This is a genomic window from Bartonella sp. CE47NXGY (assembly GCF_042195415.1).
Lineage (GTDB): Bacteria > Pseudomonadota > Alphaproteobacteria > Rhizobiales > Rhizobiaceae > Bartonella.
This window is the reverse complement of sequence record NZ_JBHIOI010000006.1, coordinates 1-57,671: the sequence shown is the minus strand read 5'-3', so window position 1 is coordinate 57,671 and position 57,671 is coordinate 1. Positions and strand designations below refer to the sequence as shown.

The 57,671-nt window shown below is 36.5% G+C and carries 47 protein-coding genes, 2 tRNA genes and 3 pseudogenes (1 of these 52 running past the window's edge); 35 read left to right on the top strand and 17 right to left on the bottom strand.

Translation table 11 applies throughout. The annotated features are described in order from the left end of the window. Together ACFIL3_RS03770 and ACFIL3_RS03765 are read right to left on the bottom strand one after the other, a co-directional pair. Window positions 1-137, bottom strand: partial view of an HIT family protein gene (locus ACFIL3_RS03770; protein ID WP_375607220.1) — the start only. 286 nt of this gene lie to the left of the window's left edge; only the first 137 of its 423 coding nucleotides appear in the window; it begins with the start codon at window positions 135-137; its stop codon lies off the left edge, out of view. Between the two features lie 134 nt (window positions 138-271). After that, window positions 272-733 (bottom strand): RidA family protein, encoded by a 462-nt coding sequence (locus ACFIL3_RS03765; RefSeq protein WP_375607219.1) that lies wholly within the window; start codon window positions 731-733, stop codon window positions 272-274. Between the two features lie 145 nt (window positions 734-878). On the opposite strand from ACFIL3_RS03765, the gene ACFIL3_RS03760 reads away from it, so the two are divergent. From ACFIL3_RS03760 to lpxB, 13 genes are all read left to right on the top strand, one after another. Then, window positions 879-1,715, top strand: a complete 837-nt coding sequence (locus ACFIL3_RS03760) for a cell envelope integrity EipB family protein (protein WP_375620783.1) — start codon at window positions 879-881, stop codon at window positions 1,713-1,715. 167 nt (window positions 1,716-1,882) lie between these two features. Further along, window positions 1,883-2,662: a 30S ribosomal protein S2 gene (rpsB, locus tag ACFIL3_RS03755; RefSeq protein WP_273788135.1), complete on the top strand. Its 780-nt coding sequence runs from the start codon at window positions 1,883-1,885 to the stop codon at window positions 2,660-2,662. Window positions 2,663-2,764: 102 nt separating this feature from the next. Continuing rightward, a complete protein-coding gene (tsf, locus tag ACFIL3_RS03750) occupies window positions 2,765-3,688 on the top strand; it encodes a translation elongation factor Ts (RefSeq protein ID WP_375612122.1) in 924 nt (307 codons plus the stop codon). A 156-nt stretch (window positions 3,689-3,844) separates the two neighbouring features. Continuing rightward, window positions 3,845-4,564, top strand: coding sequence for a UMP kinase (pyrH, locus tag ACFIL3_RS03745; protein ID WP_273790666.1), 720 nt, complete (start codon window positions 3,845-3,847; stop codon window positions 4,562-4,564). A 37-nt stretch (window positions 4,565-4,601) separates the two neighbouring features. Beyond that, window positions 4,602-5,162 carry a ribosome recycling factor gene (frr, locus tag ACFIL3_RS03740; protein WP_273790667.1) on the top strand — a complete coding sequence of 187 codons (561 nt, stop codon included), beginning with the start codon at window positions 4,602-4,604 and terminating at the stop codon, window positions 5,160-5,162. 731 nt (window positions 5,163-5,893) lie between these two features. After that, complete coding sequence (locus tag ACFIL3_RS03735; protein WP_375613469.1) at window positions 5,894-6,709, top strand: phosphatidate cytidylyltransferase; 816 nt, start codon at window positions 5,894-5,896, stop codon at window positions 6,707-6,709. 15 nt (window positions 6,710-6,724) lie between these two features. Next, the gene (locus ACFIL3_RS03730; RefSeq protein WP_375613470.1) at window positions 6,725-7,873 is read left to right on the top strand and encodes an RIP metalloprotease; all 1,149 of its coding nucleotides are present in this window, start codon (window positions 6,725-6,727) and stop codon (window positions 7,871-7,873) included. A 202-nt stretch (window positions 7,874-8,075) separates the two neighbouring features. Continuing rightward, window positions 8,076-10,472 carry an outer membrane protein assembly factor BamA gene (gene bamA, locus ACFIL3_RS03725; RefSeq protein ID WP_375613471.1) on the top strand — a complete coding sequence of 799 codons (2,397 nt, stop codon included), beginning with the start codon at window positions 8,076-8,078 and terminating at the stop codon, window positions 10,470-10,472. A 65-nt stretch (window positions 10,473-10,537) separates the two neighbouring features. Then, the gene (lpxD, locus tag ACFIL3_RS03720) at window positions 10,538-11,584 is read left to right on the top strand and encodes a UDP-3-O-(3-hydroxymyristoyl)glucosamine N-acyltransferase (protein ID WP_375612127.1); all 1,047 of its coding nucleotides are present in this window, start codon (window positions 10,538-10,540) and stop codon (window positions 11,582-11,584) included. A gap of 1 nt (window position 11,585) precedes the next feature. Continuing rightward, a complete protein-coding gene (gene fabZ / locus ACFIL3_RS03715; RefSeq protein WP_375629629.1) occupies window positions 11,586-12,053 on the top strand; it encodes a 3-hydroxyacyl-ACP dehydratase FabZ in 468 nt (155 codons plus the stop codon). 24 nt (window positions 12,054-12,077) lie between these two features. After that, window positions 12,078-12,902 carry an acyl-ACP--UDP-N-acetylglucosamine O-acyltransferase gene (gene lpxA / locus ACFIL3_RS03710; RefSeq protein ID WP_375681846.1) on the top strand — a complete coding sequence of 275 codons (825 nt, stop codon included), beginning with the start codon at window positions 12,078-12,080 and terminating at the stop codon, window positions 12,900-12,902. A gap of 2 nt (window positions 12,903-12,904) precedes the next feature. Beyond that, a complete protein-coding gene (locus ACFIL3_RS03705) occupies window positions 12,905-13,777 on the top strand; it encodes an LpxI family protein (protein WP_375612129.1) in 873 nt (290 codons plus the stop codon). After that, a complete protein-coding gene (lpxB, locus tag ACFIL3_RS03700) occupies window positions 13,770-14,966 on the top strand; it encodes a lipid-A-disaccharide synthase (RefSeq protein WP_375612130.1) in 1,197 nt (398 codons plus the stop codon). The genes ACFIL3_RS03705 and lpxB overlap by 8 nt, the downstream gene beginning before the upstream one ends. 20 nt (window positions 14,967-14,986) lie before the next feature. Here the strand turns inward: lpxB and ACFIL3_RS03695 are convergent, their stop codons facing one another. The 7 genes from ACFIL3_RS03695 to gltX (ACFIL3_RS03665) all read right to left on the bottom strand — a co-directional run bounded on the left by ACFIL3_RS03695 (window position 14,987) and on the right by gltX (ACFIL3_RS03665) (window position 23,010). After that, complete coding sequence (locus ACFIL3_RS03695; RefSeq protein ID WP_375612131.1) at window positions 14,987-15,760, bottom strand: amino acid ABC transporter ATP-binding protein; 774 nt, start codon at window positions 15,758-15,760, stop codon at window positions 14,987-14,989. Window positions 15,761-15,839: 79 nt separating this feature from the next. Then, window positions 15,840-16,547: an ABC transporter permease gene (locus ACFIL3_RS03690; RefSeq protein ID WP_375612132.1), complete on the bottom strand. Its 708-nt coding sequence runs from the start codon at window positions 16,545-16,547 to the stop codon at window positions 15,840-15,842. After that, window positions 16,544-17,266, bottom strand: a complete 723-nt coding sequence (locus ACFIL3_RS03685) for an ABC transporter permease (protein ID WP_375681845.1) — start codon at window positions 17,264-17,266, stop codon at window positions 16,544-16,546. Before ACFIL3_RS03685 ends, ACFIL3_RS03690 begins: the two co-directional genes overlap by 4 nt. A 79-nt stretch (window positions 17,267-17,345) precedes the next feature. Continuing rightward, on the bottom strand, window positions 17,346-18,098 hold the full coding sequence (locus ACFIL3_RS03680; RefSeq protein ID WP_375612134.1) for a transporter substrate-binding domain-containing protein: 753 nt from the start codon (window positions 18,096-18,098) through the stop codon (window positions 17,346-17,348). Between the two features lie 464 nt (window positions 18,099-18,562). After that, complete coding sequence (locus ACFIL3_RS03675) at window positions 18,563-19,315, bottom strand: transporter substrate-binding domain-containing protein (RefSeq protein ID WP_375612135.1); 753 nt, start codon at window positions 19,313-19,315, stop codon at window positions 18,563-18,565. Between the two features lie 707 nt (window positions 19,316-20,022). Further along, on the bottom strand, window positions 20,023-21,318 hold the full coding sequence (gene gltA, locus ACFIL3_RS03670; protein WP_375612136.1) for a citrate synthase: 1,296 nt from the start codon (window positions 21,316-21,318) through the stop codon (window positions 20,023-20,025). Between the two features lie 261 nt (window positions 21,319-21,579). After that, window positions 21,580-23,010 (bottom strand): glutamate--tRNA ligase, encoded by a 1,431-nt coding sequence (gene gltX / locus ACFIL3_RS03665; RefSeq protein WP_375613476.1) that lies wholly within the window; start codon window positions 23,008-23,010, stop codon window positions 21,580-21,582. 111 nt (window positions 23,011-23,121) lie between these two features. Between gltX (ACFIL3_RS03665) and ACFIL3_RS03660 the strand changes: the two genes are divergently transcribed. From ACFIL3_RS03660 to gltX (ACFIL3_RS03630), 7 genes are all read left to right on the top strand, one after another. Next, window positions 23,122-25,380 carry a ComEC/Rec2 family competence protein gene (locus ACFIL3_RS03660; RefSeq protein ID WP_375612138.1) on the top strand — a complete coding sequence of 753 codons (2,259 nt, stop codon included), beginning with the start codon at window positions 23,122-23,124 and terminating at the stop codon, window positions 25,378-25,380. A gap of 482 nt (window positions 25,381-25,862) precedes the next feature. After that, the gene (rpiA, locus tag ACFIL3_RS03655; RefSeq protein WP_375612139.1) at window positions 25,863-26,567 is read left to right on the top strand and encodes a ribose-5-phosphate isomerase RpiA; all 705 of its coding nucleotides are present in this window, start codon (window positions 25,863-25,865) and stop codon (window positions 26,565-26,567) included. 106 nt (window positions 26,568-26,673) lie between these two features. Continuing rightward, on the top strand, window positions 26,674-27,243 hold the full coding sequence (locus tag ACFIL3_RS03650) for a DUF2059 domain-containing protein (RefSeq protein WP_375612140.1): 570 nt from the start codon (window positions 26,674-26,676) through the stop codon (window positions 27,241-27,243). A gap of 199 nt (window positions 27,244-27,442) precedes the next feature. Continuing rightward, entirely contained in the window at window positions 27,443-28,834 is a 1,392-nt protein-coding gene (gene gor, locus ACFIL3_RS03645) for a glutathione-disulfide reductase (RefSeq protein ID WP_375612141.1), read from the top strand. A gap of 68 nt (window positions 28,835-28,902) precedes the next feature. Beyond that, window positions 28,903-30,282, top strand: a complete 1,380-nt coding sequence (locus tag ACFIL3_RS03640; RefSeq protein ID WP_375612142.1) for a class II 3-deoxy-7-phosphoheptulonate synthase — start codon at window positions 28,903-28,905, stop codon at window positions 30,280-30,282. Window positions 30,283-30,401: 119 nt separating this feature from the next. Further along, window positions 30,402-32,063 carry an NAD+ synthase gene (locus ACFIL3_RS03635; RefSeq protein WP_375681844.1) on the top strand — a complete coding sequence of 554 codons (1,662 nt, stop codon included), beginning with the start codon at window positions 30,402-30,404 and terminating at the stop codon, window positions 32,061-32,063. 10 nt (window positions 32,064-32,073) lie between these two features. Then, on the top strand, window positions 32,074-33,447 hold the full coding sequence (gltX, locus tag ACFIL3_RS03630) for a glutamate--tRNA ligase (protein ID WP_273790689.1): 1,374 nt from the start codon (window positions 32,074-32,076) through the stop codon (window positions 33,445-33,447). Between the two features lie 59 nt (window positions 33,448-33,506). Here gltX (ACFIL3_RS03630) and ACFIL3_RS03625 read toward each other — a convergent pair whose 3' ends face one another. Together ACFIL3_RS03625 and ACFIL3_RS03620 are read right to left on the bottom strand one after the other, a co-directional pair. After that, window positions 33,507-34,910: a DEAD/DEAH box helicase gene (locus tag ACFIL3_RS03625; protein WP_375620798.1), complete on the bottom strand. Its 1,404-nt coding sequence runs from the start codon at window positions 34,908-34,910 to the stop codon at window positions 33,507-33,509. A 145-nt stretch (window positions 34,911-35,055) separates the two neighbouring features. Further along, the gene (locus ACFIL3_RS03620; RefSeq protein ID WP_375612145.1) at window positions 35,056-35,829 is read right to left on the bottom strand and encodes an NAD kinase; all 774 of its coding nucleotides are present in this window, start codon (window positions 35,827-35,829) and stop codon (window positions 35,056-35,058) included. 263 nt (window positions 35,830-36,092) lie between these two features. On the opposite strand from ACFIL3_RS03620, the gene ACFIL3_RS03615 reads away from it, so the two are divergent. The 7 genes from ACFIL3_RS03615 to ACFIL3_RS03585 all read left to right on the top strand — a co-directional run bounded on the left by ACFIL3_RS03615 (window position 36,093) and on the right by ACFIL3_RS03585 (window position 40,017). Beyond that, window positions 36,093-36,169: transfer RNA gene (locus ACFIL3_RS03615), tRNA-Arg, on the top strand. A gap of 530 nt (window positions 36,170-36,699) precedes the next feature. Continuing rightward, on the top strand, window positions 36,700-36,867 hold the full coding sequence (locus ACFIL3_RS03610; RefSeq protein ID WP_375629647.1) for a hypothetical protein: 168 nt from the start codon (window positions 36,700-36,702) through the stop codon (window positions 36,865-36,867). Between the two features lie 116 nt (window positions 36,868-36,983). After that, entirely contained in the window at window positions 36,984-37,124 is a 141-nt protein-coding gene (locus ACFIL3_RS03605; protein ID WP_375630051.1) for a YbfB/YjiJ family MFS transporter, read from the top strand. Between the two features lie 121 nt (window positions 37,125-37,245). Beyond that, complete coding sequence (locus ACFIL3_RS03600) at window positions 37,246-37,554, top strand: hypothetical protein (protein ID WP_375646065.1); 309 nt, start codon at window positions 37,246-37,248, stop codon at window positions 37,552-37,554. Between the two features lie 28 nt (window positions 37,555-37,582). Beyond that, window positions 37,583-37,729 (top strand): hypothetical protein, encoded by a 147-nt coding sequence (locus ACFIL3_RS03595; RefSeq protein ID WP_375629652.1) that lies wholly within the window; start codon window positions 37,583-37,585, stop codon window positions 37,727-37,729. Window positions 37,730-39,457: 1,728 nt separating this feature from the next. After that, window positions 39,458-39,589, top strand: coding sequence for a hypothetical protein (locus ACFIL3_RS03590; RefSeq protein ID WP_375638427.1), 132 nt, complete (start codon window positions 39,458-39,460; stop codon window positions 39,587-39,589). Window positions 39,590-39,843: 254 nt separating this feature from the next. Beyond that, on the top strand, window positions 39,844-40,017 hold the full coding sequence (locus ACFIL3_RS03585; RefSeq protein ID WP_375631244.1) for a DUF6990 domain-containing protein: 174 nt from the start codon (window positions 39,844-39,846) through the stop codon (window positions 40,015-40,017). Between the two features lie 621 nt (window positions 40,018-40,638). On the opposite strand, the gene ACFIL3_RS03580 is transcribed toward ACFIL3_RS03585, so the two are convergent. Beyond that, window positions 40,639-42,207, bottom strand: a complete 1,569-nt coding sequence (locus tag ACFIL3_RS03580; protein WP_375612149.1) for a TerC family protein — start codon at window positions 42,205-42,207, stop codon at window positions 40,639-40,641. A 436-nt stretch (window positions 42,208-42,643) separates the two neighbouring features. Between ACFIL3_RS03580 and ACFIL3_RS03575 the strand changes: the two genes are divergently transcribed. After that, a tRNA-Lys gene (locus ACFIL3_RS03575) sits at window positions 42,644-42,719 on the top strand. A 1,101-nt stretch (window positions 42,720-43,820) separates the two neighbouring features. Here ACFIL3_RS03575 and ACFIL3_RS03570 read toward each other — a convergent pair. The 4 genes from ACFIL3_RS03570 to ACFIL3_RS03555 form a co-directional block, all read right to left on the bottom strand. Further along, window positions 43,821-44,774, bottom strand: coding sequence for a YbhN family protein (locus tag ACFIL3_RS03570; RefSeq protein ID WP_375613484.1), 954 nt, complete (start codon window positions 44,772-44,774; stop codon window positions 43,821-43,823). Window positions 44,775-44,789: 15 nt separating this feature from the next. Beyond that, entirely contained in the window at window positions 44,790-46,541 is a 1,752-nt protein-coding gene (ybaL, locus tag ACFIL3_RS03565; protein ID WP_375613485.1) for a YbaL family putative K(+) efflux transporter, read from the bottom strand. A gap of 99 nt (window positions 46,542-46,640) precedes the next feature. Next, on the bottom strand, window positions 46,641-49,154 hold the full coding sequence (gene secD, locus ACFIL3_RS03560; protein ID WP_375620802.1) for a protein translocase subunit SecD: 2,514 nt from the start codon (window positions 49,152-49,154) through the stop codon (window positions 46,641-46,643). Between the two features lie 91 nt (window positions 49,155-49,245). After that, the gene (locus ACFIL3_RS03555; protein ID WP_375613487.1) at window positions 49,246-49,623 is read right to left on the bottom strand and encodes a hypothetical protein; all 378 of its coding nucleotides are present in this window, start codon (window positions 49,621-49,623) and stop codon (window positions 49,246-49,248) included. Window positions 49,624-49,803: 180 nt separating this feature from the next. Here ACFIL3_RS03555 and ACFIL3_RS03550 point away from each other — a divergent pair, with 180 nt between their 5' ends. From ACFIL3_RS03550 to ACFIL3_RS03520, 7 genes and pseudogenes are all read left to right on the top strand, one after another. After that, window positions 49,804-52,179, top strand: coding sequence for a mechanosensitive ion channel domain-containing protein (locus ACFIL3_RS03550; RefSeq protein ID WP_375681843.1), 2,376 nt, complete (start codon window positions 49,804-49,806; stop codon window positions 52,177-52,179). Further along, on the top strand, window positions 52,173-52,445 hold the full coding sequence (locus tag ACFIL3_RS03545) for a hypothetical protein (protein WP_375675692.1): 273 nt from the start codon (window positions 52,173-52,175) through the stop codon (window positions 52,443-52,445). The genes ACFIL3_RS03550 and ACFIL3_RS03545 overlap by 7 nt, the downstream gene beginning before the upstream one ends. 560 nt (window positions 52,446-53,005) lie before the next feature. Continuing rightward, entirely contained in the window at window positions 53,006-53,932 is a 927-nt protein-coding gene (locus tag ACFIL3_RS03540; protein WP_375681404.1) for an outer membrane protein, read from the top strand. A 683-nt stretch (window positions 53,933-54,615) separates the two neighbouring features. Continuing rightward, window positions 54,616-54,831: pseudogene (locus ACFIL3_RS03535) on the top strand (integrase); the annotation flags it as partial. Continuing rightward, complete coding sequence (locus ACFIL3_RS03530; protein ID WP_375640912.1) at window positions 54,828-55,145, top strand: phage integrase central domain-containing protein; 318 nt, start codon at window positions 54,828-54,830, stop codon at window positions 55,143-55,145. The pseudogene ACFIL3_RS03535 and the gene ACFIL3_RS03530, both read left to right, overlap by 4 nt. 483 nt (window positions 55,146-55,628) lie before the next feature. Continuing rightward, window positions 55,629-56,252, top strand: a pseudogene (locus ACFIL3_RS03525) (lambda exonuclease family protein). Between the two features lie 72 nt (window positions 56,253-56,324). Continuing rightward, window positions 56,325-56,518: pseudogene (locus tag ACFIL3_RS03520) on the top strand (helix-turn-helix transcriptional regulator). A 202-nt stretch (window positions 56,519-56,720) separates the two neighbouring features. Here the strand turns inward: ACFIL3_RS03520 and ACFIL3_RS03515 are convergent. Beyond that, a partial coding sequence (locus ACFIL3_RS03515; protein ID WP_375647779.1) for a tyrosine-type recombinase/integrase occupies window positions 56,721-57,671 on the bottom strand: 951 nt, incomplete at its 5' end.

Genomic DNA, 57,671 nt, shown 5'->3' with positions numbered 1-57,671 from the left:
ACCAGCGTATGACCTGGTGCCTGTGGCATGATATCCATAAATCCAATAACATCATCATCTTCGTAGACCCGAACAGAAGGGATTTCATTGCGAATCAATTTAGCAAAAATATTGTTATTGTCATAAGCTTGTTTCATACAAATATTTCCTTTTATCGTAAGTTTAAGATTCTAATTTAAAAACGAAAAAATGCAAGGTTTATCAGAGTGTAAGACAAAGAAGTATTTTGACTTCAGTTATATTTAGGATAATGCACTGTCTTAATGAAGGTTTAGATTTCTATGATGGCTTCAACTTCTACAGGAACATCCATAGGAAGAGAGGCAACACCAATAGCAGAACGGGCGTGTTTTCCAATTTCACCAAGGATATTGACGAATAAATTAGAAGCTCCATTGGCAACAAAAGGAATATCGGTAAAATGAGAATCTACAGCCACAAAAACAGTAATTTTGACCACACGTTTTATTTTATTTAAGTCACCCAGAGTTGCCTTGAGTTGCGCGAGAATATTGAGAGCGCAAGCTTCAGATGCTTTTTGGGCTTGTTCGGTATTCACAGTTGCACCAACTTTACCGATGGCTATTGGTTTTCCATTAATAAGAGGGAGTTGTCCAGAAATAAAGAGTTGATTGCCACTTTGTGAAGTGGTGATGTAATTGGCAAGGGGGGAGATTACTTCAGGAAGAGTGATTCCGAATTTTTCTAAGTTTTTTTCAATCATATTGGTCATAATTTTAACTCCATAGCTGCTTTATAATATATTCATTGCATAATCTATTTTTTGATTTAAGAAAATGTGTGGTTAATTGAGAAATTAGCCTTTTTTGCCTTATTGTATGATGTTATGCAACGGGGATAAAGTTCGGAAGTTGGGAATGATTAGATCATTATTTATAATAATTTTATATATTGTTTTTTTATGTACTGCGAGAGCTGAAGAGCCCATTTTTATTGTGCCTCATCGAGCAATTTATGATTTTCATCTCGATAGTGTTTCTCATGAAATGACAATTTCTGCGATGTCAGGACGAATGGTTTACGAGCTCACTGGTTCGGCATGCCAGGGCTATAGCACACGTTTTCGTTTTATTAGCCGTGTTCACATTGAAGATATGCCAGTACGTTTGACGGATCAACAGACGACGAGTTATGAAACAGGAGACAGCCGTACATTTCGTTTTAATATTACAGATCAAGAGGGAGAAGAGGTTGTGCATCGTGCCGAGGGGGTTGCGGAGCGTACGCAAGATGGTATCACAGTTACCTTAAAAAAGCCAAAGGAAAAAGAGTATAAGCTTGCAATGGCTGAATTTCCAATGATGCAACTAAAAAATATTATCCGCCATGCAAAAGCAGGAGATCATTTTTACAATGTTACTGTATTTGATGGGACAAATAAAGCAGATAAAGTTATAAAAGAAAGTATCGTCATAGGGGAAAAGAAGACGCTTTTATCTGATAGCGAAACGGAAAAAGTAAGAAAATTGGATGAAGAAGAATATTGGCCTGTTACAATTTCTTATTTTGATGATGGAGAAAATAAAGATGGTTTGCCGGTTTATCGTAGCAGTTTTCTCTTACATGAGAATGGTGTCATGCGTGATCTTCATATAGATTATGGAACTTTTTCAGTGCGTGCAAAATTGAACAGTCTCGAATTCTTGGAACTTGGAAAAGATCTTAATCAATGTGAAAATGCAAATATTAAATGATTAAAGAAAATAACTTGAAAAAGAATCAAATATTAGTATGTTTGCGCTATTCCACACGCGGAGTCTGGGTGTTTGCAAATGATCTGTGAGAAACTTCTAGCAAGCATCCGCCGGTAGCAGGTCTTCCTGCTTTTTCCGCGGAGGTTGAACCGGAAAGGATAAGATTTATGGCACTACCCGATTTTACTATGCACCAGCTTTTAGAAGCCGGTGTGCATTTTGGTCACCAGACTCATCGCTGGAATCCCAAAATGACTCCCTATATTTATGGCCAGCGTAATAATATCCATATTATTGACCTTGCTCAGACCGTTCCACTTTTACACCAAGCACTTAAACTTGTTTCAGATACTGTAGCGCGTGGTGGTCGTATTCTCTTTGTTGGTACGAAACGGCAAGCATCTGACATTATCGCAGATGCGGCGAATCGTTCCGCTCAGTATTACGTTAATGCACGTTGGCTTGGCGGCATGCTCACAAACTGGAAAACGATTTCCAATTCGATCCATCGTTTGCGGAAGCTTGACAAAATTCTTGCTGCTGAAGCGCAAGGCTTTACTAAAAAGGAACGTTTAAATCTTGAACGTGATCGTGAAAAGCTTAATCGTGCGCTTGGTGGTATTAAAGATATGGGTTCTGTTCCAGATCTTATCTTTGTTATCGATACGAATAAAGAAAATATTGCACTCCAAGAAGCAAAGCGTTTAGGTATTCCAGTGATTGCTATTATTGATACCAATTGTGATCCCGATGACGTAACACATCCAATACCAGGTAATGACGATGCTTCACGTGCAATTTCTCTTTATTGCGATCTTTTTGCCCGTGCTGCTCTTGATGGTATTGCACGCCAGCAAGGAGCAATGGGTATCGATTTAGGAGCTCAAGTTGATGCACCTGTGGAGCCTATTTTGGAAGAAAATGCAGTTTCAGAAGTTTCTGAATAATATAAAATGCCTAATTAAGGTACTTTTATTGTCTAAAGAAGAAGTTATAGGCGTGCAGAGGGATTTTGCACGCTTTCACTGTTATAAAATAAAGAGGCAAATATGAGCATTACTGCTGCACAAGTAAAAGAACTTCGAGAACTATCTGGCGCTGGTATGATGGACTGTAAAGCCGCCCTAGCAGAGACCAATGGTGATATGGAAGCTGCTGTTGATTGGCTTCGTAAAAAAGGAATAGCTAAAGCAGATAAAAAGGCTGGTCGTACAGCAGCTGAGGGATTAATCGGAGTCGTATCAAAAGATTCACATGCAGTTTTGGTTGAGATTAATTCTGAAACAGATTTTGTTGCGCGCAATGATGGATTCCAAGACATCGTGCGTAAAGTAGCAACTGCTGCCTTAGATACGCTAGGGGATGTTGAATCTGTTTCTGTTTCTCTTTATCCAGGTTCTGAGAAGACTGTAGAGCTTACGATTAAAGATGCAATTGGTACAATTGGCGAAAATATGACATTTCGTCGTTCCGCTAAATTGTCTGTTGAGAATGGTGTTGTTGCGACTTATATACACAATAGTGTGGCTGATGGGCTTGGAAAACTTGGTGTTTTGGTTGCGATTGAAACAACAGGAAATAAAGAGGCTGCTCTTGCTTTTGGTCGGCAGGTCGCGATGCATATTGCGGCAACCAATCCATTAGCACTTACAGCACAAGATGTTGATGCTGCTGCTGTTGAGCGAGAAAAAGAAATTTTTTCAGATCAAGCACGTCAGTCTGGAAAACCTGAAAATATCATTGAAAAAATGGTAGAAGGACGTATGCGTAAGTTTTTTGAAGAGGTTGTTTTGCTTTCTCAAGCTTTTGTTATGAATCCTGATATAACTGTTGAGGCCGCTTTAAAGGATGCTGAGAAATCAATTGGTGCTCCAGCAAAAATTACAGGCTTTATTCGTTTTGCATTAGGTGAAGGTGTGGAAAAAGAGGAGTCTGATTTTGCTGCAGAGGTTGCTGCTGCTGTAAAAGGCTAGTTATTGCAAACTCTTGAACAGAGATTTAAAGTCATATCGTTGGTTGTAGAATCTCTGAGGGGAACAATATAATTGTTGAGAGGGCGTCACGTGAAAAAAGTGGTGCCCTTCGTGGTGTCAAAAGCGAAAATAAATGTGCTTTTGGGGAGATTATGAATGGCATTAGCACTTCCGTATAAACGTATTCTTTTAAAGGCTTCTGGTGAAGCTCTTATGGGAGGGCAGAATTTTGGCATTGATGTTTCTGTTGTAGACCGTATTGCCGCTGATATTGCAGAAGTGCGCACAATGGGGATAGAAGTTGCGGTTGTTATCGGTGGGGGAAATATTTTTCGTGGCGTTGCTGTTGCTTCGCATGGTGGGGACCGAGTGACAGGTGATCATATGGGAATGCTTGCAACTGCTATTAACTCTTTAGCATTGCGAACATCTTTGACAAAATTAGGGGTTGAAACTGTTGTACTCTCTGCGATTGCTATGCCACAAATTTGTGAAAGCTTCTCGCAACGTAAAGCAATAGCTTATATGAATCAGGGAAAAGTTGTTATTTTTGCAGGTGGTACAGGAAATCCATTTTTTACCACTGATTCTGCTGCTACTTTACGTGCAGCAGAAATTGGTGCGGATGTCCTTCTTAAAGGAACACAAGTTGATGGTATTTATTCAGCAGATCCAAAAATAGACCCTACGGCTAAGCGTTTTGACCAATTAACACATGTTGAAGTTTTGCAATGGGGATTATCTGTTATGGATTCAACGGCGGTCACTTTAGCACGTGAGAACAATGTACCGATTATTGTGTATTCCATTCATGAAAAAGGCGGTTTGGCTAAGGTCTTGAATGGAACAGGACGCTTTACAATAGTATCGGAATAAGGGTAAGCTTCAAAGGACAATTGAAGGAGACAGAAATATGAATGTTACATCAATTATGGATGATCTGAAACGTCGCATGGATGGTGCCATTACGGCTTTTAAACATGAATTAGGTGGTTTGCGGACTGGACGTGCATCGGCCAGTTTATTAGAACCGTTGACCGTTGAATCTTATGGTTCTGTTGTGCATATAAATCAGGTTGCTAATATTTCTGTTCCCGAACCTCGGATGCTTTCTGTTTCTGTATGGGATAAAACGATGGTCGGAGCTGTAGAGCGCGCTATTCGCGATTCTGGTCTTGGTTTAAATCCCATAACTGATGGTACGAATCTACGTATTCCTTTGCCTGAATTGAATGAAGAGCGCCGTAAAGAACTTGTAAAAATTGCGCATCACTATGCAGAGCAAGCGCGTGTTGCTACACGTCATGTTCGTCGGGATGGTCTGGACAATTTGAAAAAGTTAGAAAAAGATGGTGAAATTGGACAAGATGAAGCCCATAGTTTGTCTGAAAAAGTTCAAAAACTCACGGATGAAACTATTGCTGATATTGATAAAATTTTAGCCGTAAAAGAATCTGAAATTATGCACGTTTAAGACGATTTTGTCACTAGAAAAAGGATATTTACTCCCAGCCTGTAAATTGTTTCTAGGGATAATTGTGGGGAGTGGTGTGCTCTGTGGTAGCAAGGTGTGATGCAGGAAGGTGTTCTATCATTTTGATATGGGAGAGACTGATTTGAAAGGGCAGATGTTTTAATTTTTTAGTCTGCGTGATAAATCATGCCCTTTGCTGGGAGACACTATTTAACAGCATGGTGCGGGTTTTTAGTTGAGCACGTCTTTGTTAAAATGCATAATGAAAGCATTATTAGAAATTATTCAAATATTCTAAGATGAAGGTTGAGGAAAGAATATAATGCAAAAAAACAAGTCTAACCTTTCTCTTATTTCTCATTATAAAACATGTGAGTATAATTGATCAAGCAGATGTTATGTGGCGTAATTCATTTTTTAATGACGAATAGTTGATAGAAAAGTGTTTTTATACGAAACCTATATTAGTTAATTTGTATGGGGCAGAGGTAACTGCTTTTTCATTTTATATTGAGAAAATATTAAAAAAATATTTTATAATTTTGACGGAGATTTTTGAAGCTGTTTTCATTGATTATTAGTTTCATAAGCGCTATCTTAGTAGACTGAATTATTTATGATAAATTATAAGAGAAATTATACAGGTATGAGATAAAAATACTGCGTAGGGGAGTTTTTCTTGCGTTAATTTTAGAGCTTGTATTTTCTATTTTTATTGTTTGGATGTTGTTTTGTCTAATTTGGTTTATCGTATTCTGACAGCTTTTGTTTTTGGCATTATTGCGTTGTATCTAACATGGTTGGGAGGAAACTTCTTTTTTTTATTTGTATGGTGTATTGGCGGTTTTGTTCTTTATGAGTGGATGAGTATTACTAAAGAGAAATGGTGTATTTTACAAAAAATATTAGCAAGTATCTTTTATTTAATCTTTGGCTTTTTTTTAGTATTGAGTGTATCTGCTTCATTGATTTTTTGTGTTTTAATCGTTTTAGCTACAGTGTTAGCTATTATATCTATAAAAAAGAGTGGTTGGGTTTTTTGTGGTTTTTTATATGCATCTTTTCCTGTTGTTGCTTTATGCTTTCTACGGGATCATGAAATGTTGGGGTTCCAAGTTGTTATTTTCTTATTTACGATAGTGTGGGGAACAGATATCGGTGGTTATTTTATCGGACGTGCATTAGGGGGCCCTAAATTAGCACCACAATTTTCTCCTAATAAAACATGGTCAGGAGCACTTGGTGGTACATTTGTCGGAGTTTTCGGTGGTATATGGGTTGCTTTTGGATTTTTTGATATAAATTTAGCCAGTTTTTTTGTGCCACTCCTTACACTTGTTTTGTCAATTGTTTCACAATTGAGTGATTTAGGGCAATCATGGCTCAAAAGACGGTTTTCTGTTAAAGATTCTAGTTCTTTATTGCCTGGACATGGTGGTTTTATGGATCGTATAGATGGATTGGTAGGGGCAGCTTTTCTTCTTTATTTAATTGGTTCATTTATGTCTGATATGGATGCGCCTTTTAATCTTTTTAGTATGATCTAATTGGGAGAAGATAGTTTGGAACTTTTAAATCATATCGTCACTATGGGTGATTTTCTTTTAAGAAGTTTGAGTATTCTTTTCATCATTATGATTATCATTTTTGTGCACGAATTTGGGCACTATCTCATTGGTCGGTGGTGTGGTATTAAGGCGTTAATTTTTTCGCTTGGATTTGGACCAGAAATAGCGAGTTATACAGATAAGCATGGCACGAAGTGGCGTTTAGCACTTATCCCCTTAGGAGGTTATGTAAAATTTGTTGGGGATGAGGAAAAAATCGATACGGAATCATCCCAATCATCTCTGATTGTCGATGGTTCATTTGCTAGTGCGCATGCTTGGAAAAAAGCAGCAACTGTTTTTGCCGGTCCTTTCTTCAATGCCCTTTTTACTGTTGTTATTCTAACATTTTTTTTCTTTATCTATGGTCGTGTAGCCATTGAGCCCGTTGTTGGTTCTTTGGTAAAAGATAGCCCTGCTCTTCAATCCGGTTTGGAATTAGGTGATCGTTTTGTTGAAATGGATGGACGACGGGTTGAAAGCTTTGAAGATTTGATGAATTATGTAGCTTTTCACGGAAGAGAACCCATAGAGTTTAAAATAGAACGCATGGGGCGAGTCTTTACAACGATGATTACCCCGAAAGTCGTTGAGCGAGATGATGGATTTGGTAATCGAACACGAAGTGCTATGATAGGTGTAGGTGTTCCTGTTGATTTAAATAATCCTGCACGTTTAGATCCAACTTATATAAAACATATTCGCTATGGTTTTGTAACAGCTGTAAGAAAAGCGTCAGACCGTACTGTGTTTATCGCCACTCAAACCGTTCTTTTTATGAGTCGTTTAATAGGAGGCAAAGAGGATCGTTGTCGGCTAAGTGGACCTTCTAAAACCGTTAAAATTGCTTGGAAAGTGAGCGAGACAGGTTTTATCTCTTTGTTGAATTTGGCAGCTTTTCTTTCAATAAGTGTTGGGCTTATTAACCTTTTTCCGATTCTACCGCTTGACGGTGGGCATCTTTTATTGCATGTCATTGAGGTCATTACTGGGAGGAAAATATCTGCTAAAATTCAGGGAATCGTTTTTCGTTTAGGTTTTTCCATTCTTCTCCTTTTTATGATCTTTGTCTTTTTTAATGATTATTTTTGTTGGTTTAGCTAATTAAATTATGGAAAACGCTTTATAAATTAAGTAATAATAGCAAAAACAAATTGAAGGTTGTTTACCATGTCTACAAAATGTTGTGGCGTTGTACATTATAATGAGTAATTAAGGAATGAAAAGTCTCGCTGTAAAAAGGTTGTTATGGCAGTTAGCTTTTAAGGCATCATGTCCAAGGAACGAGAGTAAGGTAAAAAAGCCAATGACTACGAATTCAAAGTTTTTAAATGCAGCATCTGTATTGGTGTTAAAGATGGGGATGTTTGCCCCAGCAACGGTTTTTATGTCAATTGCTGCGGTCGGAGAAATACAAGCGTCTGTAGTCCGCTCTATTGAGGTTCGTGGGAATAAGTTTGTAAGTTCTCAGGCGATTCGAGACAATATGGGGATTAAGGTTGGGCAAGGTGTTTCCAGTGGTGATGTTGATAGTGCTGTGAAGAACCTTTTCGAATTGGGTTTATTTTATGATGTTAAAATAAATCCGGTGGGTGATAAATTGGTTGTATTCGTAAAAGAATATGAGGTTGTCAATCAAATATTGTTTCAAGGAAATAAATCTTTTAAAGACCCAGATCTTAAGCGGTTTATTTCTTTAAAACCGAATGAGCCTTTTAATTCTGCTAAGCTTTCTGCTGATATAAATACAATTCGTGAGGCTTATAAAACTCTTGGTCGTAATAATATCACTGTTAACGTTCAAACGATTAACCTTGGAAAAGGGCGGGTTAATGTGGTATTTAATGTCGTTGAAGGGAAAAAAACAAAGATTGGTGATATCACTTTTAAGGGAAATAATGTCTTTGGAAGTCGTCGTTTGCGTGATGTGATTTCAACAAAAACTTCAGGAATTTTTTCGAAGTTGTTGGGAGGTGATGTTTACAGTGAAGAGCGCCTCGCTGTTGATGAAGAAGCTTTACGTCGCTTTTATTATAACCGTGGTTATGCAGATTTTCGTGTAGTCTCTTCTAAAGCAACTTTTGATGCAGCAAGCAATACGTATAAAATTTCTTTCGTTCTTGATGAGGGTGCGCTCTATAAAATTAGCGATATTCAGGTTGAAAGTGATGTTGATGGAATTGACGTTCAATCTGTGAAAAGGATGCTTAAAACCCAGCCAGGTAATGTTTATAGTGCAGAAGATATTGAACAGTCTGTTGCAACTATTAATAACAAAGTTGCTGATTCGGGATATGCTTTTGCTAAAGTTGAACCGCGGGGAAATCGTAATTTAGCAAATCATACAATTTCAATTTTATATAATATTGAACGGGGTACACGTGCTTATATTCAACGTATTGATATACGTGGCAATGAGAAAACGCGTGATTACGTCATTCGCCGTGAGATTGATTTAAACGAAGGAGATGCTTACAATCAAACTTTATTACAGCGGGCAAAACGTCGTCTAGAAAGTTTAGGTTTCTTCAAAGCCGTTAATATTTCAATGGTTCCTACAGATCAATCTGACCAAGTTGTTTTGGTAATAGATGTCGTTGAAGCTTCAACAGGAGATCTTTCTCTTTCTGGAGGGTATACAACAGGGGGAACAAGTCCTGGTATGTCACTTGAAGTTTCTGTTACTGAACGTAATCTTGGGGGACGTGGTCAATATGTTCGTTTAGGATTAGGTGCGGGGCAAGAAAAATCTCGTAATTATAATTTATCATTTGTTGATCCTTATTTCTTAGGGTATCGTTTATCTGCTGGTGTTGATGTTTTTCGTAGTACTTATCGTGCTGATAAAGCCTATGATGTACGGCAGACAGGTGGATCGCTGCGGTTTTCGTTACCTATTAATAATCAATTATCTGCTAATGTAGCTTATTCTTATGTGCAGGAAGAATATGATTTTGGCGGAGAGTATGATTTTGACAAAGAGAGTGACATAATAGAATTATATGGGAAATATTCTGGTGCGATTGTTCAAGCTGCAAAACACAGCCCTTGGAAACGTTCATCAATTAGTTATGGTTTCACCTATAATACGATTGATGATATGAGATCCCCCCATGATGGGTGGTACGTGCATCTGCTTCAGGAATATGCAGGGCTTGGTGGGAGTGCAAAGTTCTTGAAGACCACGGGTAAGGCGATGATGTACAAGACTCTTTCTGACCAGAAGGATATCGTTGGTTTGCTTTCCTTTGGGGGTGGTTATATCCACGGAATGGGCCGAGATGGTGTTCGTATTTTCGATATGTTTAAAGTAAATTCTGATATGATTCGAGGGTTCAAATATAATGGAATAGGTCCGCGTCAGGTTTCCAGTAAGGGTGAGGTTTATTTCTTGGGGGGAACGACATATATGAATGCGACTGCTGAAGTACAGTTCCCTATCCCTGTCGTGCCTGAAGGATTTGGGTTGCGCGGTGCTTTATTTGCGGATATTGCCACGCTTTATGGCAATAATTATAAAGCCGTTTTTAAGGGTGAACCGTCTGTTACCAATACCAAAAGTGCTTGGCGTTCATCTGCAGGTGTGAGTTTGATGTGGGATTCTCCGTTTGGTCCTTTGCGTTTTGATTATGCTTGGCCAATAACGAAGCAGGAAGGTGATCGTTTGCAACAATTGAACTTTGGTATTTCTACGAAGTTCTGATTTGAGCGATTTTAAGAAGGAAAAACTTGAAGAGAATAGCTTAAGCTGGGAGAGAAAGTGTTTTGATGGCGGATACATTTTTTTTTACGCCGTCCCGACGATTGACAGTTGCAAATGCTGCTGAGTTGACGGGTGCAAAGCTTCTTAATCCAGAGTTTTCTCATAAAGTTATCAATACTCTTTCTTCACTTGAGAGTGCTGTGGAAGGTTCGCTTGTTTTTGTAGAGCATCGGAAGTTTTCTGATGCTTTACTGGACAGTTCTGCTGTTGCTGTTTTGTGTACGAATGAGATTGTTTTTAAAGTTCCCGAAACTATGGCAATTTTGGTGACATCCACACCACAGCGTGACTTTGCTCAGATTGGTCGTATTTTGTTTCCAGATTCTGTCAAGCCAATGCCTTGGTTGGGGCAGAAGGGGATTTCATCGCATGCGCATATTCATCCAACGGCTAAGTTGGCACATGATGTGTGTATTGAAGCGGGAGCTGTTATTGGTAAAAATGTTGAGATTGGTGCAGGAACTCTTATTTCATCCACAGCTGTTATCGGTGAAAATTGCCGTATTGGATGTGACTGCTATATTGCTCCTAAGGTAACAGTTCAGTGTTCTATAATAGGTGATAAGGTTCAGCTTTATCCTGGTGTTTGCATTGGGCAAGATGGTTTTGGTTATGTTGGGGGCGTTTCTGGAATCGAGAAAATTCCACAGCTTGGTCGCGTTATTATTGAGGATGGTGTAGAAGTTGGTGCGAACACGACAATTGATCGTGGAACATTTCAAGATACTGTTATTGGTGAAGGAAGCAAGATTGATAATCTTGTACAAATTGCCCACAATGTCAAAATTGGACGCTATTGTCTTATTGCCGCTCAATGTGGCATTGCGGGAAGTACATCTATAGGGGATATGTCTCAGCTTGGCGGAAGTGTGGGAGTAGCGGATCACATCATAATAGGTAAATCTGTTCAGATTGCTGCTCGTAGTGGTGTTATGAATGACATTCCGGATGGCGAAAAATGGGGAGGTAGTCCAGCGCGACCATTTAAACAATGGTTTCGTGAAGTAGCGGCATTGCGCAGTATGGGAAAAGTTAAAAAGGAGAAACGCTGATATGATCAGCAGTGAAAAAACTAAAAACTTAGAGGCTGTCGATATTGAAAAACTATTATCAATATTACCGCACCGTTATCCATTTTTATTAATTGATCGTATCGTTGATATTGATGGTGAACAAGAAGCGATTGGTATTAAAAATATAACGATTAACGAGCCACATTTTATGGGACATTTTCCCTCAAAGCCTGTTATGCCTGGAGTTTTGATTTTAGAAGCTATGGCACAAACGGCAGGAGCAATAGCACTTTTAAATTTAGGCAATAAGCAAACAAATTTAGTTTACCTTATGACGGTTGATAATGCGAAATTTCGTAAGCCGGTTATGCCTGGTGATCAGCTCAAGATTCATGTTCAGCTTTTGAAAAAAAGATCTGGTATGAGACGTTTTTCATGTGTTGCAAAAGTAGAAGATGTCCGCGTCGCTGAAGCAGAAATTGCTGCGATGATTGTTGAAAAAGAATAAACGATATTTGATGGGGATTTAAAAATGTCCGGTACGAAAATCCATCCAACTGCTCTTGTGGAGAAGGGAGCGCAGCTTGGTGAGAATGTACGCGTTGGACCATTTTGCCATATTAGTTCAGAGGCTGTTATTGGTGATGAATGTAGTTTGACAAGTCATGTTGTAATAATGGGAAAGACAACGTTAGGAGCCAAGAGTAAAGTATTTTCTCATGCCGTTTTGGGGGCAGATCCGCAAAATAATAAACATAAAGGAGGGGCTACAACTCTTTTTATTGGTAAGAATTGTACGATTCGTGAAGGTGTAACAATGCATAGGGGGTCCGATTCGAGTGTAGGAATGACAGTTGTTGGTGATAATTGCCAATTTTTTTGTTATGCGCATATCGCTCACGATTGTTATGTAGGCAATCATGTAACATTTGCCAATAACGCAATGATTGCTGGTCATGTTACTATTGGTGATTATGTGATTATTGGTGGTGGTGCTGCTGTTCATCAATTTGTTCGTGTTGGACATCATGCATTTATCGGCGGCGTATCTGCACTGGTTGGTGATCTGATACCTTATGGAACAGCTGTTGGTGTGCAGGCAAAACTTGCTGGACTCAATATTATTGGCATGAAGCGTGCAGGACTTGAGCGTCAAGATATTCATGCACTCCGTCATGCGGTTGCTATGCTTTTTGATCATAGCAAACCATTTAAAGAGCGTGTCAGTGATGTTGCTTCTTTCTATTCTTCTTCTCATTCTGTTTCTGAAGTTGTTAATTTTATTAAAGAAGAAGGAAAGCGTTTTTATTGCACACCAAAATTTGAAGGTGTTAGAATAAAAGAACATAAGGATTAAAAATGCCTATTTGGGGAGCCAGAAGTTTTCTTTCCGGCCGTACTGCTATTATAGCAGGAAATGGTGTTCTACCGATTACTGTTGCGCAGACTCTTGAGAAGAATGGAGAAAATCCTTTTCTTGTGCTTTTGCATGGTGAGGCAGATTCTGTTCTTTATCGCTATGAGCATTGCGAGCTATCAATTGTAGAGTTAGCACGACTCGTTAAAATTTTAAAAGAGGCTGGTGTATATAATGTTGTTTTGGCAGGTGGTGTGAAAAAGCGTCCACTTCTTAAACAATTGCGACTGGACTGGACAACATTTTTAGCTCTTCCTAAGTTAATCGGAGCTTTGAAGAGGGGAGATGATGCGTTATTAAAAGCTTTTATACGGGTTATTGAAGCACACGGTTTTTGTGTTATTGGTGCTCACGAAATAGTCCCAGATCTTTTAGCTCCCATAGAATTTAATTTAACAGTACGGCGCGCTACTCCAAAAGAGAAAAAAGATATTTTTTTAGCAGTAGAAGCAGCAAAGCTTTTAGGTCAATTAGATATCGGGCAAGCCGTTGTCGTTGTCCAAGGAAGGGTGGTTGCTCTAGAGGGCGCTGAGGGAACTGATAATATGTTGTGGCGTATTTGTGAAATGCGAGAAAGAGGGCAAATTCCCCTTAAAGGTGGCATTCTTGTAAAATGCGCAAAACCACAACAGGATAATCGCGTTGATTTGCCATCAATTGGGCCCGCGACAATAATGAATATTGCAAAGAGTGGTTTATCTGGTGTTGCGGTGGAGGCAAATAGAAGTCTAATATTATCAGTGAAAACAACAATAGAAAAAGCCAACAAATATTCTTTATTTATAGAGACATTTGAAAAGTTTGGTCATGAATAATTGTTTCTTAAAGATTGCAGTGGTTTCAGGTGAGGAATCTGGTGATTTACTTGGGGCCGATCTAATTTCTTGTTTATCACAACAGATAGGATGCAATATTCATTTGATTGGTGTTGGGGGGAGCCATTTAAAGGCATTAGGCTTAAAAAGCTTTTTTGATTCCCATGATATTGCTTTAATAGGTTTAAAGGAGGTGTTGAAAAAACTACCATTGTTGTTGCTACATATTCGCAATTTATCCAAATTTATTGCACAAGAACAACCTGATTGTTTAATTATTATTGATAGTCCTGATTTCACGCATCGTATTGCAAAAAAGGTACGTGCTTTAGCGCCTTCTATTCCTATCATTAAATATATTGCACCAACCGTTTGGGCATGGAGGCCAGAGCGTGCAAAAGCTATGTGTGGATTTGTTGATCATGTTTTAGCGGTTTTTCCTTTTGAAGAAAAGATTATGCAAGATTTGGGAGGCCCTGCCACGACTTATGTTGGACATCGTCTTTTGACATATCCTCCCCTTTTGAGAGTTCAGTCAGAAAAAAAAAGCCAATTAGAACAAAGAAATTTGATCGATACACAAACATTATCGCCTACATTAGTTATTTTGCCAGGATCACGCAATTCAGAAATTCGTTCCTTAATGCCTATTTTTCGAGAAACAGTAGAGATTCTTGTACAACGTATTCCTCATTTACGTATTATTTTACCAACCTTACCTCATTTGGTAGATAGAATCCGGGACTTTGTGCAGGGCTGGAAAAGCAAGATAGAAATTGTAGTTGGTGAAGATGAAAAATGGCGTGCTTTTGCACAAGCAAATGTTGCTCTTGCTGCACATGGAACTGTTTCACTTGAATTAGCCTTAGCAAAAGTTCCTATGGTTCTTTGCTATAAACTTGATTTCTTTTCTAAATTATTTATTTTTCCTAAAATGATGTTATGGAGTGCTGCTCTTCCAAATATTATTGCTGATAAGCCTATTGTTTCGGAATATTTGAATGAATTAATCCGTCCTGGCATGTTAGCAAGACAGGTAGAACAACTTTTGGCTAATCCTTTATTGCGACAGGCACAACTTGATTCCTTTGAGATGGTAGAACAGAAAATGAAAACTGAAGTACCATCGGGGGTTGTTGGCGCACAAACAATTATCACTCTTTTAAAAAGCAGGAATAAAATTGTATAAATAAAGCAATATTTTAATGATTAATATTTAATTTTAGCAAGAAAATTACAAGCACGTTGGCTTTTAGGATTGGTAAAAAATTCTTCAGAGGCTGCATCTTCAACAATTTTTCCATTTTCTAGAAAGAGTATTCTTTCTGAGACTTTACGTGCGAAGCCCATTTCATGGGTAACACAAAGCATTGTGATCCCTGTATCGGCTAATCGAGCCATCACTTCCAAAACTTCTCCCACACTTTCTGGATCAAGAGCAGAGGTTGGTTCATCAAAAAGCATGACTTCGGGTTCCATACAAAGTGCACGGGCAATCGCAACACGTTGTTGTTGCCCACCAGAAAGTTGTAAAGGATATTTTTCACAGTGTTTTTCAATACCAACATGCGTTAAGTAACGAATTGCCCGTTCTTGTGCTTGTTGTTTGGAAAGCCCTTGAACGGTCATAGGTGCTAAAATACAATTTTGTATAACGCTCATGTGGGGAAATAAATTAAAGTTCTGAAAGACCATTCCTATCTTACGAAGAACATTTTTTTGCTGTTGTATAGGTGCAGTATGGATATCAACGTTATGGATACAGATTGAACCTTTTTGTGCTTGTTCTAATTGATTAATACAACGAATTAACGTTGATTTTCCTGATCCGGATGGTCCACAAATAACGATATGTTCACCAGCTTGAACATTAAAGTTGATATCATGTAGGACCTGAAAGTTTCCATACCATTTATTTAGATTTTGGATAGAGATCACAGGGTTTTTACTGGGAGAGATCGATTTATTATTTTTCAAATTCATCTTATTTTATTCTTTCATTGATGAAGAACTTGATTAATTCAACATTTTGGTTTGGTAAAGTTTTTTATGATCATTTTATTTACCGTAAATATCGAGTGAGGCGCTGCTCGATAAAAACAATAAAACGATGAATGAGTTCAACGATAAAGAGATAGATAAGAGCAGCCCAAACGTAAACTTGAAAATCGAAAGTCCGTGAATAAGCGAGTTTAGCAACCCCCATTAAATCATAAACAGTAATAAGTGAGGCAACAGCACTGGATTTAATCATTAAAATCAACTCATTTCCTAGGGGGCGTAATGCTACAATCATTGCTTGTGGAAGAATAACTCTAAAAAATGTGACAGAGTTGCTTAAACCTAAAGCTTTTGATGCTTCGCGTTGTCCAGTTGTTACGGATAGAAAACTTCCTTTAAAGATCTCAGATTGATAGGCAGCAGAATTGAGTGTAAAAATAAAAAGACAACAATACCACGCGTTTTGAAAAAACCACCATAGCCCCACTTGTTGCCAAAAACTGTTCATTGAACCAAGCCCATAATAAAAAAGAAAGAGTTGAGCTAATAAAGGAGAGCCACGGAAAAAATAGACATAAGCATTTGCAAAATATTGTAAAAATGTATTCTCTGATAGACGTGCAAAAGCGATAATCATACCAAGAAAAAGGCCTAGAGAACAAGAAATAGAAACAAGTTCAACAGTAACAATAAAGCCATTAATAAATTTGGGTCCATAATGACTTAAAAGATCAGGATTAAAAAGAAAATAAAGCCACTCAGGAATCATTGACTTAGCACCTTTTTATAGCCTATTTGAGTGTATGTTTCCGAATGGCGTAAGATTGCAGTAAAAACCGCTGAAAATAACAAATAGAGTAAGCATGCTACAAAATAAAATAGCATGGGTTTATTGGTAGCAGCGACAGCTAGATTCGTTTGTCGCATGAGGTCAACAAGCGCGATGGTAGAAACAAGGGATGTATCTTTCAGTAAAGTAAGCCAATTATTAGAAAGTCCTGGCAAGGCATTTCGGATGAGCTGAGGGAAGACAATACGAAAAAATGTGGTTGACCGTGAAAGTCCTAAAGCTTTAGCTGCTTCATATTGACCTTTATCAAAAATATTAAATGCTCCAAGCCAAACTTCACAAGAAAAAGCTGCAAGAACCATACTAAGGGCAAGAACACCAGCAACAAAAGCATTGATACTGAACATGATTTCAAAACTAAAATAGTCAAATAAATTTTGAATAAGGCTTTGTAATCCGTAGTAAACTAAAAACAAAGTTAAAAGCTCTGGCAGCCCACGAAATATCGTTGAAAAAAGGCGTGCCATAGCTTTGGCCATCTTAATATTGGATCGAATCATCACTGCATTGAGAAGCCCTAGAGGAAATCCTAGAAGTCCACAACATAATGCCAATGACAAAGTCATTCCTGCACTGGAAAGTATAACTGCTCCCCATCCACCATTGCTAAATGATAGCAATGCTAAATTTTCAATCATTCTTGTATTCCTCATGAAAGAGTTAGATAATATTTTTTAGCAATAACCAACGGGTTTCATTAAAATATCATATTGATATTTAATAAACATCACTTGTAAAATATTTTCTCATAATTTTTTCATAAGTTCCATCCAAACGGATTTCTTTTATAGCTTCATTGAACTTATTTTTAAGATCATTATTATTTTGACGGACTGCAATTGCAACAGGAAATCTTGTTTCTTCTAGAGTTCCCAAGAGGAGACAACAATCTTTTCCTTCATTTTTAAGCCAATTTAATGCTTGTAATTTATCAACAATGATCACATCAAGTCGATGATTTAAAAGATCACGATTCACTTCTATTGTGGAAGGATAGAGTTTTATTTTCACCTCTTCAGAGGCAAAATGATCTTCTGCATAGAAAGCTTGTGTTGTATTTGATTGCACACCAAGATTTTTACCTCTAAAGTCTTTTGTCGAGATTTCTTTAATTCCCGAAGCTTTGGTAACAATAACAGCCAGTGCTGTATCGTAGTAAGGATCTGTAAAGTCAATTTTTTGTAAACGCTCTTGTGTGAGAGAGAGGGAAGCAATGATAGCATCATATTTTTTTGCAATAAGTCCAGGGATCATTCCCTCGAAGTCTTGTGTAACAATAGTACACTCAACATTCATTTTTTTACAAAGTGCATAAGATATATCAATATCAAGTCCCTGCAATTTATTATTTGAGTCAATATAACTGAAGGGAGGATAGGTGCCTTCACTCGCAATTTTTAATGTTTTCGCATCAGCCAATTGGGTGAATAGTGCGGCGCTTATTATAAGAGCTCCTGCTAATAGTTTCATGATGTTCTCCTATTGGATAAGCGGGCAATATGAAATCATTATGTTTTTATAATCTGTAAGCTTTTTGGGAGCAATTCAAAAATTTATTGATGTTTATTTTAGATCATTATGTTGGGCATTATTGATAAAAAAAGAATAAATATCTTATTGCTTGTATGATAGCTTAATTTTCACGAAATGATTGATTTGAATCATTTCATGAGTAAAAACTGAGGATTTTTCTTGAAAATAAGGCTATTAAATTTGAACATAAAAAAATTAGATTTTGATACGGTAAAAATACAACCTTATTGTTGTCATTAGATTCTACAAAATATTTAGATCTCAAGGAGCAATTAAAAGTTATTTTGATAAATGTAAATTTTCTTATAAAAATGCCGAATTTCCAATTATACCTGCATGTTCAATAAAGAGTTAAAGATACCCCTTAAATATACAGATTGAGTTTTAATTCATAGTACTATCTAATTGATATCGAAAGTAAAATATTTTCTCATAATTTTCTCATAGGTTCCATCGGCGCGGATTTCTTCTATTGCTTTATTAAAACTGTTTTTAAGATCATTATTATTTTGACGGAGTGCAATTGCAATAGGAAAATTTGTTTCTTCTAGAGTTCCCAAGAGGAGACAGCAGTCTTTTCCTTCATTTTCAAGCCAATTTAATGCTTTTAATTTATCAAAGATGATGATATCAAGCCGATGGCTTAAAAGATCACGATTAACTTCTGTTGCTGTAGGATAAAGTTTGATATTAACTCCTTCAGAGGCATAATGATCTTCCGCATATGCAGCTTGTGTTGTATTTGATTGTACACCAAGGTTTTTACCTCTAAAGGCTTGTGTTGAGATTTCTTTAATTTCCGAATTTTTGGTAACGATAACAGCGAGTGCTGTGTTGTAGTAAGGATCTGTAAAATCAATTTTTTGTAAGCGCTCTTTTGTAGGAGAAAGGGAAGAAACGATAGCATCATATTTTTTGGCAAGAAGACCGGGAATCATTCCCTCAAAGTCTTGTGTGACAATAGTACATTCAACATTCATTTTTTTACAAAGCGCATAAGATATATCAATATCAAACCCTTGCAGTTTGTTATTTGAGTCAATATAACTAAATGGCGGATAAGAAGCATCGCTTGCAATTTTCAGCGTTTGAGAATTGGCCGATAGGGTAAACAGTGTCGCGCTTATTATAAGAGCTCCTGCTAATAATTTCATTATGTTCTCCTATTAGATAAGCTGGCAAATATGAAACCATCATGAATTTTTATAATCTGTAAGCTCTTTTGGAGCAATGTAAAAAATTTATCTGTGTTCATTTTGCTATCATTATGCTGAATATCATTATCAAAAAAATAATTTCTTTTTATAAAGTATGGGAATAAAAAATATAGGAAAGAAAGTCACCTCTTATTGGTTATAGGGTGATTTTTAATAATTTTATTTAAAAATCAATAATTTATCTTTAAAAGAAAAACTATCAACTTAAATACAAAGAAAATTTCAGCTTTTAACAGGACAAAATGTAAAAGTGTTTTTATTCTAATTAGAGAAGCACTTAATGTAAGCTTTTTGCAATTTTATCTGAAGAAGATAGAAAGAAAAATTCTGACATTGCTAGATTTTAATATGTAATAAGGCTTTTAAACATGGGGGAATGATAGGGAATACATTTCCATTAAAGATAATGAGGATTATAAGGTAAAATTTTCAATTTCTTTTTGCTAAATGTTTGGCTAATTTGCAGAAGAGTATTCTCAATTTCTTTACAGAGCTAAAACTTAGAATTTTTTAGTAAATTTTTATGATGATGTTATCTCTGTAGAAAGAGTTTTAAAATCACGTTTTATAAAAATTTTTAAAGGATGTTTTTTGATTACTCTCAATAAAGCTTCAGTAAATTGAAGCTTTATTGATTTCTTTTTTTAATTTGCACGTTCATCTATAGGAACATAGTCACGCATAGCATAGCCTGTGTAGAGTTGTCGAGGACGACCAATTTTTTGTGCAGGGTCTTCAATCATTTCTTTCCATTGTGCCACCCACCCGACACTGCGCGCCAATGCAAAAAGGACAGTAAACATTTCAGTTGGAAAACCTAGAGCTTTTAATGTAATGCCGGAATAGAAATCAACATTGGGATAAAGCTTTTTCTCAATAAAATATTCATCACTTAAGGCAATTCTTTCAAGCTCTATTGCAATATCAAGAAGAGGGTCATCTTGAATGTTGAGTTCTTTTAAAACTTTATGACAGGTTTTTTGCATGATTTTTGCACGTGGATCATAATTTTTATAGACACGGTGCCCAAAGCCCATAAGGCGGAAAGGATCATTTTTATCTTTTGCACGTGCAATAAATTCAGGAATTCTTTTAATAGAACCTATTTCTTGTAGCATTTTTAGGCATGCTTCATTGGCACCACCATGTGCTGGTCCCCAAAGGCATGCAACACCTGCTGCAATACAGGCAAACGGATTAGCACCTGAGGATCCAGCAAGACGTACCGTAGATGTAGAAGCATTTTGTTCATGATCTGCATGAAGGGTAAATATTTGATCCATCGCCCGAGCAAGCACAGGGTTTGTTTTATATTCTTCACAAGGAACAGCAAAACACATATGGAGGAAATTTGCAGCATAACTAAGATCATTACGTGGATAAACAAATGCTTGTCCAATACTGTATTTATAGGCCATAGCAGCAAGCGTTGGAACTTTTGAGATAAGACGAACAGAAGCAATCATTCTCTGGTGAGGATCTGTAATATCAATAGAGTCGTGATAGAACGCAGACATAGCGCCAAGGCAGGCAACCATGACGGCCATAGGATGAGAATCACGACGGAAGCCATGGAAGAAGCGTGCAAATTGTTCGTGGACCATGGTATGCTGCATAATACATCGATCAAATTCATTTTTTTCTTGCTGTGTTGGGAGTTCACCATAAAGTAAAAGATAACAACTTTCGAGAAAGTCTCCTTTTTCAGCCAATTGATCAATAGGATAACCACGATAAAGCAATATGCCTTTATCACCATCGATATAAGTAATTTTTGATTCACAAGAAGCTGTTGAAGTAAAACCAGGATCATAAGTAAAAATATCGGTTTTTTTATAGAGAGAAGCAATTTCAATGACTTCAGGTCCACTCGTGCCTTTACGCAAGGGAAGCTCTACTTTTTTATCATTCACAATAATATATGCGTTATTCTCAGACATTCGGTATTCCTTTCAGATCCTTCACTTCTAAAAATTAAGACTCTGCTTCATCAGAGTGGGGGATGTATAACTGAAGCTTTTCTTACTTATTTAAGGGTAGATTGCCTCTAAAAGTGAGTACATGCAATCTAAAAATATTTCCTTATTGATCATTATTACTCAATAAGAAATGTATTTCAATGATATAACATAAAAAACTCTTTTAGGGCGCGTTGAGATATCTGTATAGATCCTTATTTGAGGAAATATACTCAGTGCACATCATGGGCATATTGTTGTGATAAGTTGGTCCTTGATGCGATGAAGAGATTCATTGCGTCCTAATAAAATAAGAATATCCAAAACACCTGGTGATGTTGCACATCCTGTAAGAGCTGCGCGAAGTGGTTGGGCGATAGATCCAAATTTGAGATTCTGTGTTTGGACAAAAGAGCGAAGTGTTTCATCTAGAGTTTTTGTATCCCAAGAGGGGCAAGCTTTCAGAGCAAGATAAAGATCGTTTAAAATGGTTCGTCCATTTTTATCTAAGAGCATTTGAGCTTTTTCATCAAGTTGTAAAGGTCGTTGCGTAAAAATGAAGGAGGCATTGTCAATCAGTTCGCACAGTGTTTTTGAACGTTCTTTCAAATGCGGGATTGCTTTTAAAAATTGAACACGGCGTTTTTCATCAAGTCTTTCAATAATTTGTGCTCCCCTATCGGTTTCTGGTAGAATATTAAGAGCGGCATCAAAAAGTTCTTGATCATTACTCATACGCATATAGTGTCCGTTGATGGAATCGAGCTTTTTGAGATCAAAACGAGCAGCACCTTTGTTAATATCCTCAATATCAAACCAAGAAATCATATCTTTAAGTGACATCAGTTCGTCATCACCATGACTCCAACCTAAACGGACAAGGTAATTGCGCAAAGCAGCAGGAAGATATCCCATTGTTCGGTAGGCATCAACACCGAGCGCACCATGTCGCTTTGATAATTTTGCACCGTTTTCACCATGGATAAGAGGAATATGGGCCATAACAGGAATGTCCCATCCCATTGCTTTAAAGATAATCGTTTGTCGGGCTGCGTTGGTAAGATGATCGTCACCACGTATAATATGTGTGATGCCCATATCATGATCATCAACGACAACAGCATGCATATAGGTAGGCGAACCATCAGAACGCAAAATAATGAAGTCATCGAGATCTTTATTAGGAAAACGGACATCACCTTGAACACGATCATGTACAATCGTTTCTCCATCTTGAGGGGCTTTGATGCGAATAACAGGCTTAACACCTTTAGGAGCTTCAGAACTATCACGGTCACGCCAACGTCCATCATAACGTGGTGGGCGCCCTTCTGAACGGGCTTTTTCACGCATTTCAGCTAACTCCTCAGGTGAAGCATAACAATAATATGCTTTGCCATTCTTGACCAACTGTTCAGCGATTTGGCGGTGACGTTCTGCTCGTTCGAATTGCGAAATAGGGGCGCCATCATAACTAAGACCCATCCAGTGCAAGCCATCTATAATGGCTTTTACAGCTGCTTCGGTTGAACGCTCTCGGTCTGTATCTTCAATTCGTAAAAGCATTTTTCCACCGGTATGTTTTGCATAAAGCCAATTAAAAAGAGCAGTACGAGCACCACCAATGTGAAGGAAGCCAGTGGGTGAAGGGGCAAAACGAGTAATAACAGACACGAATATTTTCCTTTAAACTAAGATATTACTTATGGAATTTTATAGAAAAGTCATGTTAGCATAAGTGATGGGGCGTGCAATAGCCGTATTGCGAGTTAAAGTGGGGGACTGATGTTTTATAAAAGTAAAGAGGGTTTATCCGAAAAATCTGTTACAGAAAGAAAAAAGCCATGTCAGATAGGGCAGAGTGTTTTTTCTAGGTATGATGATGCAAAGAACAGTAGCTATAATCAACAAAAACTTTTTTTATTGACACTCTTAAAAGAAGTAATCATTTTTTTTCGCAAATGGTTAGAAGATTGTATTAATAAAGAAGTTTCTTTTGGTATCCTTTTTTCGCTGATTTTAGTCTTTTTTGCCCTAGGAATCATTTTCTATTTTCATTTAGAGTGGGAACCAAGTTGGGGACAATTGGGGGCGTTGGTCAGTATTTTTCTGGGAATATTCTATGTAGCACGTTTTTATCGAAAAATATCGATTCCCGTGGGGTTTCTGTTTTGTATTATATTGGGTGCTTTAGCGGCAAAAATAGAAACGTGGCGTATTGCAACACCCATGCTAAGCAGTGACATTGTCACTACATTGACGGGAAGAATTGTTTCTATTGAGTCAGGTGCCAAAGGAGGATTTCGTTTAGTTTTGGATATTTTGAATACAGAAAATCCCGTATTACGCCATAGTCTTCATCGTGTTCGTTTATCGGCAAGATATTTGCCATCTGGCTTAGCGATTGGTGATGGATTGCATGGAAAAGTTAAGATTCGTGCATTCTCTGGGCCGGTGCGTCCAGGAGGCTACGATTTTAGTTTTCATAATTATTTTAAAAGAATTGGAGCACAAGGCGTTTATTTAGGAAAACCAAGAAAAATATCCGTTTCGCAGCCTGATGGAATATTCGCTATCATTCTACAGAAAATTGAAAATTTACGCACGAAGATGACACAAAGAATCCGTATAGCCCTTGAAGGAGAAAAGGGGAGTGTTGCAGCTGCCCTCATAACAGGGCAGCGTGCTGGTATTTCAAATGAGACAAATGAAGCATTACGTACAGCTGGATTAGCTCATATTTTATCAATATCAGGTTTACATATGGCGTTGTTAAGCGGCATAGTTCTTTTGAGTATCCGTAGTTTTTTAGCATTTTTTCCAGTTTTTTCTTCCTATTATTCCAGTAAAAAATTTGCTGCTATCGTTGCTTTTATGATAACAGCTTTTTATTTGTTATTGTCGGGCTTAGCAATATCAGCGCAAAGAAGTTTTGTGATGATTGCTGTTATGTTGGTTGCTATATTGTGTAATCGCTCTGCTATAACAATGCGTAATTTTTCCATTGCAGGGTTGATAACTCTAGCGATGACACCCCATGAAATATTAGGTCCTAGCTTTCAAATGTCTTTTTCTGCGACTGCTGCTTTGATCGCTTTTTTTGATTGGTGGAGTGGAAGGTCATTTTTTCGTAAAAGAAAAACAACTCCCTCTTATGTTGGAGGAGGAGTGATAAATTTTGTTTTCTTATCGATGCTTTCAACATGTGCTTCTTCCTTTGTTGCAGGGAGTGCAAGTGGAATTTATGCTGCTTATCATTTTTCTAATATGGCATCGTTGAGCATTATCAGTAATGCTTTTGCTTTGCCTGTCATCTCAATTTTTGTCATTCCCTTTGGATTAATCGCAGTTCTTGCAATGTTAGGAGGATTCGAATGGCTTCCTCTTCAAATTATGGGTTTTGGAGTTGATCTTGTAATAAAGATTGCACATGCTATCAAGGCTATTTCTCCTGATTTGAATCCTGGTTTTATGCCGTTATCAGCGTTAGTTTTATTGAGTATAGGCTTGGTTGGACTGACTTTTTGCAAAACACCCATCCGGCTCTTTTTTAGTTTGTTTATTTTGGCAGGTATTTCTATTTGTGTATTGCATTCACCTGTACAACTGATTATAGCAGATAATATGCGCCTCGTGGGCGTTATTCATGATAAAAAATTATATATTGATCGTTACCATATTTCTAAGTTCACGACATCCATATGGAAAAAGTCATTTCGTGTGAATGAAACGATTAAACCAACAAAATATGGTCCTTCGTTGCACGGACAATTTATTTGTGATTATCATGTATGTACATCTTTATTGGATAATGGATTAAAAGTGATCGTTTTACAGAGAGAAACAGATCAATGTGTAGAGGCAGATATTCTCATTCAGACATTTGTGATGCATAATCCAACTTGTTACAAGAAGGCAAAAATGGTATTTATACCTCAACAATTGTTATCACGAGGAAGCGTTATGATGACCAAAGGTGGAGATATTATTTGGTCTTCGCTAGGGTTTCATAGACCATGGAATATGCACAGACAGCATTCATAAAAACATATAATCAGTCATATTTTGCTTCACATTTGGATAATGACAAAACAAAAAATAACAGAAGACTTTTCTCATAATATTTTACGGTATTTAAATTGGTAAGTTTATCAACGTTATTGAAATGAGATAATAATCTACAGTTTTCTAGAAATGGATGATTTTTTATATCTGATCATTTTAATTTTTTCAAAAAAATTGATATGTGCATCTTTGTGCATCCTATTGATAGCACAAAATAAATCAAAAATTCTTATTGAATGAGAAAAATGCTAACAAATATTCTCAAAGAAATAAAAAAGATAATTGTTGATTATTCTATTTTATTCTTATCATATATTTCTATAACGAGTAACATCTCTTCAAGCAAGAGATGATGGTCAATTTAAATAGATTGCGTCAAGAGGTTATCTTTTATTATCATTATTATCGGTGGTAATAGGGGTGATAAATGCTGCTTATACGGATAGAAGGCAAAGTCATTCATGAATGTTCAGCAGTTAAAAAAAATGGCAGCTATTAAAGCGCTTGAGTTTGTTGAAGATGGTATGCGGCTTGGTATCGGATCTGGTTCGACAGTCAATGAATTTATTCGTCTTCTAGGTGAGCGTGTTGCGGATGGTTTGCGGGTGACTGGTGTTGCTACTTCAAAATATTCTGAACAACTCTGTCATAAGTTTGGAGTGCCTGTTAGCACTTTAGAACAAATACCTGAGCTGGATCTTGATATTGACGGAGCAGATGAAATTGGTCCTGAGATGATGCTCATTAAAGGGGGAGGGGGAGCATTGTTGTATGAAAAAATTGTAGCGTCGGCATCTCGTGCAATGCTTGTCATTGCGGATGAAACAAAGGTGGTAAAAAGACTTGGTGCTTTTGCACTACCAATTGAAGTTAATCCATTTGGTATCCACACAACATGCAGAGCCATTGAAAAAGTCGCTGATGATTTAGGGCTTTCTGGAAAAATTGCATTGCGAATGAATGGAAAAAATCCTTTTGAAACAGATGGTGGCCATTTTATTCTTGATGCATTTTGGGGCTGCATTTTGCAACCAAAACCATTATCAGATGCACTTCTTGCTATTCCTGGTGTTGTTGAGCATGGCCTTTTTTTGGGGTTGGCTTCACGTGCAATTGTCGCTATGGCTGATGGTCAAATAAAAGTTTTAGAACCGTTTGATTTTTAGAAAAGGCATTTACATGATGATATGTTAGCACAGTAAAAAAGGGTCTTAAAGATTTTAGGTAGAATAACGAATTAAAATTATAATTAGCGATCGGGGTAATCATTAAATGAAAATAATATTTTCTTTTCAGCGTTTTGTCGTATATTTTAGTGCAATTGCTATTTTTGTTGTGAATGTTGGCATGGCTTATGCACAAGGTGTGAGTGATCAACATTTAGATTCAGCGCGAAAGGCAATCAGAGCTATTCATGCAACGGATCAATTTGATAGCTTTTTACCAAATGCGGTCCATGATTTCAAAAATGAACTGATTAGCGATGATCCGAATTTGGCAACAGCTATTTCTGATATTGTTGATAAGCAGGCGCTTGCTTTAATTAAAAGGCGCTCTGATCTAGAAAAAGAGATTGCTCATGTATATGCAAAATATTTTACTCAAAAAGAGCTTGATGCGATAACAACATTTTATAATTCTGATACCGGTAAAAAGTTTTTGACAGAAGTCCCCAATATTGCACGTGATTCTTATTCAGCATTTGATATATGGCGTACTGCTCTTATGCGGGATCTTGTAGAAAATGTGAAAAAAGAGATGTCTGAAACACTTAATTTGAATAATTCTACTATGCCTACAAATATGCCTATAAAATCAGAATCTTCAGAAAATAAAAAATAGCTTGATCGATATCATGACAACAATAGGCAATTTCTGATTTTTTTAATAGCGGCGGTTTTCCCGCCGTTTTAAATATTTTAATGAGAATAAGTCTTTTTAGAATACTGCTTTATAAAAAAGGCTTCTTCAAAAAAAAGACTTTCATTTGATAATAAAAGATCTTAGCCTACTCTTGCAGATGTATAAGAAGGAATAATTCGTGGGCTCTTTTGACTTTGATTTATTTGTTATTGGAAGTGGTTCTGGTGGAGTGCGTGCAGCACGGCTTGCTGGAGGTCTTGGCAAGCGGGTCGCTATAGCAGAGGAATATCGTATAGGGGGCACTTGTGTTATTCGTGGTTGCGTTCCCAAAAAACTTTATGTTTATGCATCACAATATGTAAAAGAATTTAAGAAAAGTGTTGGTTTTGGGTGGGAATATGCGGATCCAATTTTTAGCTGGGAAAAGTTGGTTGCAGCTAAAAATAAAGAAATATCAAGGTTAGAAGGGTTGTATCGTAAGGGATTAGAAAATAACAATGTGCATATTTATGAAAGTCGTGCTACTTTTATAGATGATCACACATTAGAGCTTTCTGCCACGGGTGAGCGGGTAAGTGCAGAAAAAATTTTGATTGCAACAGGGGCAAAACTTGCACCAAATACGTCCATAGAAGGCGGTGAATTTTGCCTTACTTCTAATGAGATTTTTGACCTTAATCAACTCCCAAAATCAATAGTGATTGTTGGTGGAGGGTATATTGGTGTTGAATTTGCTAATATTTTTCATGAATTAGGTGTAAAAACAACACTCCTTCATCGTGGTGATTTAATCCTTCGTAATTTTGATCATGATTTGCGGCAATTGCTCAGCGATGCAATGATTGAAAAAGGGATTTCTATTCTCTATGGCATAACAATTTCTAAAGTGCAGGCTGCAGAAAATTGTTATGAAGTTGTTTTATCAAATGGGAAAATAATCAGAGCCGATCAGATTATGTTGGCTACGGGGCGTGTACCAAATACAACGGGTTTAAGACTTGAGCGGGCAGGTGTTAAGGTGAATGAATTTGGTGCAGTTGTTGTTGATGAGAAAATGACAACAAATATCCCCCATATTTGGGCTGTTGGTGATGTAACAGGTCATATTCAATTAACACCCGTTGCGATTCATGATGCAATGTGTTTTGTTAAGACAGCATTTGAAAATATTCCAACAACACCTGATTATGATTTAATTACAACAGCAGTTTTTTCACAGCCAGAGATTGGAACGGTTGGTCTTTCAGAAGAGGAGGCGGTAAAGCGTTATAAGCGTCTTGAAATTTATCGTACAGTTTTTCGTCCTATGCGTAATATTCTTTCTGGTAGTTCAGAGAAAATGCTTATGAAACTCATTGTTGATGGTGAAAGCCGTATTGTTGTGGGCGCTCATATTTTAGGGGAAAATGCTGGTGAGATGGCTCAGCTTATAGGGATATCTCTCAAGGGTAAGCTGACGAAGGATATCTTTGATGAGACGATGGCAGTGCATCCAACGATGGCAGAAGAATTAGTAACGATGTATAAACCAAGTTATATATATGAAAATGGGAAGAAAATAGAAAGTTAAACAGCATATATTGCGGTAAAAAGCTTTTGATATGCTAATCTGTAAGATTAATCTTTAGAGAGAGTGTAATGATAAAAGAATGGGCGCCTGACACTTGGAGAACAAGGCCAATTAAACAAGTTCCGACTTATCCGGATAAGTCTATGTTAGAAGATGTTGAGCGAAAACTGAGAAGGTATCCTCCTTTAGTTTTTGCCGGTGAAGCACGTGATTTAAAAAATGAATTAGCAGCCGTTGCGAAAGGCCAAGCTTTTTTATTGCAAGGTGGTGATTGTGCCGAAAGCTTTGCAGAACATGAAGCTGATAATATTCGTGATTTTTTTCGTGTATTTTTGCAAATGGCGATTGTTTTGACCTTTGGTAGTTCTAAACCGGTTGTTAAAATTGGTCGTATTGCTGGTCAATTTGCAAAGCCTCGCTCTTCTGATATTGAAAGAAAAGAGGGAGTTGAATTTCCTGCTTATCGTGGGGATATTATTAATGGCATTGAATTTGAAGCCGGTTCTCGTATTCCAGATCCGCAACGGATGTCTATGGCTTATCGCCAATCTGCGGCAACACTTAATCTATTGCGTGCTTTTTCACAAGGTGGCTATGCTAATTTAGAAAATGTTCACACATGGATGTTGAGTTTTGTTTCTAACAGTCCGCAGGGAGAACGTTATGAATTATTGGCAGAGCGTATTTCTGAAGCAATTGATTTTATGCGTTCTATAGGGATTACATCCAAAACACATTCTTCATTGCGTGAAACATCTTTTTATACCAGTCATGAAGCACTGTTGCTTGGTTATGAAGAGGCTTTGACTCGGATTGATTCAACTTCAGGAAATTGGTATGCAACATCTGGTCATATGTTATGGATTGGTGACCGTACGCGTCAGATTGACCATGCTCACGTTGAATATTGTCGCGGCATTAAGAATCCTATAGGATTAAAATGTGGTCCTTCCATTGAACCTGATGAGCTTTTAAAATTAATTGATATTTTAAATCCTGAAAACGAGTTGGGGCGGCTTACTCTCATTACGCGCTTTGGTTATGATAAAGTTGAAAGTTATCTGCCTAAACTCATCCGTGCTGTTGAACGCGAGAAGCGTGCGGTTATATGGTCATGTGATCCAATGCATGGCAATACAATTACTGCCAATGGTTATAAGACGCGTCCTTTTGATTATGTTTTAAAAGAAGTAGAGAATTTTTTTGCAGTGCATCGTGGAGAAGGAACTTATCCAGGAGGCATTCATATTGAGATGACAGGTCGTGATGTTACTGAATGTACAGGAGGGGCGCACGCCATTTCTGTGGACGATTTATCTGATCGTTATCATACGCAATGTGATCCACGGTTAAATGCAGATCAAGCGTTAGAATTGGCTTTTCTTGTTGCTGAACTCCTTAAAAAAAATCGCGTGACTGAATCGTTAGCAATTGCTGCTGGGGGGTAGGCAAAAATTTGCCTAATATTTTTAGGTCATTATGGCAGAAAAGAATTTTAAAAAATGATGTTTCCGATGATGAAGAATAAAGTTGTGGTTGCTAAACTGATGAAATGATACAAAGGCTTATGAAAAATGATTTTCGGGTATCAATTGCCCAATTAAATCCTATTGTCGGTGATATTGAGGGGAATTTTTCTTTAGCTGTCATGGCGCATCAAAAGGCCAAAGAAGAGGGGGCTGATCTTGTTTTATTCACGGAACTTTTTATAAGTGCTTATCCGCCGGAAGATCTTGTTCTAAAACCTGCTTTTACAAAAACATGTGAAGAGACTGTTGAGAAATTAGCAAAGATAACCGTAGGCGGACCAGGAATTGTCATTGGTCTTCCATTAAGGCGCAATGGTAATATTTACAACGCTGTCATGGTTCTTGATGAAGGGAGAGTCATTGCCGAATGTTTGAAGTTTGATTTACCTAATTATGCTGAATTTGATGAAAAGCGTTTATTTTCTTCAGGTCCACGTCCTCAGCCTATTGTCTATCATGGAATTAAATTAGGAATAGTCATTTGTGAGGATCTTTGGAATGATTCCTCTCTTAGTACAGAGCTTAAAGATAAAGGAGCGGAAATTATTCTTGTCCTTAACGGATCTCCTTATTATCGTAATAAAACATTAAAACGTATAGACGTTGTTCATACACAGGCTCTACAATCTGGAGTGCCAATTATCTACGCTAATCAAGTAGGTGGTCAAGATGAGCTCGTTTTTGATGGTGGGTCTTTTGCCTTGAATGGACAAGGCAAAAAGATATTTCAAATGAAACACTTTGATAGCCATATTGCTTTAAGCCATTGGCAAAAAACAACGACGGGATGGCACTGTATTTCAGGTCCTAATGAAAGTCTTCTCAATGGATTAGCGGCTGATTATCAAGCTTGTGTTTTGGGGTTGAAAGATTACGTTAATAAAAACGGCTTTAAGGATGTTATTCTTGGTCTTTCAGGAGGAATTGATTCAGCCCTGTGTACGGTAATGGCGGTGGATGCTCTTGGTGCTGAGAGGGTTCGCACCATTATGATGCCCTATCATTATACTTCGCAAGAATCATTAAAAGATGCCAAAGAATGTGCTGATCTTTTGGGATGTCGTTATGAAATCATACCGATTGCACAACCTGTTGAGGCTTTTTTAAAGACAATGGCATCTGTTTTTTCAGGGTTACCCTCTGACGTCACAGAGGAAAATCTTCAAAGTCGTATACGCGGTACACTTTTAATGGCGCTTTCAAATAAATTCGGCTCAATGGTGGTAACGACAGGCAATAAGTCAGAAATGGCTGTGGGATATGCAACACTGTATGGGGATATGAATGGCGGGTTTAATCCTCTTAAAGATATTTATAAAATGCAGGTTTATGCATTAGCGGAGTGGCGCAATAAAAATCACTTGCACAATTTGAGAGGACCAGAAGGAATGATCATTCCATCCAATATTATAGAAAAAGCACCCTCTGCAGAGCTGCGGGAAAATCAAAAAGATGAAGATTCTCTTCCGCCTTATCCTATTTTAGATGATATATTACAATCTCTTGTAGAAAATGACATGAGTATTTGTGATATTGTTAAACGTGGACATTCACGAGAAACTGTTGCGAAAGTTGAACAGCTTCTTTATGGTGCCGAATATAAAAGGCGTCAATCTGCGCTTGGTGTAAAAATCAGTTACAAAAATTTCGGACGCGATCGTCGCTATCCTATAGTCAATCATTTTCGCGATAAAAATTGAGTATTATTTTATGGTTAAAGTTCGTTTTGCTCCCTCTCCAACAGGTTATATTCATATTGGCAATATCCGTATTGCGCTTTTCAACTGGCTTTATGCGCAAGCGTATAAGGGAGAATTTATTTTACGCTATGATGATACAGATATTGAACGTTCTAAACAAGAATATATCGATGCTATTGCTGTTGACCTTGAATGGCTTGGTATTCAACCAGATGCAATTTATTACCAATCCAAGCGATTTAATCGATATGATGAAGTGGCAGAAATTCTCAAACAACGTGGCCTTCTTTATCCTTGTTATGAGACAACAGAGGAATTAGAGCGGCGTCGTAAAATCCAGCTTTCACGCAAATTGCCTCCTGTTTATGACCGTGCAGCATTGAAGTTGACAACAGAAGAGAGAAAAAACTTTGAATCACAAGGTCGTAAACCCCATTGGCGTTTTCTTCTTCCTAATTTTGAAAGTGATCCTTTACACACAAAGCGAACAGAAGTTTGCTGGAATGATGCAATAAAGGGAAAGCAGACGATTGATTTAGCTTCTCTTTCAGATCCTGTTCTTATTCGTGAAGATGGAACCTATCTTTATACATTGCCGTCTATTGTTGATGATGTAGATATGGCTATTACGCATATTATTCGTGGGGATGATCATATTACAAATACAGGCGCTCAAATTGCTCTTTTTAAAGCTCTTAATGCAGAATTACCGGTTTTTGCTCATACCAATTTATTGGCGACAGTTTTAGGAAAAGGATTTTCAAAACGTAATAATGATCTTTCTATTCGTTCTCTACGGGAAGAAGGATTTGAATCTATAGCTGTTCAATGCCTTGCCGTTTTGATTGGGACATCGCAAAATGTGCATCCCTATCCCAATCAAGCTGCGCTTTTAGAGCATTTTAATCTCCAAGATACGTCAAGATCCGTTGCAAAATTTGATATTGCTGATCTTCTTGCTTTGAATAGTCATCTTGTCCATGAGTTAACCTATGAGGAAGTAAAAATGCGCCTTAAAAAACTTTCTATTGAGGGAGATAAGGCGGAATATTTCTGGAACGCGATAAGAAGCAATATTAATAAAGTCAATGATGCTGTTTTTTGGTGGAAAATCATTCATGATGAACAGAATTTTGATACAGTAGCACTAGAGGATCGTGCTTTTGTGCACCAATCACTCGATTTCTTACCTGAAGGTGCTTTGAATGAGGAAAGTTGGAAAATTTGGACAACAGCATTAAAAGAAAAAACAGGTCGAAAAGGAAAAGCTTTATTTATGCCATTACGTCAGGCACTTACGGGCATGGATCATGGACCTGAAATGGGAAAAATTTTGCAGCTTTTAGGGCGTGAAAAGGTAACGGAAAGGCTCTCTAGGAAATAAGAGCGGATTTTTTAAAAGTATTTCGTTCATTTCACTCTAAAAGAGAGTAGAGAACGGGTTTATTTACACGTTTTTATAAGCATGAAAGCAGGAATATCATCACCAAATCCAATAGGTGTGTAATTCTTATTTTTTCGTGAGCGTTGTTGCTCAGATGGCTTCTCCTTATTATTTGCATTTTTGATATATTCTGTTTTATTCTCTTCTACAGATTTTTTAGTGTGAGCAACAGTCTCTTTTGGAGCAGTTTTCTTTGATGGTTTTGAAGATTTTTTCTTTACAACAATATCTTCTGTTTGATCATCGGCTATTAAAGTTGAGAGATCTCCATTGAGCCATTCAATTTTTTCATTACTCATTTCCTCGATGGCATTGATATATTTTTGATCAGCTTTTGTAACGATTGTAAAGGCTTTTCCGCTACGATTTGCACGCCCTGTACGACCAATTCGATGGATATAGTCTTCAGCATGTGTAGGAACATCATAGTTAAATACATGACTTACAGCTGGAATATCGAGTCCACGGGCAGCAACATCAGAAGCAACAAGAAGTGTAAGTTTATTATTTTTAAAATCAGCTAGGGTGTTCATGCGCGAATATTGGTCCATATCTCCATGAAGTGCCCCTACATTAAAGTTATGTTTGATAAGCGATCTAAAAAGTTCAGAGATATCTCTCTTTCGATTACAGAAAATGATTGCATTTTGAAGCTCTGCACCTTCATTTTGGATAAGCTCTCGTAAAACCGCTCTTTTATCCCATGATTTATTTCCAGATTTGACAAGCCGTTGTGTAATTGTGGTAGCTGTTGAGGAAGCTTTTGTAACTTCAACAGATACAGGAGAATGTAAAAATTGTTTCGTTAGCTTTGTAATTTCTGGCGCCATTGTTGCAGAAAAGAACAAAGTTTGACGCGTAAAAGGGGTTAGTTTACAGATGCGTTCAATATCAGGAATAAAGCCCATATCCAACATGCGATCAGCTTCATCAATCACAAGGATTTCAACGCCCATCAGGAGCAGTTTACCGCGCTCGCAATGATCAAGAAGGCGCCCTGGTGTTGCTATAAGAACATCAGCTCCCCGTTCAAGTTTGCGATCTTGGAGTTCAAAAGAAACGCCACCAATCAAAAGAGCAACATTTAAACGATGATTTATGCCGTATTTATCGAAATTTTCTTCAACTTGAGCTGCAATTTCTCTTGTTGGTTCTAAGATAAGCGTACGGGGCATTCGTGCTCTTGCACGACCTTTTTCAAGGAGAGTGAGCATAGGCAATACGAAAGAGGCGGTTTTACCTGTTCCCGTTTGGGCGATTCCTAAAACGTCTTTTCTTTGAAGGACATGCGGAATTGTTTCACTTTGAATAGGTGTCGGAGCTGTATACCCCGCTGATTTCACCGCATTAATAACCTTTGCGGAAAGACCTAAATCATCAAAACTGTTTAAAGATGGTATCATTTTTTTATCAACTGCTCTGTGATTTTAACTGCGCTATCTAATGATGATTATAACCAATATTCTACACTCTTTAAAAGTGTTAAGATGTTTTCACAAAAAAACTAACTATAACAATCATATACATATAAAACGCATAATACAATCATTAATAGCGAAATTGTTCTGATAAAATGCGCTCATCCCATGAATGATTTGAGTCAAAAAGGATTGAAGCTGTTACTTCTGTTGCCATTGAAATAGTAACTGAATGGACAGATTTAACTTCAATATTATCTGCAGCAGCGTTTACAGGGCGTTTGTCAGGTTCAAGCATATCAAAGCGCACTGTTACTGTATCGGGAAGCAAAGCTCCATGCCAACGCCGAGGGCGAAAAGGGCTAACGGGAGTGAGGGCCATAAGGGGAGCCATAAGAGGTAAGATAGGTCCTTGTGCTGATAAATTATAGGCGGTTGATCCAGCTGGTGTAGCGACGAGGACACCATCACAACTTAATTGTTCCATGCGTACGTTGTTATCAATGGTGATGCGAATTTTTGCCGCTTGATAAGATTGCCGAAAGAGGGATACTTCATTAATTGCAAGCGCCTCGATAGAATCTTGACATTCAGATTTTGCAATCATGCGCAGGGGATGGATTTCTTTTTTATGTGCGGCAGCAATACGATTGGGCAATTTTTTTTCATGAAATTCATTCATAAGAAATCCTACAGAACCTTGATTCATACCATAAATAGGTTTGCCTGTGTTCATGACATCTCGTACGGTTTGTAACATTGTCCCATCACCACCGATTGCAACAACAATATCAGTTTCTTCCAGAGAAGAATGACCATAAACGGAAATTAATTTATGGGTAGCTTTGATAGCCTCCTCAGTTTCTGCGGAAATAAAATGAAAGCGACTTGGTAATGTAGCCATTTAAAAATTATCCTGATACTTATAATTTATGTTGTAACTTATTTTTGAGAGTTTTGAAGTTGTAATAAAAGCTCTTTTTATAATAAAAAGAGCATTGAATAAAGAGAAGTTATTTCAAGGTAAAGTATCATTAAACAGTAAAAGGAATGCGTCGTTAGATAAATTACAAACGAGTAATTTTTTTATTAGAATGATAATTTAGCATTGAAGCTAAGAGTATGATTAGTTAAAAGACCATAACTGATTTTAATAATCAGTGTGAAGCACCCGTAGCTCAGCTGGATAGAGCGCTGCCCTCCGAAGGCAGAGGTCACAGATTCGAATTCTGTCGGGTGCACCAAATTCTTCAACTTCATATCATCCTAAATAACAAGATTACCTAAAAAGAAGCCAATTTCCTCTTTTATGAAAATGGTTATTTGAGTTGTTTATTAAGTTTTGCAGCGAATAAGCAAATGATTTTAAGAGAAGTAAAATTTACGGCTGCGTATATAATTTTTCGGTTAGTCATTTTGAATATCGAGATAAAAAAGCAAGGTTATCTAAATATGCTTTCAATTTAACTATAAACATTTAAAAAGTACATTTAATTCAATATGTTATTGTACAACTGATCTGGCGATGTTGATAGTAGATCGCTAAATATATTGTTTTGAGCATTAAAATAGATAGCTAAATTTGCTTTTATTCTATTTTTGGAGTTAAAGGCTGTTATGGTGATATGGAACGCAGATGAGGAATATCACCAGTTAAAGGAATAATAAGGGGGAAAAAACAACCGTCAAGATTTGAATTGTTTCAAAATGCTGTATTCGATATGGTTTTGATATGGGTATCTGGTGATTTCTCTATACACCAATACTGCCAGTTATGTTGGATGAAGGATTGTTTAGCTTTAATCAACTTTCTTATATACCGAACACTAATTATGGTGGTTATTTAGTTGGGAGTATGTTCTTTACGTTTGGCAGTAATTGGGATTATATTTCTTGCTCCTCGCATACTATCTTGTGCAGCTATAGTGATGAGTGCACTTAATTATTTTCATGGCGTTAACACTTAGTCCTTTTGATCCGTTTTGCTGCTGGTGTTGCGAGTGTAGCAATGATGGTTTTGGGTTCTATTATAGTCATACAGCATAGCCATATGGGCGGATTATTGCTTCGCTTTATGCAGGTGTAGGAGTTGGTATTCTACTACTAGGTAATGAATATGTTATTATTAGTTTGAACAGAGCGCTTGATGCAACAAACATTTGGTTTGGAGCTGGCTTAATGTCTGTTCAGAACTTTTAAAAACATACAGGTTTAATTATGATAACTATATCAAAAAACACCTCCGTTATTTCTTTCATTGCAAATGAAACCGCTCCTGTTAATCAGAAAAAACCATCCAAAATATGAATAGATCAATCAAATGGATTTCGTGACTGGTCATGTATATATATATTATCGCATTCGTGCTTTAAACGATTTTGGTGATGTAAAAAAAGCGATCTGGATGGCTTTTATTGAAAATGAAAGCAATCTCTCTCATGATGGTAATTGCTGGGTTGCTGATAATGTCTGTGTTGTAAAATCTGGTTGTGTTTATGAAAATATAAGGGGCTATGGCAATGCTGCCATTGGTGGCTATGTGTATGGCAATACCCTTATATGTGATAAAACCCATGTGTATTTTGGTGTTCATGTTTATGACAATGCTCATCTTTCTTATAACGTTTGAGTTTATCATTAAGCGCGGGTTTATGGGAATGCAAAATTATCCGGTAGTGCACGTATTCATAGCAATGCCGCGGTTTATGATCATGCGGTTGTTAGGCAAGGTTTACGGCAATGCTAGCGTGGGGTGTCATACTAAGGTCTACGGCTCTGTTTATGGCTATGCCAAGATCTCCTGATTATATCGTGATTAGAAGTAATGTATATGGCAATGCAAGAATAAAAAGACATAGCGATTTATATTCGGTTCCCATAAATTGAGAGGTTTATGAAAGTGATGATGTTATCAAGATTGATAAACAGAATAAATGACAGACGTGGAGGGTGCTTCTTTGATGGTTATAAACGCATCATAAAAGAAAGCTGTGCCAATTGATATGACGCTGCTTTTAAATAGAGGTACTACAGATCATACAAAAGAAGTCAATAATGAATGCATGTATACAAAACGTATCATATTGCAAACGCTCTATTCTATTGATTAAAACTGATCAAAAGGAACGTAAATGACAGATATGATCTTTAATCACTCATTTGAATTACAGAACCTATAAACACTTTTTTATGGCTATAAAACGTATTAAGAATAACGCTCTCATTTTTGAGGTGGTCATTTGACACAAAGTACATTATCAAAATGTCTCAATGCTTGGTAGGTTCATATCAAGACTCTCAAGAGAAAATGCGTATTAAGTGAATATTTGTAACAAAACCCGTTGTTTACATTTACGAACATTGGTTTTTAAAAGCAGCTTTTCATAAGACAATAAACAACCGCTTTTTATAAAATCTAAGGCTTTTAAACTGTTATAAATCTAGGTTTTAAATGTATTTATAGAGATATCATTTTATGTCTCTAAACGTTTAAACGTTCATTTAGTGAGGTTCTCATAAGCGTATTTTCACTTTGCATTTAAACTTAATTTCTCTGCAAATAAGCCGGTCCATATTTGGGCTGGCAAAATTAACCAGCTCAAATTCGAGTTCGTTAACTTTAGAATAGAGCATTCTTTAAACATTGTCGCTTTTGACTCAAAATTGAGTAAAACACCATGCCTTTGTAATATGATTGCAATCCTTTTGAAATTTATCTACTTATCTTTGTCTTAATAAGTATCCTCAAATTTGAGGGGACTTCATTTGGTTTCGTATTTTAAAACTGTAACTTTTAAAACGTTTTTTGCTTGTTTTCCTGCATTATATCATTAAAAATCTTTTGATTTCTACGACATAACATTATCAATTTCATTACCTGTTGTGATGATAGTATCTATATAATGTCTGCTTATTATTGACTAACTTTTTAGTAAGCGGCGCTTTAAAATCGACTTGTCTTTAAATCCTTTTATGTGCCCTTAATGAATTAAAACCTATTCTATGATAGTTTCAAATGATTATTTCTTTTAAGGTTTAGCTCAAAAAAAGAGTAAACCCCATACCATTTTTTAAACGCATGCAATTTATGTTATCGATAATTTCAAACGATTACGTTTTTAATAATGCGATTTGTGTGTGATAAAAACGTATCATAAAATTTATGAACTGTTATGAATGATAGCTGCGTTCACTTCATTTGAATGTTTACATGCGTTTTATGGTCTATCCATACATGGTAATTGTTTATGAAAATGGTTAATTAAATCACGTATAAAAGTGTAGATTTTAAATGGGATTCATATAGAATAATTTCACGCAAACTATTGACTTTATTATATTTTTTATGAATAAGATTCCATCTCGTTTAGACGTTGCAAAAGAAATCACCAAAGACCTTATTGATAAGATTCTTCTCTTACACGGCATTATCACTTTTGTTTGCAAAAATCTGCTTCGCTTTTGACTTTTGATATGGATACAACCTCTTTTGAGGTAGAGCAAAGAATTTTTTAATCATGGAGAGTGCAACAGTGTTCTTCAAAAATCTTGATTGGTCTGTTGAAAAAATTAAAGAGTTAGATAATTATTCAGCACGTTATCAACTACCAGATTGTGAAGTACAAATTCTTTATAATGACGCAATTATCAAAGGTTATCCGTAATTTGATGTTGGAGTTTCGATTAGTACTGGTATTTTATCTGCAATTGATCCCTATCAATTCTCAGCACTTACAAGATCTACAACTTGATTTTTATAAAAAGGGGTTGAGAGTTTGTGAAGAAGGAATATATGCAGATTGGTTGGAATTAAGCTTGATTATGTCTTGAAATAGGCGATAGAAAGAATTGATCTTCATAAATGCTTTTATTCCAGATATGGAGCACCATCTTGGCGAAAGAATGAAGTTGGAGGCACATAAAGGTTATCAAGGTATATGATGCAGATTATAGCTTACTTCATATTGGTGCACTGTCTTTATTGGGTGATGTTGCAACCTTACAATCTTATTATCAAAGTTTCAGTGCAGAGGATCATTTAGGCTTTGATGAAAATACCCAACAGATTCATCTGAACGTGCATTGGCTTTAGTCAAAGAAGTGGTGAAATCTAAGCAGCTCAGCTACGCTTTAATTAAAAAGTAGCAAAAATATGAGCTATCTAGAAGAAAAACAAAGTTCTTAATAAGGGCCTTTCCAGAGAGGTTGAGTCTCATTCTTGGAAGGAAAAAAATAGCTAAATTTATCGAAACAAAAGATAAGGAATAGCTCCTTAAGAAATATCAAGAAGATCTAAAAAGATTATAGGAGCCAGAGTCTGGTTTAAAGATGCCATCATCAGTTGAGTGAACTCAACAATGGTGGAGTTTTATCCATTGGCGGAAATCTGATGTTTGAAAGAGGCTTTCTTGATGTGAAGGTAATATTGTAATAAATAATTATTATAAATCAATATGTTGTATATATTCATTGTTTTGAGATTAATGACCATTGACAAATAATTTTGCACCATTTTCTCTCTTCCAGCTTTTCGTCAATCATCAATGAAAATTTTTTATAATGGAAAGTTCATTGATAACATAACTTTTGTATGTTCATTATTTTACGCTTAAAAAAATATAAATAATGAAATGCAATTAAGTCATCAACTTCTGATTTTTTTCAATTTTTAATCATAAAAAAATCTTTTTATTCATTTTGCTTATAAAAAGAATTAGCTTTTTTCTGGTGATACAAGTGGAGAAATAAGGATTTTAGATATGTTTCTGCGTTCCATTTCAATCACTTTAAAGTGTAAACCATCAGTTTCAAAGCTTTCTCCCTCATTTGGTAAATGACCAAACTGCCAAAGCATAAAGCCTGCCAGAGTCGTATAACGATCTGCTTCATCCACAAGATTACGCCCAAGATAACCACTTAAACGGCGGATATCAGCATATCCCTCAACAAGAAGACTGCCATTTTCAAGTTGTTCTGCGATCATGAGTTCTTCATCGTCATCAGGAAAGTCTCCTGCAATAGCTTCAAGAATATCGGTTGGTGTTGCAATTCCTTCAAAAGATCCATGCTCATCAACAATAATTGCAAGCTGAATCGAAGAATGACGTAATTGCTCCATCAATCGTAAAACACTTGTATTTTCATGAACAACGAGGGGTTCTCGCATAGCTTTTTTCCAATTAATCTTTTTCCCCTCAGCCAAATTCAAAAGAAGATCTTTTGTCAACGCAACGCCAACAAATTCATCCACTTTTTCACGCGCAAGAATTAAGCGGCTATGTTTAACCTTTTGTAATTCTTCACGCATTTCATTTTCATCAGCATTTAAATCTAACCACTCAATCTCATTACGCGGCGACATGATAGAGCGAACAGGGCGATCAGCTAAATCGAGAACACCACGAATCATCTCCTTTTCTTCTGGTCTAAACAACTCAGAAGCTGCGGCCTGTTCAGCAATAACATCTACAGTCTCAGCAAGGTGACTATCTTTGCTTCCTCCTCCTAAGAGCCTCAAAACAGCATCAGCTGTTCTACTGCGTAGATCATTCGTTTTAATCATTTTTTCACGGTTACGACGTCCAATTTGATTAAAAGCTTCGATGAGAACAGAAAAACCAATAGCAGCATACAAATACCCTTTTGGAATATGAAAACCAAATCCTTCAACAATGAGAGTAAAACCAATCATCATCAAAAAACCAAGACAAAGGATTACAATAGTGGGATGACGATTAATAAAACGCATAAGAGCACCAGATCCGCACATCATTACTCCCATAGCAGCTATGACTGCGATATACATAACTGCTGCCTGCTCTTTTGCAATCATACCTGTTGCGGTAATAATACTGTCTAGTGAAAAAACGGCATCCAGCACCACGACTTGGACGATTACTTGCCAAAAAACAGCATAACCAACGCCTGTTTTTCTTTCATGTGATACTCCTTCTAACCTTTCATGTAATTCTAGCGTTCCCTTTGCGAGCAAAAAGGCTCCACCACCGATTAAAATAAAGCTATGCCAACTAAATACAAAAGATGAAAGTGAAAGAATGACCCTATCGAGTCTCATAACCCATCCAATAACGGTAAGAAGGAAAAGCCGCATAATTAATGCTAAAGTAAGACCTATAAAGCGTGCGCGGTCACGCAAATGCAGTGGCAATTTTTCAGCTAAAATTGCAATAAAGATAAGGTTATCTATTCCTAAAACAATTTCGAGAAAAACCAGCGTGATCAAACCAAACCACGCATGGGGATCAGTGATCCATTCCATCATTCCTTACCTTTTAGAAGCTTAAAAGCGCGCGATTGACAAAAAAAATTCATAGTCTTTTATTCGTATATTGGATCATGAACATTGAATGTAAAAAACTTATATTCAAAGAAAAAAACAGCACAATATTGCTTGAATGCATGTGATTGTTGATAAAACAAAATGATGCCCCATCCCGCTTACAACCACAAGAAGGTTCCTCTAATTTTCGCTCGGGCATTATGCTCGATAATCCTCTAACTATAGGTTCTGTATAACAATCAGAACATTTATTTATAAAGCTTCTTATAATGGGTTTATTTTTATATAAGATCAAGTGGTGAATATCATATTTTTAACCTTACAGACAATGAGTTTATATAACAAACAACAAAATATCTGGACATCTATCCTTAGGAGCGTTATAGAAACGCTCATTCTCGTCTTTTGAGAAGCTTATGGGTGATTAGCTCAGTCGGTAGAGCAGCTGACTCTTAATCAGCGGGTCGTGGGTTCGATCCCCTCATCACCCACCATTTTATTTTATACCGTAAATAACTTATTGATTGCGTAATTTTTTTTAAGGTACGAGTTGCTAAATAAAATTGGGCAGTAGGATTTCCCCATATCTGTTTGTTTAAAAGTGAAGATTGTTGATATAGCTTAGTCATCGGTGTTTGTACTTTTTAGGGGACTCAAAGAACTTCCAAAGGACATTTAAAGATCTTTTAATGCGTATTGTTTCTTTTTTTAAGTTGCAATTGGTAAGGAGAAGCCTCTTACCGACAATTGTGTTATTTAAAGGGGTATAAAAATCAACAGTTTTCACTTCTTTTAATATAAATTGATTAAATTTTTTTTGGATTTTTAGCATATTGTTTAAAGACAGAAGAAACTTTACACTTTAGTTGTGTCAGCAGCGTGGATATTTTTTGATAACTCTCCCGCTTAAACAAAAAACTTCTGTAACAATCATCAGTATTCCAAGAGGGTAAATCAAGATAAAATAAAGTAGTTAGCTGGACATACAAGTAATAAAATTAGATCAGTTTAATTGTTTAAAGCTAATACCTGTTAAACGAAAGACAATAAACTTTAATGAGGCTTAAAGTTTTAAAATATTAAGCTGTGTGGTTACGCTATGCTGTCTTTCCGTTAGCTAAACCTCTAAAAATATAAATATTAAGAAAGCCACACAGATTCATTATAATATATTGATTTATAAAGAATTGATTATTCTTTATTTAAAAAAAACTTTACTATCATAAACTTCTTTTGTTTCAATCCCTCTTATAATGAATTAATTAAAATCATTCATTTTTGCATCATAAATGGGATTAACGTGTGGATAAAGACTATTGAAGAAAGGCATAAAAATAATTCTTATTAATGTTCTTAAGTGCTAAAAGTTATCATAACATTGGAAAAATAGTATAATGGCACAGGCTTGCTCTTTTATTAAGTATAAAGATGATGGTGCAACAATAGCTTTACTATTATACCATTTATGGGTATTGTTGTGTAATGGAGAAGAGCGTTGAAAGAGGTTTCTTAAAAAAGATATGTAAATTGGCAACACGATGGTGTTTTGTTCTTTTATAGGTACATAAAAAAAGAAGTCATTGATAGCCTTTTATTTATTCAGGTGGTGTTTTGGGGGCTCTTTTCCAATATTGTTGCGCCTCAAAAATGACGACCACAAATAATGAAAGGATGAGCGGTATAATCAAATAAAACATTCTAAAGACAATAAGTGCTGCAATAACATCGGTTGGATTTATATTGGGCATGCCTGTTATGAAAAGAGCTTCAAGAACTCCTACTCCTCCTGCTGGAGCATTAGAGAGAAGAGTTATCGTAAAAGACGCTAGGAAAACACCAAGAACAGAGATAAAATGAATATCTGCGTTATGTGGGAGAACAGCATATATAATTCCTGCTGCTCCTAAAAGCTCTAGAGGGCTAATGAGAAGCTGTTGAATAACAATTTTCAGTCGTGGATAGGAAAGTTGAATTTTCTTCCCCAAGCGTAAGGGCTTTAACTGAAGCCAGCTGCCAAACGTATAAAGTGCTATACAGCTGAGTAAAATTGCTCCAGCCGTTGTTCCGAGCCATTCAGGAAGTTCTTTATGAATGAGGGTGATAATTTCGGGTTGCAGCACCAAAACGATTCCCAAAAGTAAGATTGTGCCGATTACAAAAGTAAAAGAGCAAAAACCTACTAATATTGCGATTTCTGTTCCGTTTAATCCTTTCATTTTATAGGCGCGATAGCGTACAACGGCACCAGAAAAAACTGAAGCACCGATATTGTGTGAAAGAGCGTAGGTTGTAAATGAACATATAGCGATAAAAATCCAAGAAATTTTATGGCCTAGATGTTGCAAGGCAATTCGATCATATCCAGCAAGAGCAGCATAAGCTAGGAGAGAACATAAACAGGCTAATAACCAGTGCTGTGCATTTAAATTGCTCAAGCGCTCCAATACATCCCCAAATGAAATGGCAGAGAGCTTCATATAAAGAATTCGAATAGATACCAGCATTGCTAAGATACCAATCAATGGCCATATAAATTGCTTTATTTTCACGATTCTGTATCCATTTTATGTTTTCTGTAAATTTTCATGATTGAGCATATTCCTTACAGATCTTCGTTCTGTTATATACTCTATAATACCATTGGCAATTTCTTCATCATCTGTTACTACAACATCAGCACCTAAATCAATGAGATATGTTGTTTCTGTGTCGGATAATGCATGTGTGATTATCTGGATATCTTTCTTCATATCACGGATATTCACGATACATTCTCCTACTTCAATGGTACTTCGCATTGTAATAACAACTTTATGTGCATTATTTATATTTGCTGCGTTCATTATTTCTTGTTGAATGATATTGCCGCAAATAGCCTCAAAGCCATCTGCAATCGCTTTATCAGAGAGGCGTTTTGATTCTTCTACGATCACTATAGGTTCACCTCTATTTATTAAAGATAATGCAACACACTTACCGATACGACTATAGCCAATAATTACGATATGGTTGTTTTTTAAGGTCATCGGTAAAAAATCTTGGTCAGGATCTTGTGGATCAATATCAATAATTGTTTGGGTATTTTGTGAAGATGCAGAATTTTTTTCTAGACGTTTTTTAATTTTATTACAGGCAATGAAAACAAGAGGATTGAGCAAAATAGAAAAAATTGCTCCTCCAAGAATTAAATCATGAGCGTCATTGTTTAAAAGTCCTAAGCTTAAACTTAAACCAGCAAGGATAAAGGAAAATTCTCCGATTTGGGCAAGGCTTGCAGAAATAGTCAAAGCTGTTGCATTAGAATAGCGAAAAGCTTTAACGATGAAAAAGGCAACAGCAGATTTTCCGATTACGATAATGAATAAGGTTGCTAAGAGAGGGAAAAAATGAGTTAAGAGTTTCTCGGGGTCAAATAACATGCCTACAGAAACAAAAAAGAGAACAGAAAAAGCATCGCGCAGTGGTAAAGATTCTTCCGCGGCACGGTGGCTTAATTCTGATTCGCTCATGACCATACCAGCAAAAAAAGCACCAAGAGAAAGAGAAACTCCAAATAAATGAGCGGCTCCGAAAGCTACTCCTAATGCAATAGCAAAGACGCTAAGACGAAATAATTCACGTGATCCCGATTGTGCGCTCATTTTTAAAAGCCATGGGATAACGCGTCGCCCAATGACGAGCATAAGTGCAATAAATACAATTACCTTCAGGATGGTGAGACCAAAAATACCCCAAATACTTAAATCCAACCATTGAACAAGAGGATCCAACGCTTCTTTTTTGGTATTGCTGAGGGCACTTGCCAAGGAAGGGATGAGGACAAGTATAAGGACCATTGCTAAATCCTCAATAATCAACCATCCAACGGCAATGCGTCCTTTTTCTGTTTCAATAAGATGACGCTCTTGCAAAGCACGTAGCAGGATAACGGTACTTGCTATGGATAAAGCAAGACCGAAAATCAAACTACCACTAAAGCCCCATCCCATAATCAGACCAAGGCACAAACCTAGAAAAGTAGAAAATGCCATTTGTGCAATAGCAGCGGGGACAGCAATAGCTTTGACAGATAAAAGGTCTTTTAATGAAAAGTGGAGCCCAACACCAAACATCAGCAAAATAATACCAATTTCAGCAAGTTGATTAATGATGACGGAATCTATTTTAAATCCGCCTGTATTGGGTCCCACAATAACACCAGCTAACAAATAGCCTACAAGGGGTGAAATACGTAAACGGCTAGCAATCATTCCCAAGAGAAATGCTAAACATAAGCCTGCAACAATAGTTGTGATAAGTGGTGTGTCGTGGAGCATGGATTATTTACTATTCTTGATCAAAAAGCGAATGAATGAAAACGACTATATTTCTATGAGAAGAGAGGCGAGATGTACCATACGCATTAAAGGGCATTTTTATTTCACTTTGATATTTGCACGATTATTTCGCTCACGCCACCAATTTCCTAGCAGGAGTAAAATAGGAGCAGCAATAAAGATAGAGGATGATGTTGCAATAATAATCCCAAAGACCATGGGTAATGCAAAATTATGAACAGCACTTCCACCCCATATCGCCATGGGGAGCATCGCAAGAATTGTTGTGGCTGATGTAAAAAAACAACGTACAAGAACCTGATTAATTGACAGATCAATCAGCTCGCGCAACGGCATTTTTTTATAAAGACGCATATTTTCGCGCATCCTATCATAGACGACAACTTTATCATTTATAGAATATCCAACAATTGTTAAGAGTGCGGCGATAGCCGTTAAATTAAAATCAAATTGAAATAAAGCAAAAAAGCCAATCATTTTTGTGGTGTCTAGAATGAGAGTGATAATTGCTCCAATGGCAAAGAACCACTCGAAGCGTAACCATATATAGAGAGACATGGCAATAGCCGCAAGAATAACAGCAGTAAAAGCAGCTGTGGCAAGCTCACCTGAAATTTTGGGACCAACAACTTCTATTTGATCGAATGTGGTATCGGGATAGATATTTTGTACAGCTGTTTTGACCTTATCAATGGCGGTGGTTTGTTGTGCTTCGCCACCGCTTTGTTTCTGCATGCGAATTAATACGGTATTTTCGTTATCAATATTTTGCAAGGTAACTTCACCAATATTAAGAGTAGAAAGCTTGGAACGCAGAGTTGCTAGATCTGCTGGTCCTTTCGTGGTAATACTCATTTGGCTTCCGCCAATGAAATCAATACCAAAATTCAATCCAGGCTTAAAAAAGAGAAAAACTGAAGCCATTGATAAAACAATTGAGACGCCAATACCAATGAAACGTGCTTTCATAAAGTGGAAAGTTGTGTTTTGTGGCATGATGTTGAAAGCAGAGTGAATATGCAATTTTTTAATTTTCCATTTACGAACGATCCAAATCATGATGATGCGTACAATGGTGATATTTGTAAACATGGAGATGATAATACCAAGCAACATTGTTACGGCAAAACCACGAACGGGACCGGTCCCGAACCAAAATAGTAAGACGGTCGCTATAATTGCTGTAACATTTGCATCAACAATGGTTGCAAAAGCGTGTTTAAATCCACGATCTAGGGCTGCAAAAGCACCCACACCTTTTCGACTTTCTTCACGGATACGTTCATTGATAAGGATATTAGCATCAACGGCAATACCGATGCCTAAAATAATACCAGCAATACCAGGCAGCGTAAGCGTAGCTCCCAAAAGACTCAGTGCAGCAAATGTTAAAATTGTGTGCAGAGCTAGTGCTATATTGGCAATTAATCCCCAAATACGATAGAGAAGAAAAATAAAAATTGCAACAAGAATAAAGCCAATTATGCCGGTGTAAAGTCCCATTTGGATAGCATCAGCACCAAGATTTGGACCTACGGTTCTCTCTTCAATGACCGTGAGTGGTGCGGGGAGGGAACCAGCACGAAGCAGAGCAGCCAGAGTTGAGGCTTCTTTGGGGTCAAAGTTTCCTGTAATTTGACCTTGTCCATTGGGAATGACACTATTGATGGTCGGAGCGGTTAAAACTTTATTATCCAGAACAATGGCAAAAGGACGGTTAATATTTTGTCGTGTTATATCGGCAAATATTTTTGCACCAGCGGAATCTAGCGTAAATGAAATAATGGAACGTCCTGGTATTTGGGGGTCAAAACCTGCACGGGCATCTTTCAGGACATTTCCATCTAAAGCAATTTGATCATAAATTGCATAATGTTGTGTTGCATCAGTGTATCCAGGGAGAATAGAAACACCTATAGGGGGGTTATTGGGGTCCACATTAGAAGGAACAAGATGAAAACTCATCTTAGCGGTTGTTCCTAAAAGATCACGCAGTTGTTTTGGATCTTGTAGTCCAGGCAATTGGACCATAATACGATCATTTCCGACCTTTTGGATGGCTGGTTCTGAAACACCAACTTGATCTATACGACGACGGATGATTTCTAAGCTTTGTTCAATAGCATTGCTGACACGGTCTTTTATACCAGCTTCTGTTAATGTGACGCGGAGAGTTTCATTTTGAGCACTGATCGTGATGTTATGTTCTGTTGTGCCAAAGCTACTGTGTATGGGGGTTATTAATGTTTTCAAAGCAGAGAGTGCTTTTTCAGTTTGCGATGGGTCAGAAATAAGGGCAATAACGCTATCTTCAACGATACGCACACTTGAGGTGCGGATTTGTTTTTCACGCAATACATTGCGCACATTGCTTAAAACTATATGTAACTGATCGCGTTTTAACGTTTTGCTATCAACCTCGAGCAGGAGAGAAGAGCCTCCTTGAAGGTCAAGACCAAGTGCTACACGGGTGTCGGGTAAGAATTTCGAGTTTTTAACTTGTTCGTGTGAAAATAAATTGGGTAAGGCAACATAAATGCTGCTTAAAAGAATAAAACAATAAAGGGTAGTTAACCAACCAGGTGTACGCATGATATATTCCGTAAATAGGCAATCTAACAGTTATTCAAAGTTAAAAGCACAAGTAAAATAAGATGATCGTTTTTATATTCAAGGAAGAGAATTAAGTATGTTCATTGGGAGGAGCGCGTTTATTTGAGAAATATTGTGTTTTAACGTTACGAAATCGTGTGTCAACAGCTGGAATCTTTATTAAAAAGAAATCCAATGTTAGGATTTTTTGAAAGGTCCTCATAAAAATAGATTCTGTATGGAGTGTTACAAGTTTTTTGTTTTCAGTTGTGGTAACATTCACCTGATCACACTTATGATGTAAATCAAATCTATTCGTTTTAATGACATTATTGGTGTGTGATTGTTTGATTAAATAAGCACGCGTTTCTAGGTTGCTCGTCAAGAATACACCTAAACTGGATAGAAAAATCCAAGTTGTCAAAGGAAGAAAATCTTCTTTTTTGCAATAAAGGTGCAAAAAAAACATGCTAGAGTGCCTTCTTTAATCTTATTGAGTTCAGCTTATTTATCATTCTTTTATCTTATTACCAGTATTATAGGATAAGGGAAAGCTTTTATAAGATTATTCTATAAAAGTTGAAAATATCTACTTTATACCATATTTAAAAGAGAAAAATAAAATCCCTTTTGTGCTCATAAGGTAGATATGTATTCATTTTGTAGAAAAAACATCCACATACTTTTCCTTCTTTTGGGGATTATCTTTGTATTTAATTCTGGTGCATGGGGTAATAGGGGGGCACAAAATACAATTGTCGAACAAACGATAGCTTCTTATTCAGTTGATGAAATTATTCTGCAACAACAGTTGATTATTAAGACTCTTGAAGAAAATACTGAAACTTTAAAAAGAGATTTTGACAGAAAGCCAGAAGATGAGCGTGCTTTAGAAGAATTACGGTTACGTGCACAAGATATCAGTGAACGTGCTATTGAGGCAGCATTTGTTTTGCGTCCTCCTCTTAATGAGATTAATACACTTCTTGATCAATTAATGGAGCTCCATCGTGACGTGAAAAAACTGAAAAGCTCTGTGAAGGAATATTCCTATTTGATAGAGCAAAAAGCTAAAATTAACAGTATCATGCTTCGTTTTGAAGCAATTTTCTTAGCGGCAAATAGAATAGCTGAACTTTCTATTTCTCAATCTCGGGAGCTTTTTAAACGCACGCTTACGTATAGGCTTGAGTTTTCGATTCCGATGGTTAAACATCTCGCCCAAAAAACAAAAGAGGCTTCATCAGATTTTCTTGTGTTGTTAAATTCTTGGTGGAATTTTATATTTTACTTCAAGTTTTTACAACTATTTCTTTGCTTTTTAATTCCACTTTTTATTACTTTGGGACTTTCGTATTTTTCTCAAAAAGTTCTTGTTCATGTGTATTGCCACTTTACGAAGTCTAATGAGGAAATATCTTATTTACAACGCTTATTGATCGCCTTTATTTCAGTTCTCTTACCTTCACTTATCTGTATTTTTTGCGTTTACCTTGTGTTGTTTTTGTTTCGTAGTTTTAACTTAGATCCAGGTAAGCTTACAATAGTTTTTGATATGATAGGTTGTCAAATTATTTTATTATTTTTAATCAATCGATTAGCTGTTGTTCTTCTATCATCGAATCGGCCCCATGTGCGTCTTCTCAGTATTGCACCATCGTCTGCTTATCAATTAGTGATTTTACTCACTTCTTTAGGGGGTATTTTGGCATTTGACGCTGTTCTTGATAGTATTTATCAAATCATTTCAGCGCCTCTATCTTTGACAATTGCTAAAAGTTTTATTGCTGTTTTTCTTGTAGCGATATTGCTATTTATAATATCATTTGTACCTTTGCGGTTTAGACGTAGGCGTGTTCAAGAAGAAAAAAAAGAGCCATACTTTTGGCCATTTTATATACGCATTCCTCTTATTGGCTTGGGGTTACTGCTCTTTGTATTGAATTTTTTAGGTTACGTTGGACTTGCGCGTTTTATTACGCAGCAAATTATGATTGATGGAGCATTTTTAGTTCTCATGTATTTAGGAATACAAAGCGCTCAAGCACTTGGAACTAAAGACCAATTTATGAAAACAACGGTTGGTCATCTTTTGATGCAGAGGTTTCATTTAGAAGAAAAAACGATGAATCAATTGGGAGTTTTTGTGAGCGTTTTTCTCAATTTATTTGTTGTTATATTTTGTGCAATGCCAATTGCTGTACAGTTTGGATTTTCCTATTCTGATTTAAAAGCAGTTTTGTGGCAATCGGTGACCGGTTTTCAGATTGGAAATATTAGTCTTTCTTTGATTTCTCTTGTAACAGGAATTATTTCTTTTTGTGTTTGCTGGTTTCTTATTCGCCGATTTATTGGTTGGTTAGATAATGTGGTGTTGGTTCATGGAGAGTTCGATTCTGGTATACGTAATTCTATCAAAACAGTGATAAGTTATGGAGGCGTTGTTGTATCTTCTTTGACCGGATTATCAATGGCAGGTTTGGATCTTAGAAATTTCGCTCTTATTGCTGGAGGACTTTCACTTGGTATAGGTTTTGGTTTACAGAATATTGTCCAAAACTTTGTCTCTGGACTTATTATTTTAGTTGGAAGACCATTTAAAATAGGGGACTATATAGAATCTGGATCAGTAGGGGGGGTTGTTAAGCGTATTAGTGTGCGTGCAACGGAACTTGAGACAATTCAGCGTAAGACGATTATTATTCCCAATTCAAGCCTTATTAATAACAACGTTAGTAATTGGACACGACGTAATAAAGTAGGACGAATTGATATACCAGTTACTGTATCATCTAAGGTTGTTCCAGAGCATGTTGCTGAAATTTTGTTAGAGATTGCTTCTGCGACAGAAGGCGTTTTAAAAAATCCTATCCCACAGGTGAGTTTTACAGCATTTGATCGTAAGAGTTTTTCCTTTAATTTGGCTATTTATGTGCCTAATATTACCTCATCTTCTCATGTAACCAATGCTCTTCAATTTAGCCTATATAAGCGTTTTGCTGAGGAAGGAATCTTAGAATGCTGAAATATACTTATATTTTGATTACAGTTATTCTATTAAGTATTTTTACCATAACAGCTTTTGCTGCAACAGTGAAGAATACTGATTTAAAGATGCAATCTCTTATTGTTGTTGAAGGAAGTATACCTTCAAAAATTTCTTTAAATACTCATCAAACAATTACAATTTGTATGAAGGGATGTTTTATAACTTTTCCTAATAAAGACCGTTTTGCAATAAAGGCAGATGATAATATAGAAATCAGTAGGGGAAGAGCAATTTTTAAATAAAATGATTGAGAATTTTTGTTTGGGGACAAGATTTAGAAGGATAATGATATTGTGTGTAATTAATAATCTCATCCTTTAGAAAATGGTAAAAAAAATTATGATTTTAGTATAAAATGGATGTTTTTTTATACTATGTAGAATCTACAGTATGCATTTTGGATGTAAGAATATTGAGGTATTTATAGTATTGTTAATGAACATCGATTTTCTAAAAATAATTACATCATTTTTAGAATTTTTTCATGAAAAAAGGCATAAAGTATACTATTTTGTGATTTTTTTGCGGTAATTTTAATACAAAATGTTTTATATTTCCTTCTTTTGACAAGATAATAGGTATTTTTATTAAATATTTATTATTTTAAGTAATCATTATTATAATATTTTAAAATTTATTTGATAATATTAAATTTTGATGTAATGATATATTAATATAGTAATAGATTTAAATGTAACTATAAAGGAGTACATGCGATTTTGCAGCATAAGATTTTATAAAACTTTGTTTTTCTAAATGTGATTTTTGATTATATTTAAATTTAGCAATGGGGTATAATTTTATGAATACAAAATTTATAACAGCATCTGTTTTTTCTTTGATTTCACCTTCTATAGTACAGGCTGCAGATGTGGTGGTTCACGAAGAGCCAGTACATGTTGCCTCAGAAGTTGTTGCTTCTTCACCTTTTTCTTGGGGAGGTGTTTATTTCGGGGGGCAAGTTGGTGGCTTTTCAAGTAAGATTTCTGCAACAGTGCCTGATGTTAATATTCCTCTCTATCCTGATGAGGGGAGTAAAAGTAAACCATGGATACCTGTCGAGAAACAGCATATGCCCGATCTTTCTGGGTTTATAGGTGGTTTTTATGCGGGTGTTAATTTTGATCTCGGTAATAATTTTATTATGGGGATTGATACGGATATCATTTTAACGGAAAAAAAGGATACAAAAACAAGATTTCATGCAGATGAATCGAGTGCTGGTGGAACTGAAGGATTGGGCACTGAAGGATCGGGTAGTGATACTGAGGAATTAGATACAGAAGAAAAAAGTCGAAAAAAGGCAAAAATTGTCAGGAGACAGGGCAGAGGCTTTTCTCGCTCTTCTGCAGAGGATAAAGAAGAGAAAGACAGTTTAACTTTTAATCATACGTTAAAACAAAAATGGACAGGTGCTACACGGGTGCGTGTTGGGTTTTCTGCAGGGCGTGTGATGCCTTATATTGCTGGTGGTGTTGCTTATGGACAGTTTCAGGATATTTTGTCGACAGTAATTACGGGAGGTGAGCCATTTAATAGGACATCGGATGTAACAAAAACGATGATTGGTTATACTCTCGGTGGTGGTGTTGATTTTGCAATGACAGACCATCTTGTTGTGCGTGCGGAATATCGTTACTCAGATTTTGGTAAAAGGAAATTTAAAGACGAGATTGAAGTTAAGTATAAGACGAATGATTTTCGCGCAGGAATAGCTTACAAATTCTAATTTTGTAGGATAAAGGAGCTTAAATTTAAGAGGTCCTATTTCTTTGATAGGGCCTTTATTTTTTAATTTTATGCATTGTAAACACTATTTTATGGTAAAAAAAAAGGGGGCTTTGACTTTGAGTGAGAATGAGGAGGTAAGGAAGAGTTACTCAGATTCTTAATTGTTAAGAATAAAAAATTTTTAGTTCACGAGGTGTGGTTGAAACATTTATTGGCAAAGAAGGATTGCTTCGTCTTTCATATTATTACAGTTATCACTTTATAATACCGTTATAGAGTTGCAAACAGTAAACTTAAAGAGAGTTTTTACTATCTAAGTAATGAGAAAATAAAGAAAATTTACATAGAGTGGTGCGGACGGCGTGCACGTTTGTGCAACAATTTTTTCTTCCCTTAGAACTCTCTACAATATCACCTGATAGCACAGTTTATCTTTTTTCTGTTTAATAACTAATTGTTTTTATTTTATTTTATTTATTAAATTGCCTTTTATATATAATCTTGGTACCAGATGAAAGTGCTCCAAGTGCAATTCAAAAGGTGGTTTTTAAAAGGTGGTTCGAAGAACGTGATAGACCGTCTATCTTATCTGTAAAAAATCTATCTAAAGGAAAATATGCTGACAGAGCTGGTTTATGGCTTATCAAAACTACACCAGATCAAGGATGATGGGTTTTTAGGTTTGACCTCAATAAAAGACGACGAGAAATGGGATTAGGCTCTTGTCGCAATGTATCTTTAAAAGAAGCACTGTTCAAAGCTTTAGCTTGTCGTGATCGTTTAGATCAAAGAATTGACCCGATTCGCCGAAAACAAAAAGAAAATTTGCGTCGGGCAGGGGGGATTTCTTTACGAGAAATTGCCTCTAGTGCTTTTGAAACCAAAAAAACGAATTGAAAAATGAAGGAAAAGCAGCAAGCTGGTTAACACCTCTTGAGTTACATGTTTTTCCTAAACTTGATGATACGCCAATCATTGAACTGACGCAAATTGATATAAAAGGATGCATTTTTCCTATTTGGAAAACAAAAAACGAAACAGCAAGTAAAGCTCTATCCCGCTTGAATATAGCTATAAAACATGCGGTGGCACTTGGTATAGATGTGGATATGCAATTAAAAGCAAAAGCTTTATTAGAAAAGTTTATTCAAAATACCCAAAATATTCCAGCTATGCCATGGAAAGAAATGCCTAAGTTTTTTCAATCTTAAAATGATGAGCTTGTATCACATCTAGCTTTAAAACTTCTTATTTTGACGGTTTTTTATACCAATCAGGCATATTTAGAGATTTATGGATCAATATGGATTATCCCAAAAGAAAATATGAAGAGAATTGTTGGAAAGGTTTCTGATTTTCATGTGCCGCTTACAGCTGAAGCGCTTGCTGTTATTGAAAAAGCAAAAAAATGGTTTTTTATTTGTTGAGAGTTTTGGAAAGCCTATATCTGATGTAGCACTTCCTAAATTCATGAAAGACAAAGGTTTTGATTATAGACTTCATGGTTTCAGATCGATTCTGCGGGACTGGATAGCAGAGACAACGTTAAAAAGCTTGATATATGTCTGAAGTATAAGCACAAACGGTGTTACATCTTTTGAAAGATAAACAAAACAGGCAAAAGGTAGAAACAGATTCTACTATACAAGATACCGATATAGCAACGCCACACGAACAGGGAACGGCGGTGTGAGATGGAACAAAGAACAGCGGAATGGTTTCAAGCAAGGCTAGGGAAAGTCACTGCTTAAAATGTTTACAACGTACTCAGTAAGACAGCAAAAGGTTTTCCTACAAGCAAATATGAAGACTACAAAACGAAACTCATGACAGAACGCTTAATAGGGGAAATAAGCCAATCTTATACAACACCTGCTATGCAATGGGGCATTGAACATGAAGAGAATGCCTTAAGAGAATATGAATTCATTTATGACGCAGAAGTCACAAGATGCGGGTTTATCCCACACCCAAAAATGGAAATGGCGGGGGCAAGTCCTGATGGGTTGATTGGAGAGGACGATTTAATCGAAGTCAAATGTCCACAATCAACCACGCATTTGCGCTTCTTTATGTATGACGAAATCAAGCCTGAATATATCGCACAGGTGCAATTCCAAATGGCATGCACTGGACGCAAATGGTGTGATTTCATGAGCTATAATCCAAACTTTGTAGGCAAATCTACTGGTTTGAGAATGAAAATCAAACGCGTCAACCGCGATGAGAAACACATTGAAGAGATTAATAAAGCTGTCGAAATCTTTTTAGGGGAAATAGAACAAGAGATGCAAAAGATTTTGACAAAAGCTGCTTAAACCTATGGGGGTGCTCTCTCCTCCCAGCACCCCCGCCCATTTAATTAATATAAAAAAGAGAAAGGTAATGAGATGATATTTGATGATGGAGATGGATATGTAATAACACGTGAGTGTGCAAAGTTTTTTAGTGTATCCACAACCACGATTCGTAATTGGGTGCTTCAAGGGGGCCAGAGCTATATAAGCTAGGGAGAGCAGTGAGATGGAGAAAGAAAGAGATCTTATCCTTCACTCCAAAGAAAAATAAGGAACAAATTAGCTAAAGTTGTATAAACCGTAGAAGGTGGTCTAAAAGTTGGTCTTAAAATAGCTCTTTAAAGAAAAAATCTATATATTTAATGTGTTAAAGATACAAAATGGTGCCCAAAAGAGTTTCAATAATTTTAAATAAAATAAATGAGTTATTGCGATATGGGGGAAATTTATCATTATTGATTCCATTAATGTTTTTTATAGCACTATCCCTCATTTTTTTTGGAGCTTTTTTATCGCTTCTATAGCTAGCCTTTTGCGATCTGCGCTTTTTGTATAAAGAGATGCCATGTTGTCGTCGGTCCATCCAAAAATTGCCTTGAGTTGTGATACTGTTGCACCTGAATTAGCGGCGCGTGTTGCTGCTAATTTTCTTAAGCCATGTGCTGATTTTTTGATTCCCGCTACGTTACAAGCCTCACGAAAAAGGTTGCCAAAACTTTCTTTTACGAGTTTATTTCCGTTTTTTCCGCAAATGAATGTTTCATTTCCAATAGGACCAATTTTTAGAGTTTCTGCTAATTCAGGCAAAATGGGTAGAAAAACATCTGTTTGGAATTTACTTTTCTCTGTCTTGAGATGAATGATATTATCTTTGACATCGTTCCAACCAATGCGGACCGCATCACCACGACGCAAACCCGTGTAAAGAAGAACATCAATCCAGACGCGTTCATGTGAACCATGTGACCAATGGTGATAATATTTTTCAACATCTTCTTCTGTCCAAACAGCAAATCCATCTTTGTTGTTGAGAGGAGGTCTTTTTATTCCTAAAGCTGGGTTATTCTCCAGAAGTTCTTGATCGATCGCCCAATTAAAAAGTCCATTAAGTGCTTTTAGAAAATTTTGGGCAGCTGTTGGTTTTTCTTTGCGGCGTTCAACACCCGCTGTAATATGTGATTTCTTTATTTCTCTGTATGGAATGTTTCCTATAGCATCACATACCTTCATAAGGATAAGTTCTCTTTGTCTTTTCGTAGCTTTAGCAAGGCTATGCCAATGAACGCTGTTAAAGTATTGTTTAAGCAGCCATGCAAATGACCCTTCAACAAGTTTACCGGTTTTTGATTTAGGAAGTATAAGTCCTTGTAACTCGGCAAGTGCGCTTTTGTAGTTATCAACAAACTCTTGCGTTCCATAGGTACCGCGTATTCTAATGCG

Coding starts and splice junctions, on each gene's coding strand:
- ACFIL3_RS03765 (WP_375607219.1), bottom strand. CDS start 733: ATGACCAATATGATTGAAAAAAACTTAGAAAAATTCGGAATCACTCTT.
- ACFIL3_RS03760 (WP_375620783.1), top strand. CDS start 879: ATGATTAGATCATTATTTATAATAATTTTATATATTGTTTTTTTATGT.
- rpsB (WP_273788135.1), top strand. CDS start 1,883: ATGGCACTACCCGATTTTACTATGCACCAGCTTTTAGAAGCCGGTGTG.
- tsf (WP_375612122.1), top strand. CDS start 2,765: ATGAGCATTACTGCTGCACAAGTAAAAGAACTTCGAGAACTATCTGGC.
- pyrH (WP_273790666.1), top strand. CDS start 3,845: ATGGCATTAGCACTTCCGTATAAACGTATTCTTTTAAAGGCTTCTGGT.
- frr (WP_273790667.1), top strand. CDS start 4,602: ATGAATGTTACATCAATTATGGATGATCTGAAACGTCGCATGGATGGT.
- bamA (WP_375613471.1), top strand. CDS start 8,076: ATGACTACGAATTCAAAGTTTTTAAATGCAGCATCTGTATTGGTGTTA.
- lpxD (WP_375612127.1), top strand. CDS start 10,538: ATGGCGGATACATTTTTTTTTACGCCGTCCCGACGATTGACAGTTGCA.
- fabZ (WP_375629629.1), top strand. CDS start 11,586: ATGATCAGCAGTGAAAAAACTAAAAACTTAGAGGCTGTCGATATTGAA.
- lpxA (WP_375681846.1), top strand. CDS start 12,078: ATGTCCGGTACGAAAATCCATCCAACTGCTCTTGTGGAGAAGGGAGCG.
- ACFIL3_RS03705 (WP_375612129.1), top strand. CDS start 12,905: ATGCCTATTTGGGGAGCCAGAAGTTTTCTTTCCGGCCGTACTGCTATT.
- lpxB (WP_375612130.1), top strand. CDS start 13,770: ATGAATAATTGTTTCTTAAAGATTGCAGTGGTTTCAGGTGAGGAATCT.
- ACFIL3_RS03695 (WP_375612131.1), bottom strand. CDS start 15,760: ATGAATTTGAAAAATAATAAATCGATCTCTCCCAGTAAAAACCCTGTG.
- ACFIL3_RS03690 (WP_375612132.1), bottom strand. CDS start 16,547: ATGATTCCTGAGTGGCTTTATTTTCTTTTTAATCCTGATCTTTTAAGT.
- ACFIL3_RS03685 (WP_375681845.1), bottom strand. CDS start 17,266: ATGATTGAAAATTTAGCATTGCTATCATTTAGCAATGGTGGATGGGGA.
- ACFIL3_RS03680 (WP_375612134.1), bottom strand. CDS start 18,098: ATGAAACTATTAGCAGGAGCTCTTATAATAAGCGCCGCACTATTCACC.
- ACFIL3_RS03675 (WP_375612135.1), bottom strand. CDS start 19,315: ATGAAATTATTAGCAGGAGCTCTTATAATAAGCGCGACACTGTTTACC.
- gltA (WP_375612136.1), bottom strand. CDS start 21,318: ATGTCTGAGAATAACGCATATATTATTGTGAATGATAAAAAAGTAGAG.
- ACFIL3_RS03660 (WP_375612138.1), top strand. CDS start 23,122: ATGTTTTATAAAAGTAAAGAGGGTTTATCCGAAAAATCTGTTACAGAA.
- rpiA (WP_375612139.1), top strand. CDS start 25,863: ATGAATGTTCAGCAGTTAAAAAAAATGGCAGCTATTAAAGCGCTTGAG.
- ACFIL3_RS03650 (WP_375612140.1), top strand. CDS start 26,674: ATGAAAATAATATTTTCTTTTCAGCGTTTTGTCGTATATTTTAGTGCA.
- ACFIL3_RS03640 (WP_375612142.1), top strand. CDS start 28,903: ATGATAAAAGAATGGGCGCCTGACACTTGGAGAACAAGGCCAATTAAA.
- ACFIL3_RS03635 (WP_375681844.1), top strand. CDS start 30,402: ATGAAAAATGATTTTCGGGTATCAATTGCCCAATTAAATCCTATTGTC.
- gltX (WP_273790689.1), top strand. CDS start 32,074: ATGGTTAAAGTTCGTTTTGCTCCCTCTCCAACAGGTTATATTCATATT.
- ACFIL3_RS03625 (WP_375620798.1), bottom strand. CDS start 34,910: ATGATACCATCTTTAAACAGTTTTGATGATTTAGGTCTTTCCGCAAAG.
- ACFIL3_RS03620 (WP_375612145.1), bottom strand. CDS start 35,829: ATGGCTACATTACCAAGTCGCTTTCATTTTATTTCCGCAGAAACTGAG.
- ACFIL3_RS03610 (WP_375629647.1), top strand. CDS start 36,700: ATGTTGGATGAAGGATTGTTTAGCTTTAATCAACTTTCTTATATACCG.
- ACFIL3_RS03600 (WP_375646065.1), top strand. CDS start 37,246: ATGGATTTCGTGACTGGTCATGTATATATATATTATCGCATTCGTGCT.
- ACFIL3_RS03595 (WP_375629652.1), top strand. CDS start 37,583: ATGCAAAATTATCCGGTAGTGCACGTATTCATAGCAATGCCGCGGTTT.
- ACFIL3_RS03580 (WP_375612149.1), bottom strand. CDS start 42,207: ATGATGGAATGGATCACTGATCCCCATGCGTGGTTTGGTTTGATCACG.
- ybaL (WP_375613485.1), bottom strand. CDS start 46,541: ATGCTCCACGACACACCACTTATCACAACTATTGTTGCAGGCTTATGT.
- secD (WP_375620802.1), bottom strand. CDS start 49,154: ATGCGTACACCTGGTTGGTTAACTACCCTTTATTGTTTTATTCTTTTA.
- ACFIL3_RS03555 (WP_375613487.1), bottom strand. CDS start 49,623: ATGTTTTTTTTGCACCTTTATTGCAAAAAAGAAGATTTTCTTCCTTTG.
- ACFIL3_RS03550 (WP_375681843.1), top strand. CDS start 49,804: ATGTATTCATTTTGTAGAAAAAACATCCACATACTTTTCCTTCTTTTG.
- ACFIL3_RS03545 (WP_375675692.1), top strand. CDS start 52,173: ATGCTGAAATATACTTATATTTTGATTACAGTTATTCTATTAAGTATT.
- ACFIL3_RS03540 (WP_375681404.1), top strand. CDS start 53,006: ATGAATACAAAATTTATAACAGCATCTGTTTTTTCTTTGATTTCACCT.